Source organism: Bythopirellula goksoeyrii, from assembly GCF_008065115.1.
In the GTDB taxonomy this organism is placed as follows: Bacteria; Planctomycetota; Planctomycetia; order Pirellulales; family Lacipirellulaceae; genus Bythopirellula; species Bythopirellula goksoeyrii.
In genome coordinates this window covers 2380761-2438431 of record NZ_CP042913.1, presented here as the reverse complement: position 1 = coordinate 2438431, position 57671 = coordinate 2380761, and the positions used below count along the sequence as shown (strand labels likewise).

Below are 57671 nucleotides of genomic sequence, written 5' to 3'. Positions count from 1 at the left end.
AAAAAACCCACAGCGGTCGGCTTAATTCTGACTTAAATACTGAAGTGGCAAGATCGGCCACTTTTTCAATCCGTGAGAACGCGACTGTATTGAGAAAATTGGCATAGTCGTCCAAATTCGTATCCGGATGTCCCTCAAAAACAACCGCTTGGGTAACATTGTTCTTAGCGATATGAGCTAGTCTTTCAGGATTCTTTAGATGGTGGTGCACTGATAGCATGAAACCAATATCAAATTGCTCTGCTCCATTCAACTGATCTGAATCAACATTGAATTGGCGAAACTCAACGTTGGGGTAACATTGGTCAAACATGGCAAAACGCGTGGCAAAGTTCACAATTCTTCCAGAAACTTCTAAGCCGACTACCTTGCGTGCTCCAGATTTGTAGGCTCCGATGGCATTCATGCCAATATTGCACCCGACATCAAGGACTGTTTTCCCTCCTAACAACTCTGGTGGCAACGTGGCGAGCCGGTCGTAGATATCTTCACGACGTCCATGCCTTACGATGGCTTTGTCAATATAGATACTTTGGTATGGCAAGTTCTTGTTATTCGTCCCATAAAATTCGTCGACACGCATATACTGGTCGAACACATCAGGAAAACCGAGTACTTTTGCGTTTACTGGAAGTCCAAGCGCAGCGGCGATACTGCACCGATGATTTCCATCGACTACGAAGTAGCCCTGCAGGCCGGGAATCTTTGTCAAGATGACCGTGGCATTGAGCTTGCCCGCTGCTTCGGTCTTTTGGACTAAGTCGACGAATCGATCGTATTTCTCTTCCAGATTACTTGGACTGGTTTCAATGCCGTGGCTAGGCCAGCTAAATTCCAGATACTTGAGATACTCTCGCTTCGCTTTTTCAATCGCCATGCTATCGCCAGAGCGAACTGACTCTGCGACCTGATAGTGAGGCAGTTCGGCAATCTGTACATCAAGCGGTTGGTCGTTCTGAAGAAAATACTTCGCGTTGCCCGAATTGAATTGGAAGAAATGAAACTCAAGTATCTCTTCCCGCAAAAACTCCTCACTCGTGGTGAGATAGGTCCGCAATCGGTTGTATTTGCGCTCGACGCCAAGCATTCTTGTCAACTGTGCAATCGCCATGTTTCCACTCTTTCGGGTGCTTGAAAGGCTTACTAGCTTCGATCCCTGTCGCAACAGAAACCAGTTTTCGAAAGCTTAACCAGCAATTACCTTTCGAGGCGAGAGCAATGTGTGCTAGCGTTCTCCCCACACAACCAAACCCCAGCGGTATTAACGTTTTCTGCCGCCAATCGGGAGAGATCTGCCCATCATTTGGCGGCTAATTCTGCAAAATGCAGGTGGCCAGGAAAGTTGAGCAGGAAGATAAGACTTGCTAGAGGCGATCTCCAGCTAGGCTCTCATAGAGTTCTATTTCTTTCTCAAGGGCAGAACGCAAGTCATATCCTTCTACGGGAATTGGGGCCTGCAATGCATTCTGGTACACCTGAGCGAGCTTATCTGCCATAGCAGTAATGTCGCCGACTGGGACTCTCCCCATAGGATAGACTTGCGCGAGAATCTCACCCACACCGCCATGCTCGTACCCAAAGGTGGGGCGCCCCAGACTGAGCGACTCTAGCACGGTACGCCCAAAGCTCTCAGGCTTCGTAGAAGTCGATACGACGGCCGATGAAACACACATGATTTCACGCAGATCTTTGCGTTGCCCAGTGAAAAGGATGTCCTGATTTAGATTCTTGCGACCTATCTCTTCTCTGAGCAATCTTGAATACTTGCGACGTCGAGGGTCTTCGCCACCAACGATTAGCCCTGCGACGGGGATTCCTTCTTGTTTGAGCAGGTCAATTACTCCAAGGAAATCAAAGTGGCCCTTTAACCGTGTGAGGCGTCCCGGTAGCAGTACAACAAATCTGCCTGTCAAGGAGGGGTATTGTTGATTCCAAGAGTTGCGCCATTCCGCACTAGGTTGAAACCCGTAAGAAAATTTCGATGGATCAATTCCATGAGGAATCACCACAATCTTACTTGCGTCCGTATCGGGATAATTCTTCAAGATAAACTCTCGACAACACTCAGATACTGCAACTATTCTTTCGCCGTAGGTCATAACTTTACTGTAACGATTCACAGAATTCAGACCGTGCACGGTCGTCACAATACGAGGACGCTGCCGAGCAGGCATCATTCTACAAGCGAGAAGTCCAATCCACGCCGGCATTCTGGAACGTGCGTGGAGAACATCTACACCACTTTGCTTCAAGAATTGCCGCAGCTTGAATGCATTCAGAAGAGCAAAGGGTGACTTGCGACCAATGTCTAGTTGGAAACTCTCTCCCCCTACAGCCTCTATTTCCTCAACCAACTTACCTCCTGCAGAAACTACCACACTGCGATGCCCCCGCGCAACTAAGGCAGCATTGATTTCCACGGTACAGGACTCGACACCTCCACCTTCAAGAGCGGGGAGCAGTTGCACAACCGTCAATAGACGCCCGGATTTTTTGTGCGCGGATAGCTCTGGATTTGACCTCATGAAAGAGCCCTTTGGAAGCGAAGCCAGCAAATTGACCGCATGACTCGCTACTGGTCAGGTAGCAGTCTTTTGCTAGGATGCTAACAAGTATTGGTGGGTTGCAATACCTTACTATTGCTCACCTCGGACCATTTCATGCAAAGCAGAAGAGCAGTGAACAAATGAATTTCTCCTGGGCAAAGGGCAGCCTACACCAGTTCTTATTCCTGAGCGTGGTCGCAGTAGTCGGAAGCGTGCTGTACCCCCTTTCTTGCGATGCAGGGGGTGGACCGGAGAATGTGTTTCTTGTGGTCAACAGCTCCAGCCCCGCTTCACTTACGGTAGCGAATCACTACATCGACCTTCGCAAAATCCCGCCTTCCAACGTTTGTTTTCTCAAGTATCCTCCCGGACGGGCTTCGATGGGAGGAGATCGTTTCAAGAAGGTATTCCTCGAGCCGATCATTGCCAAGATCAAGAAGCGGAAGCTCACCAGTCAAATCGATTACATCGTTTATTCTTGTGATTTCCCTTGGCGAGTGAATTTTGCCAAAGTGTTTCCAACGGAGAACTTCAGTCGTCAGCAGAATCCTTATGTCTCGCTTTCAAGTGCAACCTATTTGTCAGCGTTTGTGCTTGCTGATCGCAAGGAGATGTTTGGTTCCAATGCAAATTTTTATTGTAGTCCTGCCAACAATCTCGTCGTTGTCTCGCGAGGTTTCCGCTCCAGCTATCGGTGGTCCCTTGGTGGAAGGAGGGCAGGTGCTGACGGTTTGCCTTACATGCTGTCGTCGGTTCTGGGCGTGAACAGCGTGCCTGGCAACACGGTGGATGAGATCGCCTGGTATCTGAAGCGGTCGGCTGAGGCTGACGGAACAAAACCCGCTGGTACTATCTACTTTGCCAAGAACAAGACGATTCGCTCAACAGTCCGCGACAAGGAGTATCTCCAAGCCGTCGCCAAGATCCAACTCGCTGGCGTGAAAGCGGAAGTCATCGAAGGGTATTTTCCTGAATACAAGCAAAACGTTGCTGGTGTTACCTGTGGACACAGCCTCGTGAACCCAGCCGGGTCGCACTGCCGATTTTTGCCGGGTGCATTTATCGATAACCTCACAAGTGCCGGTGGCCAGTTCTTGCCGGGTAAGAATCAAACCTGCCTGAGCGAGTTCCTTCGAATGGGTGCCGCCGGTGCCTGTGGCACAGTTGTAGAACCTTTTGCTCTGGCACCGAAGTTTCCCAACTCAACTCAGCAGGTCCACTACGTTCATGGTTGCTCTTTGGCCGAATCGTTTTACCAGTCGGTCGCCTCTCCCTTTCAGCAGATCCTGGTGGGGGATCCTCTTTGCCAACCTTGGGCGAAAATACCTGAAGTTTCGCTCGAAGGAATTAAGGAGAATTCGATGGTAGAGGGCAAAGTGACGATCACTCCACAGGTCTCAGATATTGAGGAAGGTGTGGCAGACCTAAAATTATTTGTTGACGGTGTTCTAAAACAGCAGAAACAGGCGGGACAAAGCTTCCAGTGGGACACCACGAAAATTCCTGATGGCTATCATGAATTGCGGGTCGTTGCCACCGACAATACCCCCATCGAAACCCAAGGCCGTTGGTTGGGGCAAGTGATAGTTAAGAATGGCTCCGATGCGGTTCAAGTTAGCGTGGAGAAAGATTCTCTGGCTGCGAGCTCAACTTTTGTCAATTTCAACGTAAATGCTACGAATCAGGACCCGGTTGCGCTGTATTGCAATGACATCGAATTGGGCAAGATCGACAATGGCAACGGTCAGATAGCAGTCGCGAAAGAGAAACTGGGGGCGGGACCGATTACCCTGACAGCCATCTCCAAGGGAAAGCCCGGCATGCGATCTCGGCCTCTGAGGATAGAGTTAACAGATTAAAAGTAGATTGCTTAAATCCTAGACTCGCTTTCGCGGCATGAGATAGTGCATTCCTAATAGTCCAAAAAGACCGAGCACCAAGGTGGCAGATTCGGGGACGACATGCGCTGATGCTGCAAAGTGTCTTTGCCAATTAAGCAAATCGCTACCGTCCAAAACATCGCCATAGTTGGATTGCCACTCGCCGAGGTTAAAGTTCACGATTGGAGAGAGTTGAACTGTAAAGTCATTTCGATGGTCAGTTTTCCACTCTTCCAGATGTGGACTATAAGTCTGCGCATGGACTGTGGCCTCTTCAAATGTGTAGGTCCGCAGCCAACTGCCTCCGCCCCCTTCAATTCTTTGCGTATTGAATCCTATCTCATTGATGATATGGCCGTCATCCGCAACGCTCGCCCAATTGACAGCAAAGAAAAGGGGATCATCTATATCGATGTCATCACCATCTAGTTCGTGGCCATTGAAAACCATCTCCACATTGCTAGTGGACCTAAGCCACTGCCACAGAGGCTCCGCGTTCGGATCTCGGGCAAACAAAGACTCTCCTGTGTTCGGGTCAGCGTCTCCTTCTTCGATATTCATATGTGTCGCAACAATCCCCGTATCGTAAGGATACTGTTGAAGAATTGAGGTAGCCCATGCTAATGCTTCTGGACGAGGGTAGTCTTCGAGATTTAAAAGCAAGAGTCTGCGACCGTCGGGAGCCCTGAACCTTACATAGCTATTGACCCAGTCTCCCTCTTGCCAAGGGATGAGCCCGGGGAAAGTTTCGTTAAAGTACTGATTATATCGAGTTGTCGGTTTCCATGTATGACGTGCATACGCTCCGACGGGACTATAGTCGTGGTTCCCTGTAGGAACAATATACGGAGTGTTCATGCTATCAAGTTGCGCCTTGATCGCAGCCCACTGCCAGTCGGAATTGTCCCACGTGATATCTCCTGTTCCCAACACAAATTCAAACTCATGATCGCGGATCCAATTGACATGCGATTCAAGCCAAACCTGCTCCTGCGGCCAGTAGCGCACATAGTTTTGAGTATCTGGGATGACGACCATCGACCAATCCGCCATGACTGCCCCAGGACATAATAGCGGAAGTAGAGCTATCGCCCGTGTAGAAACTCTCATAGTCGTTTTCCCAGTGTTGAACGATCGGAACAATCAATCAGAGTTTCCGTTTGACCAGAATGACTAAGGTTTTATTAAATCCTGAACAAATCTGAATGCTTCCTGATGGCAACAATTCTGAATTCAATTGTGCCACAGGTCGGAGTTGTTCCTAGGGACACCCGTCAAAACAAAGTAATACTGGCAGGAAAATAACAAACAGATAAGTGCTTGACTCTATCGCCTTGATCTACCATTTCAAGACAAATACGTTCAATTTTAGCCTAAGCATAATCGAGAACATGGTTTATTGGACCGTCTGAAACTCACCATTATGACGCCGATGGCTAAAAGGCCTAGCGAAGCTGGCTCGGGGACGGGCAGTCCCAAGTTGCCGCGAATCTCCCCCATACCGAAGACATCCGTATGCACATTTAAATAAGATTGACCGCTTTCCATAATGGCAATAATTTGAGCAGGGGTGATCGGATCGTAGGGCTGATTGGTCATTGGATTGATACCCGTCTGCTGAAGTGCCTCGAGAGTGTGGCTATCGCTCCATGTGTCTGAATTGAGATCGACCGACCCGGGAATGTCAGGGGGTCCAAAGATCTCAATGATATGCGAGGGATTGCTGGACGTAGCATCAGCCGGTCCGTGGACATGAAGTTTAGTCAGGGCACCGAACAAGTTACTCCAAGTAATCTCATACGAGATAACATTGGTATTCGTGTTGTATTCAAAACGTCCACTACCAGTTGCTGGGCTGTTCGTGGAACCATCAACCTCGGGGCCGTTCTTGATTTGGGATTCGTCGATTGAAAAACCCCAAATTAAGACTTCTGCCAAGGCTAAGTTCGTAATGTTTTCCAAGAGAGCTAGGGCCACGATTAGATAGGAACAAGCAACCACGAACTTTCTCACGGGATGCTGTAGAACTGAAATCATCAATTGTCTCCTGCCATCAAAGTTGACTTGAATAAATCAAGCTGTGGGAACCAATGTAGGTAAAGGAAAAACCGCCTTGAGTCGCAGCATCCGCACTCCTACTGGGGCGAGTGAATACTTCGATTCGTGGCGGTTCAATATTAGATCAATCTCGATTGTATGGGTCCGGAGCAGGTCCCAGTTGCTTATCAGAACATATTATAAACCTGTCGCAGGCAAATGCAAGAAAAATCCGTTTTCTGCGAGTGATTTTCAGTTCAGCAAACTCTATGCGTATATCTGCTTACCTATCGTAGTGGTCTAAACCGAGTCATTTGAATGCAATTCCGGGCAACCAATGTCAACATGGTCAAGGCAGCGATGAGAATACCTGGTGGCTCTGGTACAAGGTTTATGGCCTGCAAAGAAGATGTCGTTTCAAGGCTGTATTGGTCTCGCCAAACACTGAGATCGAGAGCGTCTACACGTCCATCGCCGTTGGCATCGCCATCAGCGAGGATGGCATCCATTAATATTCCAAATCCTCGTTGCCAAACGAGGAAATCAGCTCCATCGATCTTACCGTCCTCATCGAAATCAGCGTTCGGTGGCCTAGGTAAAACATTGGTAGAATTGACGACATGAAGCCCCCATTGTGAGTCGCTGAGCAAGACGCGCTCGTGACCTCCCCAGGGAAACACACTCTGGTTTCCGACAAAGCCTTCCAATGGACTGGTAAAATTCGATGTATCGAATTGACCGATCAACTGTACTCCCCTATTGAGTAGATCATTATCGAGATCGAGCAACTGAACACCTGCCTGCCACCAAGCAACATACAGCAGGTCACCTACGGCAAGGACTTCGCTAGCCGAATAACTTGTAAGCCCCAAGTCGGAGGCGTCAGCAAAAGAGGCGAGCGTTGGTTGACTAAGGTTAGAAATATCCCAGATACCGATATCGCCCCCTACCTCGCGATGAGTGACTGCAAGGTATTGCCCATTGTAAGTAAGCGCAGCGGATGACGTGTTGGCACCGGTGGCTACCTTACCCAGAAGCGTCGGATTGCTGGCGCCAATGTCGGCAATGTCGTAAACATACACGGCACCCTCTCCCGCGGTTCCGCCCAGCCCTGATGCGTAAAGTCGATCTCCGACAAGTGTTGCATCGTAGATACCTACCGAGTCACCTGTGTCCATGGTACGAACAAACTGAGGTGAGGCAGGCATACCAATGTCAAACACATGAATCAAAGCAGACGCCTCGTCCAGTTGATACAAGTAGCCGTTGCCGAGGGTCGCATTTCGCACGTTGTTGTGACCGCTGGTACTGACATTGATTTGAGCGACTTCAGTCGGCACCGCTGGGTCGGAGAGATCAACAACAAAGGTGCCGCCACCATCTGGGCTGGAGAAAAACCCATAGTCGCCGCTAATTTTGACATCTTGAAATTGTCGAGGGCTGGACGGTAGAAAGGTTCCGATGTGATTCAACGGCCCAGTTCCACTGTCTTGGATAATAGCAACTCCCGATTCCAACGAGCCAAGCACTGCTAGATCCCCTTCACCCCAGACGTCGGTATATGTCGTCGACTTGTTGTTACCGAATGGTGCGAGATAACCTGTAAAAAGCAACGGTTGGACATCGCCAACATCGTGACCCTGGACATTCGAAATTCCCATTAAGGGGACGAACAGCCAACAAACTAGAAAGCTTTGGATCGGTGGAAAAGTACGCATAGGACTGATGTATTTGGTGCCAATCGCCATGGAAGCTAATTGCTGCCACGATCTCCGATTCATTATAGTCTGTGATAGATCAGAAAGGCACCTGAGCGGCTCCAGGTGCATCGTGCGCCGCTAATCCAGATCAGGGTGCCCTTTCTCTGTTGACGTCTCTTACAACATCATTGGAGTCTGGCTAAAGGCACGAGCAAAGATGTCGTAAATTGGCAACATTCGCAAAGGACTACTTCCTATTCGTTGACACTTTTGCCCTCTTGGGCGAAGATAACATACTGGGAAAACGTTCTGAATCTCCGGAAGCTGAACGCTAGCAAAGCCTTATATCCAGAGAGGATACGCCAACTTACTTGTCCAGGCACCTGGCAGATTTATGTGGCCATTCGTATGCCGGGCGCGGAAATTGCACTATGCTATGGCCAGGAGACTTGCATAGTCCGTCTGACAATAGGGGTCGTAGCGATTGTCAGTTCAAGAAGGACTTTAGGAAGGCTCTTAGGGTATCGGACTTTTGTAAACTGTTCCATTGATTGTTAGACTGGATAATGTTGGAAACTGATTTCTCGTCGTGTACGCATGTAAGGTCGCATTGCATGCTCCTATTGTTCTTCAACTCTAGAAGTCGTATGCACCGAGAGATCTTGATAGCTACAAGAAGCAATTCTGATCACGACCGAACATTGATAAGCCATTTACTGAGGAATTGTTAGAAAATGTACTATTTGCTCGCACTGGGATTCATCGCTGCCGTTGTCAGCTACACGCTCACCAATTTTATTGGTAGCTGGGCGCCTCGCTGGGGTTTGGTCGACCGACCAGACGGACATCATAAAGGGCATAGTCGTGAAGTTGCACTTGGTGGTGGGCTTGCTGTCTACTTGGCTGCTGCGGTTACCTTTGCTGTTGAATACTTCTCTTCCTCTCGCCTACAAGAATTGCTTGGAGAGAGGCAATCGCTCCTTAGTGGACTGCTTCTAGCTTGTGCATGGATCGTTGGACTTGGGCTGTATGACGATCGCTTTGGTATGAAAGGCCGTTACAAGCTACTCGGTCAGCTTGTTGCGACGCTGATAATTATTAAGTCGGGTCTGCAGATCGACCGCTTTGTGGTATTTGATCAAGAGTTTGTATTAGGGCCTTTCGCGATTCCATTTACGATCTTCTGGTTGCTTGGTGCGGTCAATTCTCTAAACCTGCTTGATGGCATCGACGGATTGGCTACGACGATTGGGATTATACTTTGTTCCACGATTACGGTGATTGCCGTTGTATTTGGACGGCCTGAAGTGGCCCTTGTCGCTGCCGTTTTTGTAGGAAGCCTTGTTGGATTTCTCCGCTTTAATTATCCCCCGGCAAAAATGTTCCTCGGAGATGCCGGTAGCATGTTGATCGGTTTGGTCGTTGGATCACTAGCGATTGGCGGTTCCATGAAGGGCCCCGCTACCGTCGCTATGGCGGCCCCCTTGGCAATGTGGGCGCTGCCGATCTTCGACTCCGTGGCAGCGATTATGCGAAGAAAACTGTCAGGCCGAAGTATCTATGCCACGGATCGCGGCCATCTGCATCACCGACTCATGGCAGTCTTTGGCAAGAATACGCGCGTCCTGGCTGTCGTGGCTGTTTGCTGTGCCGTAACTTGCGCTGGGGCCTTGATCAGCATCTTCATGAAGAATGACTTGGTAGCGCTGCTTTCGATTGTCTCTGTCCTTTGCATCTTAGTTGTGACGCAAGCTTTCGGACATATCGAGTTCGTGATGCTGCTGAGCCGCTTGAAATCGCTCGCAATGTCCCTAGTGCATTCCAAGGGAGATCGGGAATACTCATTTCGATTGCAGGGTGAGCGTGACTGGAAACTGCTCTGGGAATCCGTGATCGAGTTTGCCCAAAAGCTGGACCTTATCGAAGTCGTGTTGGATGTGAATCTTGCTGCCGCCCAAGAGGGGTTTCATGCCTCCTGGCGCAGACCAAGTCGGACTGAGAAGCAGGAGCGATGGAGTGCCGACGTTCCCCTGTTCTCAGGCGACCACGTGATCGGTCGACTGCATGTCTGTGGTACACGCCCACAAGGAATGACTTCTTGCGAAACGATCAACCAATTGATGGAACTCCTCGAACCTCTAGAAGCTGAGATCGTTTCCACCGCGACCGATCCAGAACGTCGGGATATTCGAGCCCTTTCCTCAACAGGGATCTCTGCCCCCCCTTCCGTCTCCTCCTCGGCACCCGCCTCGGCCACTTAATGCCCAATCGCATGGGTGAGCGGAAAAATACATTTGTTCCGGAGACGGTCATTGCTGGCTGCTTGCCTGGTAGACGGGCAAGAGTGCCAATTCTACATTCAGTACATTATCAACTGACGCGTGTCTTCACAGGCTTTCCGATTGAACGATAACCAGTGCATGTCAGAAAATCCCAACGATACCGAGGCTACTAAGTCCGAGAATAAAGTTTCTCTCGGCAAAGCAGCCGGGCGTGGTTTCTCATGGATGTCTTTTAGTCTTGTCTTGGGAAAGGTGCTCATATTCTTTGCCCAGATCGTCCTGGGCTGGATTCTCACTGAAGAGGATTTTGGTGTCCTTGCTATCGTGGCTTCGTTCATCGCCTTTGTCCGAATCTTTCAGGATGGTGGACTTTCCCAAGTATTGGTCCAACGCGGGAAGACTGAATTCGACGCCTTGCAAGGCATTGGCTTCTGGCTCGTGGCAGCAATTAGTACTGGTGCGGGACTCGCTCTCATGATCGCTGCCCCGATCATAGCCAGGATCTATGGAGATGCCCGCCTGACGAACCTGCTGTTTGTGCTGGCTCTCACATTGCCCTTGGGAGCGCCCGCGACATTCATGCGAGCCACTCTGCAGCTCAACCTTCAGTTTCGAATCATTTCGATTATCGTAGCGGTTCGTTTTGCCATCCGCAGCATTGGAATGATTCTGTTGGCATGGATAGGTTTTGGCGCGATGAGCTTTGTTCTTCCCTTGCTTTTTACTGGAATCTTCGACAATGTGGCTACTTATCTCTACACCCGAGCCAAGCCTTGGAATGCGCATGTCGCTTGGAAAGAATGGCGCGCATTGGTGGCTGATTCATCGTGGGTCGTGTTCACTGCCATATTCCGCGGACTGGCGCGAAACGGTGACTATCTCGTATTGGGGCTTATGATTCCTACCGAATTGGTGGGTCTCTATTTTTTTGGCTATCAACTCACAATCCAATTCACTTGGCTCCTAGCCTTGAACCTGCGCCATGTATTTTTTCCCATTCTATCCCAATTGGCAGATCAGCCAGCTCGTCAGGCCGCAGCGATAACTCGCACACTGCGAATGCTCATGCTTGTGATGGCACCGATCAATACCGCGTTAGCTGTAACGATTGGTCCACTGGAACAATTGATTTGGCATCAAAAATGGGCTTCTGCAGTTCCGCTGATGCAAATTTTTGCCATCATCTCCCCCATCTTGATTCTTTCCGATGTGGTTAGCGCTGCATTGGCATCTCGGGGGCAATTTCGCCTGGGTGGAATTCTTACCTGTGCCGAAGGCGTGTGGCTTCTGTTTTCTGCCTGGTTGGCTGTGATGATAGCCGGCACCGAGGATATCACTCTCATCGCTTTTTGGATTTTTGGGCTTCAAGCGGCCTTTCTCTTAACCGAAAGTGCCTTGGTCCTCCAGACTTTTAACATTCGGACCCTGACATTTCTGAATTCTTTTTTGCCGCAATGGACGATCGCAATGGTTGCAGGGGGACTGACTGCGATAGTTGGTCACTTTCTGCCAACAGGAACGCTACCCCTGGTACAGATCTTGGTGTTGGGAACCGTCTATACGATCGTATTCTTGCTGCTGGCGATGTGGCTGTTGCGGTCTGATCTCAATGACTTGGCCAGAGTCGCACCGAAACCGGTTGCCAGGATTCTTAAAAAGGTCTTCTTCTTGCCAACACTCGAGGTAAGACAATAAGCACTATCCCAATACCCCTCCCCGGCCCTGAGTAGCTGACCCTCCCAAGGCAAGGCATCTTCAATTTTCTCTCCCCTTGGGAGCGACAGTGTTGATTTTCAAGTGGTAGCTGATTGATATTTCCATGGCGCTCGATCCTGCGCAGCAACGCGCGTCTTGTCAGTTCCATTTAGTCGATGACTATTTCTAAAAAACAAAACTCCGTGGAATTCTTACGTTTTCCTGCGGTTTTAGGGAAATTCTCAAATACTATTTGAAACAAAACTCGCCTCTCCGGGCTACAAAAATGTGGAATACTACGAGCAATCGACGGGCTGGGGATGACAGACAAATCCGTAGCCCTGCAGCTCGCAACAGGTAGCTACTTGAGGTAGGGAGGAAAGGGCTGAATTGCCAATCGATCGGCGCAGCACCAAGGTATGGTTCGATACCTTGTGCAAAGAGGATTCTAGCAGATCGCGCGGCCAAAAGCTCGCGCAAAGTTACGGCAAACAGCTAGACCAGAAAACTCCTGCTCAATTGTTCGGTGCCAGGAGCCCACGGATACGCTCGACAGTGTAGGTGTTCGAGGGTGCCAATTCGCCACCAGGTGTCAAGCCGTGAAGATCTTGGAATTCTTGCGAGGTAAGGCCAATATAGTAATAAGGGACATTTTCCTCGGGTACGGGATAGACCACGGCGTCAGGATCTTGTTCTAGGAAGTAAAGCCTTTGATTCTGATAGGGGCCGTAGTTAAGTGTGACATTACTACTATTGAAGATGCGATCAATGCCACTGGAAGTGTAAAACGCCCCGAATACCATTTCGATTTCCCGCATCCATGTGAAATTGAACGGCGTGGGGTTGAAAGTAATCGGGCCCTGAACAAGAACGAAGCGATTATCATTGTTGGCAGTACGAACACGAATTGCACTCTGCGTGGTAAAAGTGCCGCCGTTGACTATGGCAAATCCATCTCTGGCAACATCGATCCCCGTGTAATACCCCGCAATCTCAAGGTTCTCGTACATTATGTCTTTTGAATCGATGTTCCCGTCAACTCCAGTCGAAGTCAGAGAGCTAGGATTCCGGACGATGTGCAGATTTCTCAATACCAGTTGCTCTGAATAGGGCAGATCGACTCCCTTCTCCGTATTCCAAAATGTGGAATCTTCAATCAATCCCGACTGAGTACGAGGAGCAGATCGTAAATGATTTCGTACGAGTAGCCCCATCTCAGAGGCATAGCCCGTGTTGCCGGTGAATTTACGAATGGGGACGCGATCGATACCGATCGACTCGGCCCCGTTGGCGATGGATGGGTCAAGCAGATTGGCAGTGAGGTAGGTGGCTCGGATGCCATTGAACGATAGGCCTTCGGTGTAGTAGGCAAAAGCGGCATTGTCCGCTCCGCTTGCAAAATTGTCGATCACCTCGATACCAGCTCCCTGAAACCAAAAGCCATCCCCGGTATGACCAAAATCGCCGATTGGCCGGCGAGAATCGATTTCCTCGCCAGAGCCATAGGTTCTCATGGCAAGGTTGCCCTGAAAGAGACCAACTTCATCGCCCACTTCGGTCACGAATCCTGAACCAGTGATACCATAAGAAACATTATCAATGAATTCCACATAGCTGCTGTGATTGACATAGCCCCATCCTGGCGCATCCATAACGATACTTCCTGAGACCGCTGCAGGATCGCCGGTGGCGAGTGTGCCAGAACGATGAAAATGAACTGGGTAGCGCGCGCGATTATTGCTCCCCGTGCCCGGCACGAGATTCCAATTCTCGTCAACGACCGAATCGTTGATTGGATTGAGCTTGTCCGTTCGGCCTAAGGTATAGAAGCCGGCGTTTTGAATCTGCACATCCTTGTTGTGCATGAACATCACGTGGCCGCGACGGGTGATTGAGGACGATTCGGAGTCAATAACTATATTGCGGGTCAAATTGGCCACATGGACCGAGAGCCCACCCTCGGGAGGAAGGTGATCGTGTACCAACGGGGCGACAATGACCAAGTTGCCTGAGACACCAATAATAGTGCGCACTTCGTCCTGATTCTGACTCGGATCTGTTCCGGCAATCACGATCTGATCGCCGAACTTCCAGCCCACCGGTGCGCTGGAAAGTGTCAAAGCTGTGGTGCCTGCGGTAATCGGGCCTAGCATTTCTGCGTAAGAGGTCACTTCGGCCCCTACCATCTCCACACTGCCATGGGTGATCAGACCACGACCGATGCCAAAGGGATCGACATTGCGATCAATGGGGCCATCATTGGTGAACCGTAGTCGTGCTGTGACATTGGGAGAAATTGGTGCCGCAGCAGTCCCGATCTGTAGTTCTCCCGTGTCACCCACTACCATGGTGTCGACGAGGAGTTGGGTATTGGCGTTCGTGGCAAACGAAAGATTGCCGTCCACTCGAATGGTTTTCAACCTGGCGGTCATCACTCTGTCGACCGTAATTGAAACTCCAATAGGAACCAGCACACGGGCGCCATTGCCAGGCACGACTCCACCGGCCCAGTTGCTCGGATCACTCCAGTTGCCGCTGGCAATGGCGGCATGCGTCACATCAGCGTACTTTACCAGCTCGAATAAGCCGAGATGCTCGGTTTGACGACTACTATCCATCCCCGCATGAGGAACTAGGGTATGGAGTGCCTCGTTCTCTTGACGACCATAGATCTCGTCCAGTGAATCGATAAAAGCAAAACCCTCCACGACCGGCAAATGACCAATCACCGGTACGGGGAGGTGAGAATGATCCTGAGTGCCTTGGTGTGAGTGGCCGACTTCATTCACAGAGTTACCCGTGGGATCGTAAATCGACAGCGCCCCAGGCAAGAAGAACCAATCTTGTCCTCCATCTCCGGTGACACTGTCAGGAACGTAGTCGTCGAAAACTGTCACTTCCGAATAGAGCCGAGCCAAGAAGCCCTCGCTTTCTAGGGTCATTCGGCGCTGGTCGTACGAAGCAGTTGAACTCCAGATAGAAAGAGCCATATCCAGTGCTGCCACGCTATGCGAAGTCGTGCCGCCGATGAGTATGTCATCGCCTTCGCCTCCAGACAGGGTATCGATTGCCTCTCCGCCGATCAGCAAGTCATTGCCATCTCCTCCGGCGAGTTCGTCATTCCCTGTACCGCCGAGAATTTGATCTGATCCGGCCCCTCCGTTGAGCTGATCATTCCCCTCGTCGCCTAGTAGCGTATCATTCCCTTCATTGCCGTGAAGCTGGTCATTGCCGGCATCCCCTTGGAGGTAGTCGATCCCGGCTTCTCCGTAAAGCAGATCCTCACCATCGCCGCCAAAAAGAAGATCATTGCCTAGACCGCCATAGAGGGTGTCATTGCCGGTGTTTCCTTGCAACAAATCATGACCGTCGCCACCTAGCAAGGTGTCGTTGCCGACATCGCCATAAAGTTGATCATTACCTTCCAGCCCACGAAGATTGTCGTCGTCTGCACCTCCTTGAAGAATGTCATCACCGCCGCCACCGAAGATGTCATCATTTCCGTCGTTGCCATAGAGGAGATCGTCACCCAGGTCTCCGTATAGGCGATCGTGGCCATCGCCGCCAACGACTATGTCATTTCCCATGCCCGCGAAGATAGCATCGTCACCGGCACCTCCATCTAATTGATCATTACCTTCGTCTCCTTGAAGAGTGTCGTCTCCTTCCTCACCATTAAGGTCGTCATTGCCATCACCTCCGTAGAGACTGTCGTTGCCGATATCTCCAAACAGAGTATCATCGCCAATACCTCCGCTTAGTGAGTCAGAGCCTTCCTCGCCTCGGAGGATATCGGCGCCGTGACCGCCATATAGGAAATCGTCGCCCTCTCCACCGTAGAGAACGTCATTGCCATCACCTCCATCAAGAGTGTCCACTCCTTCGCCACCGTAGAGCATGTCTTCCCCAGTCTCGCCGATAAGAGTGTCACTTCCCTCTTCGCCGTATTGAGTATCATTGCCATCGCCGCCGCTCAGACTATCGTTGCCAATACCTCCTAAGAGCACATCGTTATCTTCGCTGCCGTACAGCTTATCATCCCCATTATTACCGCGGATGACGTCGTTGCCTTCGTTCCCATAGAGTGCATCGTTGTCATCTCCCCCAAACAAGCGATCATCGCCGGCATTTCCGTGAATACTGTCGAGACCGGTCCCACCGTAGAGGGTATCATTTTCGTTTCCACCACTTAGCGTGTCGTCGCCGATTCCACCATCAAGGGTATCTTCGCCATCGTTGCCATATAGGACGTCATTGTCATCATCACCCAGCAGTATGTCATTTCCCTGCTGACCGTACAGTGTGTCCTCACCATCTCCGCCACGAAGCCGGTCATTGCCCGTTCCAGCTAGGAGTACGTCGCTACCAGATTGTCCGAGAAGATAGTCGTCATCATCCCCTCCATCCAGGCGATCGTTACCAGAACCTCCCCGCAAGAGGTCTTGCCCTGCTTCACCGCGGAGATCGTCATTTCCGGCTCCCCCATCCAGAACATCGTCACCATCGCCCCCAAAAACCAAATCATCGCCCCCCTCTCCAAGTAGGAAGTCGTTCCCTTCATCCCCTCCGATGGTATCATTGCCTTGACCGCCACGAATAGAATCCACTCCGGCTCCACCGTAAATACGGTCATCGAAATCCCCTCCAACAATTCGATCGTCCCCATCATTGCCATAGATAATGTTGGATGATCTTTCTCCCGTAATCGTATCGTCGCCCATTCCACCATAAGCATTCATCGAAATGTCCGTTTGATTCGTCAATATGTCGTCGCCACCGTTGCCACGGAGAATGAGAGAGGAGATCTCTGACTTCGAAAAGTAGCTATTGTGAGTTTCACCATTGCTCAATATTTCGACATGGATTCTCCCGAGATCTATTTCTGAAACTGTCACCTGATCCGCCTGGTCGGAACCTTCAACTACCAAATTGCCATTAGTTGGGTGAATAAAGGGGGGCGTGATCGAAAGCAAACGGCGCGCTTCGAGCGACTCTACGCTGAGAGCCGTTGTCGCTGAATTTCGTCGCGATTGCGTACGAAACACTGTACTGGTAATTTCCACCCGCAAACGATCCCAAAAGCTACTCTTTGATGCCATGACGTTTCTGATCCCTCAAGTATGAAAAGCGATTGGTCAACATTGCGATCATGCAATGCGACGCACCAGGAAATTGTGATAATGTGCAATTGCCGCCTAACGCGACACACAAGGCCTCACCATCGGCTAGGGACTAAGCCCAATGCGATGGAGGAAAGATGCTCTGTTCCATGAATCGCCGCCTATCTGCCCCAAGAAGAGATGGCGACGCCCCATGATTCTAGGGGATCAGAGCAAAAAAAACTATCTAGGTAAACCGCAAATACTGAGAGATTTGCATTGAAAGCACCAGATTGGGGGGGATGCGGTCGGTCTCTTTCTGCTAAATCGTTCTCTGGCCCATGTAAATACTTTTCCGCAGCAAGACTCCTCGGCGAAAAAAAGAAAAACATAATGCAAATGCAACTGAAAAGAGCATAACCGTTTGGGGCTCCGGTATGCTTAGGGTTGATGATAAAGCTGCATCCGTTGCGTACTGCTGCTGCCATATTGCAAGATCAAGAGAGTTAATCATTCCGTCGTTGTTGGCGTCGCCCGGTGAGAACTCTGTACTTCCGAACCCTCTCTGCCAAGCAAGAAAATCGCTTCCGTCGATATCATCGTCCCCATCAAAATCGGCTGAAAAGAGTGGCGTTAGTTGAAATTGAAACTCGTTGCGGTCATTCGTCAACCAGACATCCAACGTTGGGGAATAAGTTCGGACCTGAACTGTCGAACCATCATTCATGAACTCCATCAATCTTATGTATCCGTTACCACCATTGGGTTGTTCCTGGGCATTAAACACGATTTCATGTACCACGTTTCCGTTGTCACCGATACTGGTTTGGCGACCGGTCGTAAGTGGACCATAAGGATTATCATCGTTCCAATCTAGGTAATGGCCATTTGAGACCAATTCGAAATTCTCGTGGTGCCTAACTAAGCCATTCCACATCGGTTCACCGTCTTCCTCCGTACGGAATGCATTGTCTGTACCATCTGGATTTAGATGGCCTTCCCGCAAATACCCATGAGTGAGAACGACTGCCGTGTGGTTAGCAAACTGTGATTGCCCCGCTATTGAATTGGCCCAATCCAAAACTTCGGGTCGAGATTGCCATTCAAGTGAAAACACCAACATGTTGCGCCCGTCCGGGGCTTGAAACTCTGTATACGAGTTTTCTATTCTACCGGGAATCCGTTCGGTAGTTATGGAGTTGAGAGGATTGTCCGCAACAGCGAAATACTCATTGATCAAAGTCGCGTCGTGGTCTGCGATAGGCTTTCCAAAAGGATCGTAGTCATGATTTCCCGTAACCACGATGTAGGGGACTTCACCATTGAGTGTGCCCCATGCGTTGGCCTGATTGACCCAATCCACGGGACGGTTACTAGTAAAATCTCCCTGGCTTGCCACAATTTCAATATTTCGCGTTTCTTTGTTGTCCACAATCCACTGCATTGTGTCATATAATTCCTGCAAATGGCCATTGCCAGAACGGTAATTCTGTGTATCAGGCACAACAACCATGGTCCAAGCAATATCGTTTGCGTGCAAAGGTTGAATCGCATTCCAGGAATACAAGTTTATTAGGAAGAGTCCGCTTAGTAAAAAAACTCGTGTCATGTCAATTAGAAACTCCGAAACTCAGACGGGTCGATAATAGCTTCACCAACAAAGCCAGCACGAAACACGGTATTGATTATAGCTAAGTATGCTCTGGCTGGCCAACATAATGACTTATTTATTTTGCAGATTTCTTTCCCTATAGGCCGTAGGAATGCAAAGGCTTCGGAGCATTGAGTTCTTAGAGTGTTGCCACACGCTGGAACTCTAGGATTCATGTAATATAATGGTTGCAGATAGACCTCAATTGTCATGACTCGCTACTTCGGAACAGAAAATGAAGTCAACTCTCAAGTCCGCATCCATGTCTCTCGGAGTCATGTTCGCTGTTTTCTTGGCTGTCAATGCATTGGCAGTTTCTAATGCTACTGAATTCAAACTCAACGCTGCCGACGCCGATTTTGATGACCGGCTAGGTCAGGCCGTGGCGATCAGTGGCAATGTGGCCATCGCTGGAGCAAATCGAAATGATGATCATGGCTCAAATTCCGGTTCGGCATATCTGTTCGATGCGACCACCGGCCAGCAACTTTTCAAGCTGACGGCATCGAATGCCCAGGCGCGAGATCTATTTGGCCACTCGGTAGCGATCAGTGGTAATACTGCCCTAATAGGAGGATTCGGGGCAGATCGATTGGGGGATCAGTCTGGTGTGGCTTATCTGTTTGATGTGACGACGGGCAACGAGCTTTTTCAACTACTCCCTTCTGATGGAACTGCTCGCGACTATTTCGGCCATGGGGTGGGAATTGATGGCAATCGAGCGATCGTGGGTTCTCATGGCGACGACGATAAGGGAGGTGGATCAGGGTCGGCGTACATTTTCGACGTGGCAACTGGCCAGGAACTTATGAAACTGACCGCATCTGATGGAGCTGCTCATGATGAATTTGGGTATTGGACGGCAATTAGTGGCAACATCGCCATTGTGGGAGCGAAATACGATGACCATGCTGGCTTCCGATCAGGTTCTGCCTACCTCTTTGACGTGACTACTGGTCAAGAGCTCATGAAACTGACCGCATCTGATGCTTCCAGCAACGCTGAGTTTGGCTACGCTGTGGCGATCGATGGCAATACGGCTGTCGTAGGAGCCTACGGCGATAAGCAGGATACCGGCGCCGTCTATGTGTATGATGTGACTACTGGTGCTGAAATCAGGAAGATTTCCGCTTCCGATGGTGAAAGAGGGGACTGGTTTGGATACTCTCTGGGTATTAGTGGCTCGACGGTTTTTGTTGGGGCCTACAATGACGATGATGATGGCACGAGCTCCGGATCCTCTTATCTGTACGATCTGGAGCTTGGCAATGAACTCTACGAGCAGAAGATTACCGCTTCCGATGCAGCGGCTAACGATGAATTTGGCACGGCAGTAGGGATTAGTGGCAATCATGTCGTCGCCGGAGCCTGGCAGAAGGACACCGCAAGTGGGATGGATACGGGGCAGGCCTACACATACGACATTTCATCGATTCTGCCATGGGGGCCCGACTTTAATCAAGACGGTAGTATCAATGAAGCGGACCTAGTGCTATGGCAAGACTCCTTCTCAGGCCCGTTGTACGACGCGAATGGGGATGGCCTGGTTAATGACGAGGACTATCAAATCTGGGAAGAGAACCAGCACAACGATATTCCTTTCGTCGATAGCCCAGCCAATCTGAATCAGGAGGGCCCCGTCGGTGGAGAGGACCTGGTTATTTTGCAACAGGCATACGGCCTGAATAATGGGGGGGATATCGACGGCGATGGGGATACCGACGGTGCAGATTTTCTCTTCTGGTTACGTGCCTTCACACCATTTGAAGCCGCCGATGCAAACCACGATCGAGTCGTGGACGAATTAGACTTGGAGTTGTGGACCCAATCCAACGGCTATACCGGTCTATACGACGCAGATGGAGACGGTGATAGCGACGGTCGAGATTTTCTCATCTGGCAGCGCCGCTTTACCCAAGCGGCCAATTCCAATACCAATGCTATTCCAGAGCCCAGTTCTCTGCTCATAGGGTTAATCGGATTGATCGCCCTTCTACAACGCGTTCGCTAATCCGTAAAAACACGCGGTAGGGGCCGTTCTCTGCAGGGATACAAATGAACCAGCTGCTGGCGGACAAACGCTGTTGATCAACCCAGTCCGCCAATGTCTCGATACAGGAAGCGCCCCGCGACGGTGACGAGTCCTATGAGCAGCAAACTACTCGAAGGCTCCGGCACAACTGTCGCCGAAGATGTTTGAGGAACGTCGCTACTACCGAATTGGCGCTGCCAATTAAGAAAATCCGATCCATCTAAATCGATGCCGTAGCGGGCTGACCAACCAAGAGTTGGATCGGTGAGGTCATTCTCATCGACATCGTCGTCGAGATCAAAGTCCCCAGCAAAGAGTGCTTCCTGGGCATATCTGGCGACGCGGAAGCCAAGATTTCGTCGGTCCTCTGTTGCAACGAAATGATGAACATTATGATCGGCACGGAAATTCGTAGGATTATTGTCATGCCCTGCGCCCCAAACCCTACGCCCATCTTCATCGCGAACATTGACGCTGGTGTAGACAATCGTTTCTAACCAATCCCACGCGTTTCCTGCCATATCGGCTGTACCATAGTAACTTTCGCTAAGCGGTCCCGCACTCCCAACTGTGGTGAGATTGCCATTCGTTGAACCATTCCAATTTGCAGTCCCTTGATAGCTTGCCACATTCGATCCAGGGTTACTGATGTTCCCTACCGAATCGGCAGTTGCAGTGATCGGTTGTACATTGCTCGCCGTAGGAAACATCCAGTAATCATCGGAATCCCCCCCCTGTGATGCTGGTTGATGGAAAGCGGCTTTATACCATTCATCCTCATTCGGAAGAAACCACTTGGCTCCTACGTTTCGAAAAACACTCAAGTTGTCTGGAACTGTGACTCCCCCTAGAGTGTATACGCCATCTTCGGTCGTAGTATCGTCTTGGGCGCCAGTGGGTTGGCCATTGTGAAGCCAGTTGGTGAAGCGTGCGGCATCCCAGAAATTTACCTGGGTGATTGGCTTGTGGGCCATATTTGGTTTTAGCGTATAGGAGTAATTCCCACTTGTTCCACTTCTTGTAATGCCGCCATATATAGCGCTATTCATTGCTGTATTATACAGGAGGTGAGCATCTTCAGAAGCAACTGCATTTAAGAACTCGGCGTACTGTGCATTGGTCACCAAATATTTACCGATCTCGTAGTTATATGCCACTGATCCCCGCCCGCCATCGTTGGGCCCTTGCTGCAGAACGTTGCCTGGCGCGAAGTAATCATGATCCGGAGCATTGTGAGGATTGCCGACCAGGACTGTTTCGATCGATACAGCAAGCACAGGAGAGACTGGAAGGGCGAAAGTGACTAGAAGAGTAAGTATATTCCACTCGGTTTTCAAGCTAATCATTGTGTTCATCTCTAGTGTAGCAACATAAATTCGATAAACTCGGGACTGTGTAGGAGTACAAGCGTTATGACATCTATTAACCAATCTACCTTGGCTTAGATGTCCTACTGATCGTCTGATAGTTATTGTATCTAAAGCGGCAAATGCGAGCCTGTGATACTACGAACACAACGAACAGAGCCAGACTCGTGGGTTCAGGAACCGGAACCGCAGAGGCAAGTAGATTGGATCCTCCTAGTAATTGTCGCTGCCAATTGAGGAAATCGCTCCCATCGTAGGTCGTGCCAAACTCATTCTGCCAAAGCGTCAAATCCGTCGCGTTTACATATCCATCGTCATTAAAGTCGGCAATGCCGCTGTAAGGAGAGCTGGAAACGACATCCCATATGATTGAGTTGAGTCTATCGGCGATCGAAGGCGTGAGGACGAGCGGGTCGAAGATATTGGAAGGGGGAACAAGTCCACGAATATCTTGTTTGTGCATCGTGGAATACATAGTCGCAGTCGCTACGTAGCGCCCCAAGTCTGCACTGAGATGAATCGTATCTCGATGGAACGAGAGATCGTCATCGGCCGGATTATAGATCGATAAACCAGCGAGTTCAGGATATGCATCGGTAGCGAGTGCCTTGGCAATCTCATAGATCACTTCTCCCGTGGGAATCATGCGGTAACGATTATCTAGATCTCCCATGAGATTTTGGTAAAACTCTCTTCTTGGCTGGGTGGGGGTGGAGTCGCTGTCGAGGCTGGGGCCGTCCCAATAGGTCTGGTAGTCCCCCCAGGTTGTCTGCGGCCACACTTGCATGATATAGAACCAGGGAGAGCTTGAAGTAATTCCAGCAAAGTTGGCCAGCATCTGCTTATCCGATCCAAGCGTTGCGCCCTGGGAAAAATAAGGCTCTAATACAACTGCATCCCAAGAGTAATTTGGCAAAGCATTAGAGTATCCATTATAAGGTTCGCGAGTTTCGTCAAGATCGTCATCACTTGAACCTGGCACTCCCAGCGGATTATTCCAGATCGCATGCAAGGGTTGACCGCCGTCTACATGGAAACCAATAGCTTGAGTCTGCCCGTAAAAGGCCGCAATTTCTTGGAAACCCGAATTGTTGGTAGTCTTTTTTACATTTCCCAAACTGTCGTACGTCAAGGAGTTTCCAATATGGTAGGATGTGTACTGGGCGTTCGCGGCCACATCTCCCAGAGAATAGGATAGTAGGAAAATGAGTAAATAATGACTATGTTTCATCAGAGTTGATCCGGAAGTAAATCGCGGGCGAGAGCAGTCGAGCAACCTGTGAGGATATGGTTAGGAAGCGAAACGAATGTGGATGGCTTTTCTAGCGATCTCCACCATTTCAGTATAATAGGGCCCGCCTAACTTGGAAGCAAAGAGAATGCTGAGTGGCTCGATAAATTGCGTACAAACCCCTACTTTATTGGCCTGAGTACGCCACGATATCTCCTTCAATCCAGGGAGACTCTTTCTGGACTATCCTCAAGCCAGTTGGACTTGACTGCTGAGAGTTCAAGATGCCTTTGGCAAGGTAGACTAATTCGATACGATCATCCCAAGCCTGCACAAGCTTCTAGCATGTTTGCCCGTTCTGAGACAGCTAGCTAGAATGGAGATTTCCTTCATTCTCCACTATGCGTGTCAGGCTGATAGGGAGAATGTAGGTTTCGTCATTCCTGCGCTGTTTGGTTCGGTTACTAGATCGCTGGCCAGCTTGCGCTAACCAAGAAGCAACGATAAATAATACGGAAGGTAAATCAGTGGCCACACGGGATCGCGTTATCAATATTCTCTGCACACTCGGCCCCAGTTCCTTGAATCGCCAAGTGATCGAACGGCTGCAGGTTCGCGGCGTGGACTTGTTTCGTATCAATCTGTCGCATACCCCGCTCAGCAAAGTCGAAGAGACGATTCGCATTATTCAGGACCATTCGTCGACGCCGATTTGCCTCGATACGGAAGGGGCCCAAGTGCGGACCGGCACGATGGAGAAGGACGTGGTGGTGCAAGATCGCCAGCATGTGCGGCTGACCGCCGAGACGGTGGTTGGCACGGGTGATTGCCTATCGCTGACTCCTCCGACCCTCTTTGCGGGATTGCGGCCGAATAACTTGATTGGACTCGATTTCGATGGCGTGGTGTTGCTGGTACTCCATGCGGATGAGACTGGTGCCGATACCGTGGTATTAAACGGCGGGAAGGTTGGCTCGAACAAGGCCGTAGTGATTGATCCGGCTCCCAAATTGCCGCCGCTGACCGATGACGATATTGGAGCGGTTGAGATCGGCCGGCAGATGGGGGTCACCCATTTTGCGCTCTCCTTTGCTAATACGGCCGAGGATGTTGCCCTGTTGCGAAAGTATGCGGGGCCAGGATCGACGATAATTTCCAAGATCGAGAGCAAGCTGGGTGTGCGCAATCTGGATGAAATCCTGGCAGAATCGGATGCGATCCTGATCGATCGGGGAGATTTGTCGCGCGAAGTGCCGCTAGAGAATATCCCGTTTTTGCAGAAGGCGATAATCCGCAAGGGGAACATGGCCAACAAACCAGTCCATGTGGCTACGAACCTGCTCGAGTCGATGCTTGTTAATCGTAAACCGACCAGGGCGGAGTTGAACGATATCACTAACACCTTGCTGGACGGGGCGAATGGGCTCGTTCTGGCCGCCGAAACGGCGATCGGCAAGTACCCCGTAGGGGCGGTCGACATGGTGCTGAGCATGATCGAGCGATTCCGGCGGTCGTTAGATGGGTATCGGATCGAGGATCTGCTGGAATCGAGCCCCCTGCTGCTCCCTTCTCTCCATGGGCGAAGCGATATTGAGAAGCATAGCGTGGCTTCGTATCGTCCGATGCCGAAGGAGTTGCTCAGCAAACTTCCAGCGATCGAAGTCGATCTTGAAACGGCGATGGACATCGAACAGATTGCCCATGGAGTCTATTCGCCTCTGAATGGCTTCATGACTGAGGCACAATTGGAGAGTGTGCTCAATGACTTTCGCCTGCCCTCCGGTGATATTTGGACCATGCCGATTATTCTGCAGGGCAAGAGCCAGGAATTTGCCGCCTATCAACCGGGGCAATCGATTCGGCTCATCGACCACCGCACCGGCGAATCGACAGCAATTCTCCATCTGGAGGATAAATACGAAGTGGACTTGGAGAGCGTCGCCAGCCGCTGGTTTGGCACGACCGACAAGAACCACCCGGGGGTGGCTCGGTTTATGAGCCGAGGTGTCACACTCTTGGGTGGACCCATCGAATATCTGGGCCCAGCGAGTATTGCCCGCTCGCCCTACCAACTGACGCCCGAACAAACTCGCATGCTGTTTGAGATTAAGGGTTGGTCGAAGATTATTGCGTTTCACACCCGCAATGCTCCCCATCGAGGGCACGAGTATGTCATCGCAAATGCCTGTGAACGAAGCAATGCCGACGGCGTGCTCATTCATCCTGTCATCGGCCCAAAAAAATCGGGAGATTTCACTCAAGAGGCAATCCTGGGAGCCTACGAGCGACTGATCACGGCAAGACTCCCCAACTCTCTACTGGCGGCGTTCAGCACGTACTCACGCTACTGCGGGCCACGCGAAGCGGTGTTTACGGCACTGTGTCGCAAGAATTTTGGATGCACGCACTTCGTCTTGGGGCGAGATCATACGGGCGTGGGCAACTTCTACGCCGCCAACCAGAACAAAGACTTGTTTGATCAACTGGGGGACATTGGCATCACCCCTGTGTTCTTTGATACGGTGTATTATTCGGAGGAGAAAGATGCCATGGTCGAGTCCACTGCCCCCAATGAAAAACATTTACGATCGATCTCAGGGACCATGATTCGGAATTTACTTTTAGAAGGCCAGCCAGTACCCGACTGGTGCATGCGAGAGGAAGTTTCCAATTACCTGCTGGAGTTGCGCGAAGCGAAGAGGCCGCTATTTGTGGACTGAGTGGCATCTGCTTTCTGGCAGAAAAATCTGTCGGAACTAATGCTCACGCACTGCATCGTTCTTAACCGCATCAATCGCTTGCTGTTGGGTGAGAAATTCCGGAATGAATCGTTCAACATTGGCGAACAGATATGCCCGGCGGGGGTGGCCCTTTAGTCCGCAAACTGCAACGCGGCTGCCCGTGTTGTGCAAGACGTTTCCTATGGTGAATGCTAGTTGCAAGATGCCGTAGGTATGATTGGTAATACGGAATTTCGAGAGGTTGAGAACAAACCGTCGTTCACCAGCAGCCACTGCGTCATCAAGCAGCTGGGCAAACTCCTTACGGGGATGCAGCTTTTTGTCTAGTCGGTCAATATTGACCGTCAATACACAAACCCCTTCGACGGTTTGTTTGTCGATCCATGAAACGGTTGAAACTGACATAGGCAGACACGTCTTTCTTATCAAGTCGTATGTCGATCGGGGTTGCCAGTGGACGACGGTGTGCTCGTATCAGAGGAGAGATGGTCCCGTTGATACGATTCGATCCATTGCATCGTCGGCTCGACCATGGACTTGAGCCGCTCAAGTTCCTCGGGAAAGCAATCCTGCATCGCTGGGCCAATTCGCCCTGGCTGGAAACTCTTGCGCACGAACTCGAGTGCTTCCGGCGTGATTTCTAATCCGAGAAAACCGTAAATCCGTCTTAGGTCCTCTTCGCAGAACGTTTCAATACGGCACTCCATGTAACGACCCGGCGGGAGGCTACGTCCAAACTGACAGGCTGATTCGACCGAATACCTCCATTGGAGAAAACAGACGTCAAGAAGGTCCATCTCGCGTCGCATAGCCGACATTGCGGGAAGCCGGACACCTGCAACCGGGGGTCCTACCAGAGGTAGGAGCCAAGAAGGCGCCATCCTTCGTATCGCCTCCACAACCATGTAGGGGAGCTGCCGCAGACGCGATTCTTTCGCGCGGCGCGCCATGTAACTGTCTTGCAATTTTGGAGTATTTCTGCGAAGGATACGTGCGACGACGGCGTAGAACCTTCGCATCGAAAGCACGTTATCCACTCCATCTCGAATAAAGTGGACATACTGGCAGTCGGGAAAAACTTTGTCGACGAAATCGAGGCGGACCGCGTTGCCTGGAGTGACGTCGATATAGCGCTGCTTGCCCTCTTTGCGAACGACCGAAGCAAAATGAGCTCGAATATCGGCAATGACTTCCGGCCGTGCATGATGCGGACGTAATAAATCGGAAAGCCGGTCGTTGCCTCGCTTCCAAACTAATCGAGGCTCATGGGCAACCGCCAACGTTGGATATTGTGCAATTGCATCGCCAAGGAAATTCATCCCACTGCGGCCACATCCGACAACTAAAATCGGTTTCTGTAAGAGTTCGTCATCAGTACGCTCGGTCATCCCAACGGCTTTCCTTAAGCTATATATAGTCTATAAGTAGTTGGTGAATCAGGTTCGTTAGGACCATTAGCACCCCGACAATTGTCTGGAAGACATCTAATTATAGCATTATTCGCCCCCCTCACATCTAGCACAGTCGACATTTTCTACTTCCCTACAGGCCCGGCTCCATAAACTTGGTGCCCATGATCGGCGACTATCTCAACCTATTACGGGCGATCATGTAGAATAGGGTTGGAAAGTATGGTACCGGACTCTTCCTTGTGGGCAGCGCAGTACATTTTGGCGCAGGAACTCTGTATTCGACCAAGTGCGATCCAATAGCAGCAGACAATGTATATAGAAAAAATCAAGCGTGCTCTCTATCTCAACGTGAACTATTTCCTACTGCTTCGCGCTCCGGTCATTGTCTATTCCATGGAGCGATCGGGGTCCGTAGCATTGTATCGAACCCTGAGAAAGCATAGGGTCTTCGTGATTGGAACGCATTACTTGGATCCAAAGAAGATAACATCAGAGAATCTGTCTGGATCCGCCCGCTGGGCATGTAGAAACATAGTTCTCAGGCGAAAGCCTGCTAAAATAATCTCTCTAGTACGGCATCCTATTGATAACATGCTTTCTACCTTTGCACGAAGCGACTTTGGTCAGCAAGCAAGCCAAGCAGATAGGGACTCAACGCAAGGGGAGAGCATCGACTCTGATCAAGTGTTGAGTGAATTTTGCGAGTCCTATCTGCAATCAGATCGTTACTTGCATCCGCTCCAGTGGTTTACCACCGAGTTTCAGGCGGCTCTGGGAGTCAATGTCTACGATTATCCTTTTGACAAGCAGAATGGTTTTGTCAAATTCTCAGAAGGGCCCTATGATGTACTCATTATGAGGACCGAAATAACTGATGAGAAGAAATCAAGACTGGTAGCAGATTTTCTGGGGCTCCCTGAAATCGAAATGGTAAATCTCGCAATTACCGCAGACCCTAGTAATCCCCTACTCCCGGGAACACCTGGTGAACAAACCGTTTATGCGGAGAAATATAGGGCTTTGAAAGAAGGCATCGTGATCCCACCTAGCTACTTGGATACTATCGTCAATTCGCAGTATGCAAAGCACTTCTTTACTGAGCAGGAGCGTGCTTCAATAAGGAAGAATTACGAAGGAACGAGAGGCTCGGAAGCAGTGGAGACTGAAGATTCAGGACAAGCTGATCTTTAAGAGCATCCGGTGGTCAAATCGGCTACAGCTTACTGGCTTCTGAATTGTATGCTTGCGAACAGGCCATCTAGTAGGATAAAGTCCCACATGTCCTGCAAATGTTAGCAGCAAGATTTCAGCGGAATAGGTGTGAGCTACATACTCTCGGCCTGGCTGTAAGTCAATTCGCTTGATGATTGCGCAGTCACCCTTCCATTACACCCGCTAAGCTGCGCCCTATAGAGACAATATGAGAATCTGTTGATTTACATCTTTCGATCATTGTGTTTTTCCCTTGTCCACTAAGTACTAGAAATTAACCAGCAGTCGATGGCTTTGACTGCTTCGCTCTTGAACAAAAGTTATTCAATTACATGCAATCTCTTCAGTCGGAAAACGATGGTAAGAATACATCAACTGCCGAAGTGGTTAGTGGAGAACGCCTTCCTTCTCAAAAGGCTCTCGGGAAGACTGCAGGAAGTGGGTTTACCTGGTTATCCTTAACTCTGGCCGTCGGCAAGTTGCTCAGCTTTGTTACGCAGATTGTTCTCGGACGATTACTGTTGGATGAAGACTTCGGCGTGTTTGCTATTGCTACCTCAATCGCTAACTTTCTCCGAATATTGAACGACGGGGGAGTTGCCCAAGTACTGATTCAGCGGGGACCAGCACTCTTTGAAAAATGGACCGCTCCTGCTTTTTGGATCGGCATATGTTTCAGTCTTTTTACGGGAATCTTCTTGGCTGCCGCGTCTCCTTGGATTGCTGCGCTTTATGGTGATTCGCAGTTGGTGCCTCTGTTGTGGGTATTTGCATTGACGATAGTAATTAGTGCACCAACGACACTATTCAAAGCAAAACTTCGGATTGAACTCCGGTTTAGAACACTCGCTTGGGTCGGAACCGTCTGGTTTTTTCTTCGGTACCTGGGAGTTATTTACTTGGCCTACCGAGGATATGGAGCCATGAGTTTCGTCTTGCCTCTTCCTCTTGCATCCTTATTTGAATGCGTTGCCTTTTATATTCTAACGCGAATGACTCCTTGGAAAGGGGGGTGGCAGCTTCACTTGTGGCCGAGCATTCTCGGAAATTCCACGTGGGCAATGCTCTCCGCATTTGCACGGGGGCTTGCACGCAATGGAGATTACATCGTCCTTGGTTTGCTGGTATCACCTAGTCTAGTCGGCCAGTATTTTTTCGGTTATCAGCTTACAGCACAATTCGCCATTCTAATGGCTAGTAATGTGCAATTTGTACTCTTTCCAGTTCTGAGCCACTTGGCAACTGACCCTGGTCGCCAATCGAGAGCGATAATCAAAACGATTCGTGTGATGATGTTAGTCTCGTGTCCGATATGTTTGCTCGTAGCAATCAATATTGAAGTTCTCGAAGCTGTGCTTTGGGACAAGAAGTGGTCAATGGCTGTGCCTCTGATGCAGATCTTTTCAATTGTTGCTCCAATTCGACTTATTCCTGATATTGTTCATGCAGCCATTACGTCTCGGGGAGAGTTTCGACGAAGCGCAAACTTATTCCTACTAGAAGGGGCCTTCCTCATGCTGAGCGTCTGGCTGGCGGCAAGCATCACTGGAGCTAATATTACCGGCATAGCCTTGATTGTTGCCACTTTGCAAACAGGGTTTTCGTTGGCCCTTACGATGATTGTCTTATCAAACTTCAAGATATCTATATCACTTATCGTGAAAGCGTTAATGCCAGCTTGGCTCTGCTCAATGGGAGCAGCATTGATTACTGTAAAGATTGGGAATGCCATTACGACTGACGGTCAATACTTCGTTCTGCTTGCAGCCAACACCGCAATCTTCTGTGCACTATTCTTGTTGTTCATGCGATTGTTTTTTAGTCGTCGTCTTGCTGAATTGGCTGGTATCATTCCCCCTCCCTGGGACAGCTTTCTGCTGAGATCGCTATTTCTCGACTCTTCTGCTTGGCAGAACTAGTTTTCTAGCGATTCATGAAATCTTAGCATTTGCATGCTTTAATCAAAGCTTGCTCCCGGTTCGGCTGCCTTTGGAATTTTCCCCATGCCCTTTGCTAGTACTCTACGATTTATAGCCAACAGTCCGCTGAATAGGCACAGAAAATTTGCTGCTCTTATTAGGTATGCCAAATGGCAAATAGGTAGCAGACTGGTACCGGGCAAAGTACTTGTGAACTGGGTGAATGATTCCAAAATCATTGTGTCACCAGGTGAGAGAGGATTAACCGGCAATATCTTTTCTGGCCTCCAAGAGTTCCACGATATGTCTTTCGTCTTACATGCCTTGAACGACACAGATCTCTTTTTAGACGTCGGAGCTAACGTAGGTTCTTACACGATTTTGGCCTGTGGAGTGGCGGGGGCAAGAGGGATCTGCTACGAGCCCGTGCCAGAAACCTACCAGAGATTGATGAAAAATCTTGCAGTCAATTCCTTGCTCGATCGCACACAGGCTTTCAATCAAGGTGTAGGCGATAGCCGATCTACCCTAAGGTTTACTGAAGACGAAGGCTGCATGAACCATGTTCTGACTACCGCTGAAACTGCTGGCAAGGTCATTGAAGTTACCGTCATTGCATTAGATGAGGAATTAAGGGAAGTCCCCACAATGATGAAGATCGATGTTGAGGGGTACGAAACGATGGTACTCAAAGGGGCTGAGCGGGTGCTGACGGACAAGACTCTGAACTTCATTTTGATCGAATTAAATGGAAGTGGCACACGTTATGGGTTTGACGAGGAAGCGATTATCAGCACGTTGAAGAATCACGGTTTCTGTCCGTACAACTATGATCCATGGCATCGGAAACTAACTCGTCTGCAGGAGAAAAGCAACTCATCAGGGAACACCCTTTTCATTCGCGACATCGAAGTCGCAAATCAAAGAGTCCAAAATGCCCCTAAATTCCATGTATTGGATAAGTCCTTGTAGTGCAATGATGTTTTCTCAGAAAGAGAAAACCTTCGGTAAGCGTGAATAACCCTTTTTAGTTAGCAGTCAAAGAAGAATGACGAATACTAGAGTAAAACTGGCGATCGTTTCTAACGTAATTGCTCCCTATCGGGCAAGTCAACATTTGCGCATCGCAAGGGAACTTGGGGAAAAGGTCGAATTGTGGTCGTTAGTCTTGTTCGAACACGATTGGCAGCCTTGGCAAAGAGAATTTCCTCCTGAGATTCGTCCTGTCGTCTTTGGTAAAGGAGAGGTATTGCAATCGAAGCACCTTCATCCGCTGCGCCAATGGTTAAAAATGGGGGAGGTTATTAGATTCTTGCAAGATAAACAGATCGATATGGTGATAACCACCGGTGCTAATGACCTTGGTCTACTAAGGCTTATTCGGTGGTGTAGTAAGAATTGTATCCCTAATTTTCTCTTTGGCGATTCAAACGTCCTCGGAGATAAAGCAGACGGTATTCGTGGCTATTTAAAACAACTATTCGTAGGATACGCTGTGAAGCACGTGACAGGTTTGCTTCCTTGCGGAGTTCGCGGAAAGCAGTTTTTTGAACGCTATGGAGGTGCTCACAAGCCAGTTTTCTTCTTACCGCACGAGCCGAACTACGACCGGATTTTCTCAATTTCTATAGACCAATGCTTAGCTGTACAAGCTAAATACGGTCTTCAATCGGACCGCAACTATTTCATTTATTCTGGTAGGCTGGTCTCAGTGAAGGGAGTTGACACTCTGATTGCCGCTTTTATACGGATCGCCCTTGATCGGCCTGACTGGGACCTCCTGGTCGTGGGAGGTGGCGAACTTGAAGCAGAGCTCAAGGCAAGAGTTCCGGCAAACCTGAAGAATCGAATAGTTTGGACAGGCTTTGTCAGTGACCAGGAGGAACTATTTGCCTTGTATCATTCTGCGGAAGTGTTTGTGTTGCCGAGTCGTTTTGAGCCTTGGGCAGTGGTCGTCTGTGAAGCAGCAGCAGCAGGTCTGGCAATCCTGACAAGCGAAATGGTAGGTGCAGGGACTGAGCTCTGTCGCGAGGGATACAATGGAGCCGTTTTCCCGGCAGGAGACGTTAACAATCTTTCAGATAAACTTTTGTGGGTCACCGAAGACGATGAGCGACTTGCGGAATTACAATGCAACACACTACAAGCCCTCGATGACTGGCGACGACGTGGAGACCCAGTACAAGGCGTTCGATTGGCAATGTCCGAGGTAGGATTGCTAGAGTGTCCAAAACCAGTCGAGCCGAATCCCCCAACTCCTCTAGAGCGATCGCTTGAAAGCTGTACTTATAAGTCAGTATGATTTTATACCTTCTGTAATTCCTTGTTCTTCTAGTAGTTTGGCTAACGCTTTTTGGCAGCTGCTCTCTAGCTCGCTTCCTGGACGCGCACACTGATCCCGGTGCCAGCACTTTGGGCTGGCCAGTCGAAGGCCATTGGGACTGCGGCTGGCAATGCAGGTGGCCTGCCCCAAAAGTGGTACCACTCTTTATGAGAGTAGGGGTTGGGTAGAATCGCAGAGGTCAGTGGATAGCCTCCCGTGTTGCCACAGTCGGACATACACTAAATTTGATGATCTAGAGTAGTATTATGTCAATTATAGCTTTTTTCCCTGCGCATTAGTTAGCTTGCAAGCTACATTAGATTATCAATCGATTGCTTCACAAGTTGATAATTCCCTATAAACTTCGGTCATCGTTCAAGCTCAAGACATGTCGGTTATCCTTCTATATCTGTTAGGCCTGATAACGGCCCTCATAGTGCTAAAGCAAGGTCTTTCTCGAAAAGTTGAATTCTTTAGCATCCGCAATCTTTATCTAGCGGGGTTTGTGGTATATCACGTGATTGGCCCGGCCAAGGCTATATCGACAGGCGATTTCAGCGGATTTCGTATAAATGATCCCAAAAACACCGCCCTGTGGTTGACGATCTATGTCTACGTCTTTTTCTTTGTCTATCTTTTTGCCTACCATAAAATCAATATCGCTCGGTGGTTCGCCTCCAAAGCGTCGGGAATGCCATCAGAAGCATCCGACAGCATGCTTATGGCGTTGAGTGTGGGATTGATAGCTGTTGGCTTACCATTACGCTTCTTTGGCCACTATCTTCCCGTGGTCGGTCCCGCGATGACCAACGTTTCATTTGCTTTGGCAGGGCTGGCATGTGCTTCGGCAGGATGGGTCTGGAGCCAACGCAAATTCAATCCGGCGGTAATCTCTGTGGCTGGTGCAGTGCTTGTTGGAAGCCTTGTGATCTGTCTCTACAGTATTTTTGGCAGAAGACCGCTTATTGGAGTCCTCTTTGGTTTTGCCTGGGGTGCCTATTACCGTTGGGCAAGATATGTTGTCCCTAGTAGATTGATCCTCTACATGATCCCTCTGCTAGCGGGTGCCACAATAATCATTGGAGCTTATACGGCAATTCGTCGCGAGTCCTCAAGCACTGCAGACGTGCAGGCTCTGTTTCGTGCGATGATGCAAGCCGACGTGAAGGAAGGCAGCGCAGCTGCCGCCAGCGGTCAAGGATGTGCCGGAGCCATGATGTGGGCACTAGAACAATACCCTGTGTTCCTGAAACCAAAGCCACTCTTTAGCTTGCAATACATGGCGTTGTATTTCGTCCCGCGACAGATTTGGCCAAACAAACCTGAACCTCTCTCTCAGGACGTTGCCACTTTAGCAAAGCTCAAAGGAGTGAATCGCGCGAAGATTACGATCCCACCGGGGGTCATAGGTTATGCGGCTGCTGAAGGTGGGATGTATGCGCTGATTATTTATGCCCTGTTCTTTGGCCAGTTCACGCGGTTCTTTGATGAGTTAGTACGTCAGAATCCGTTCAACCCGTTCATTATTTTGCCCGCCGGTTGTGTGACCGGACAGTTCTTGGGCTTGGCTCGTGGCGACATTGGATCCTTTACGGCAATCATTATTGTTGCCTTCGTTTCAACTATGGCACTCATGTTCATCGTCAAACTATTCTTTGGAAAACAATCTATGCCACAGTATCAGTACGCCCAGTGGCCTCAAACTAGAGACGGATATTAGGCTTGCTATTTAAAGAATCTCATATCGACCAGTCCACAGCCGCAACTGCTCGGAGTCCCACTTTGACGTCCCCCTTATCATGTATCCATTTTGTCAGTGAGATTCGGCTCGAACTTGGGGGCGTTGTTCAGGCCGTCGTTGACCTCTGTCAGGCCATCTCTGCCCGCGGGCACAAGGTGACTTTGGTTACCTTTGATGCAACCGATGTTCCAGCACATTGGACGGAAGCTTCTGGAAATTGGCCTCAGGTAGTTGAAATCAAGTCGGCTTCGTACTCGAAACGGTTTGTAAGCCGCGAGGGACTTCAAGACTTTCGAGACATGCTCGATGGAGTCGATCTGGCTCATTTGCATACTCCGTGGGAACCTAGCAATTTGCAGATAATGCGGGTCCTGCGGAAGCAGGGAATACCTTACATCGTCACCGTACACGGAATGTTGGACGAGTGGTCGATGCAACGCAAGTCGCTAAAGAAGCAGGCCTATTTGTCGCTCTGCGGGCGCAAATTATTTGAAAACGCGACAACGGTCCATTTGACGGCCGAGTCGGAGAGTGAACAGGCCAGTCGTTGGGTCCCGATCGGTGATCGAGAAGCAGTCCAGTGCTACGCTTTGGATTTGACTTCCTACGACCCTCTGCCGGGACCCGATCCAGCCTACAAGGCCTATCCTGCGATTTGTCCGGAGAGGAAAAAGATCCTCTTCTTGAGTCGCATCCACCCCAAGAAGGGAGTCGAATTCCTGCTACAGGCGGGTGCCCTCTTACGCGATGAAGGGTTACCGGTTCAGTTGCTCATCGCCGGGCCGGGTGAAGAGAGCTACATCAATCAACTGAAAGCATTGGCTCGTAACTTGGGCATCGAAGAACAAACCGAGTTCCTGGGAATGGTGCGAGGAATTGAAAAACGATCGTTATTTCAACTTTCCGATGTGTTTGTGCTGCCAACCTATCAGGAAAACTTCGGACTAGTGATTGCCGAAGCCATGGCCTGCGGCACACCTGTGGTAACAACTCGCGGGACGGATATATGGCGCGAAATCGAGCGGGGCGGTGCCCGGATCGCGGAGATAAACGGAGAGTCTTTGGCCGACGAGATACGTGTTTTTGTTACTGACAAACAGTTGCGCGATGAAATCGGTCAGAAAGGACTACATTTTGTTCGCAACTGGCTTGATAGAGACAATGTGGTCCAAGGGTATGAACGTATATATCGTGACACCGTTGAGAAGGGACCACGGTAGCAAAGCTGCACATGAAGAACGATAAGAAGATTCTCGACAGCACTGCTGTGATTGAAGATCCGGTTGAAACTAGTGATCGATCTTTCGTCGACTTGAGCACATTCGATAATTCTGATTACAATCCAGGCCGAGGCAAGTTGGTCCGAATCGTTTGGTACTTTTTGAGTTTACTCCTCTTTGAGAGCGGTTGGTTTCCCGTCGGTCGCTTCAAGTTATTGCTCCTGCGATGGTTTGGTGCACGAATCGGCAAAGGAGTTGTAATCAAACCCCATGTACGTATCAAGAATCCGTGGCGACTGACCCTCGGTGACCATTGCTGGATCGGGCAAAATGTCTGGATCGACAATATCGAAAGTGTGGCTATCGGCAATCATGTTTGCATCTCTCAACTAGTTTATTTTTGTACTGGCAGCCATGATCATAGGAAGACTACCTTCGATCTGGTTGCTAGACCGATAGTAGTCGGAAACGGTACTTGGGTAGGAGCACGGGCAACACTTTTGGGAGGGGTAGACATTGGAGCAAATGTGATCGTGGCAGCTGGAAGTGTCGTAACTAATTCCGTTCAGAATTGTGAGTTCGTCGGCGGGGTCCCTGCTAAAGTCATCGGGAAACACGAACTCCCCTCGGCGTAAAGAATATAGTCAGTGGAACGCGTTCATCACTGTCGAGTCCAGAGACCCTCCTCGCCGGAGGAGGAAGCGACTAGCCGTCGAGGTTCTAATGAAGGCAGCAGATCTACTCGTCTTCTTACCAGTTACTAGAAACCTAATAGTTTTGCGGGTCGTTCCGGGCTTGAGGACTGTCGGGGCCCAGTTTTAGGAACTTCGGCCTCATTGCCTACAAGAAAGAGTTAAATGCGACTAGAATGAAGGGTCGCCTGCTTTTTGGGGTATTATTGTCCCAGGAAGTGATGCATTTCTTGATCCTTGGACCCAGACAACTCCTTATGGCTAAAACACACCCAAAAACTCTCTCCGGTTCAGTTGACGCATTAGAAAGTAATGTTGAAAGCGTTCGTGCAGCGGATACCGCCTACACAGTCGACAATGCAGCTGATTACGATGCAAAACGAACCATTGAACCTCGGGATAAGAGGATACACAACTTTGAGCGCGATATTCTACTATCGGCGCTAAAGAACGTTTCAAAAGATGCGAAAGTCCTTGAGGTCGGTTGTGGCACAGGAAGGCTCCTAAGTGAAGGTCTTGAGGCAGGCTATCAAGTCGATGGGGTGGATGCATCGGGACCGATGCTTGAGCATTTGAAAGCAAAGCTCACCGAAGAGCAGCGACGGCATGTGAACTTGATCGTTGCAGAAGCTGCAGACATACCGAAGCCGGATGCGAGCTACGACTTCGCCTACACGATCAGACTTCTCAACCAGACGGAGTCTCCAGAATATGCACTCACGGTGGTAGACGAAATTGCGCGACTTGTGAAGACTGGAGGCTACTTTCTGATCGAGTTTGTCAATGAAGCACGACCCCGAATAGGCACGGCACGACGGCCAACGACTCGACTGCGACCGTCCGAAGTTGCCCGACGCGGAGAAGCAGCTGGAGGCGAAGTTATCACCTACATCGGAGCCTACTGGCTCAGTATGCAAGCCTACAAGAAATGCCCGAACCCCTTGCTCGGGCTGCTTAGCACTACAGATCGTGTCCTTTCCAAATTATTGCCGCGAAGTTGTGCACGATCTTATGTGTTCTTCCGCAAGACGGGGAGTGCGGAGTGAAAGTTGGGTTAATGGTAACGGGCATAGGAGTGCCCAAGGGTCGCGAGCAAAATGTCTCGGGGCATGTGCAGCTCCCAATGCACACGGCTACTCTCTTGCGCGAAGCGGGCGTCGAGGTCCGACTCATCACGACTTGCTTTCGAGAAGATTACGTGCTGCCCAAGGTGGTTCCCGGCCCCGCGGTCGTGCCCCTGCATTTTGTTACGGATGGTCGACGGCGAGGTGAAGTTGGCAAGCAAAACATTAAGGCGGGATATTATCCGCTAGCTATGGTGAAACATCTGCGCGAGATATTACGACTCACGCGTGACTTAAAGCTAGACATGCTACACCTTTTCGGCGCGGATCGAATGACTCTATTGGCAGGCTTACTGAATATGCTGGGTAGCTCTTGCCCAGTTATTAGCACCGCCTACAAACCGCCGCACCCTGGTATTTGGGCTCCTCTTTACCGAAAATCAAAGGCCATCGCCTGTTCGACGCAATTCGTCGCCAACAAATGTGCAAGCGTTGGTGGAAAAGCCCAGTTAGTTCGACCAGGGATCACTCGCGATTTTCGCACTGAGCTCAACGGATGTGAACCAGGCGAACGCAAGCGAGTTTTGTTCTGGCGAGAAGGTACCTACGAACAAGGCTGTGATCTGGTACTCACTGCTTTCGATGCCTTGGCACCACAGTATCCAGAACTGAGCTTTGATCTGGCCTTGCGTGAAAATCGTTTTGAAGTACCAGGCGTTCAGGCCCTGTGTGAGAAGCATGAGAATGTCAGTGTGTTTCGCTTTCCCTATCCTGATGAGATCAGCTTGGCCCGGCTTATTGCTGAGTCTCTTTGCGTGGTACTGCCATTTCGCAAGCTAACTATCCAACCTCAACTTGCCATAGCCGAGTCACTTAAAGCTGGTGTGGCAACTATTTGCACAGAGCTTGGCTCTTGCAGTGAACTGGTGCTGCATGAGAAAACAGGCTTAGTGGTTCCAGCCGAAGACGACACCGCTTTGACTTCCGCCATAAAGGAACTTATCGAGGATGCAGAGGGGACTCTCAGAATGGGGCAGGAGGCGGAGCGCGATATCGAAGCACGCTGGAATTGGAATAAGTATACGGAAGAACTACTTAAGTTGTACGATAAGACAAGTTCCTGATCTTGGCCGAGAGCCAGATTCGTATCCCTTTTTTAAGGCCAATTGAGTTGAGTAGCAAGAAAGCCCAAGAAACGATTCTGGTAATCAGCCAGGTCTATATCCCTGATCCTACCTCGGTAGGACAACATATGCACGATGCAGCCGCTGAATTGGCCCGACGGGGCTATCGAGTGTTAGTCTACGCCGCCTCACGAGGCTATGACGATCCCAGCCGCAAGTACCTTCGCCGTGAAACGCTGGACGGGGTGACTATCCGCCGGTTGCCACTTTCGAGTTTTGGCAAGAAATCGATCAAGGTTCGACTTCTTGGCCAATCACTCTTTTTACTGCAAGTGATTGTTCGTGGCCTTTTCACTCGGCGTTTGGACCGAATTCTGGTGAGTACGTCGCCACCGATGGCCTCAACCGCTGCTGTGTTTATTCAGTTCTTCCGAAGAGTGCCAATCACATTCTGGGCGATGGACATCAATCCCGATCAGATCGTGGCAATGGGGCAAGCCCGCGAAGGGTCGTTCGTCGTGCGTGTGTTTGACTGGATCAATCGGACGATTCTCAAGCGGGCCCGAGGCGTGGTGGCACTCGACCGTTTTATGGCGGCGCGATTGGAAGCGAAGAGCTCTGTGGGTGATCGCATGGCGATCATGCCTCCCTGGCCCCATGAAAGCCATCTGGAACCTGTGGATCACGCGAACAATCCCTTCCGGAAAGAGCATGGCTTAGACGACAAGTTTGTCATTATGTATTCGGGCAACATTAGTCCAGCACATCCTGTGATCACGATTCTCGAAGCGGCTCGCAAAATTCAGGATGATCCGCGCATAGTATTTTTATTCATTGGCGGCGGAAACGGCAAAAAGCAAATTGACGAGTTCATCCAGCGCGAGCAAGTTAGCAATGTCCGTACCCTGCCCTATCAACCCTTGGACCAAATCAAATACTCGCTGTCTGCGGCCGATGTCCATTTAGTGGCGATGGGCACAGAAATGGTGGGGATCGTACACCCCTGCAAAGTCTACGGGGCCATGGCAGTAGCCCGTCCGGTTTTGCTGCTAGGACCCATGGAATCGCACGTGGGAGAATTGCTCCAATCACACGACATTGGCTGGCAAGTCAATCATGGTGATGTTGCCAATGCGGAAGCCTGCATTCGCCAATTGGCAGCTACTCCAGCGGCTGAACTCGCTGTCAAAGGAAACCGTGGCAAGCAGTTGATCGAGCAGGAACTTAGCATGAAGACCCTCTGTGGCAAGTTCTGCGACGTGGTCGAATGGACCTGAAATTGCAGATTTCGGAGTACTGCCGCTTTGCATTTGGTCCGTTTTACAACGATCAGCTGCAAGGTATAATGAAATGTTTACCTGAGATCGAGACAACTCAATAACACTAATTCAGTTTTCTGCGGAGACAATTTCGGATGAGTAAGAAACCAGTTCTCGTTGCCGGTGGCGGTGGATTCATCGGTGGGCATTTAGTCGCACGATTGCTTCAGGATGGTCATCAAGTGCGCAGTGTCGATATCAAGCCCGTAGAGGAGTGGTACCAGGTTTTTGATGACGCAGAGAACGTCGTTGCTGACCTCAAGGGAAGCGACAACTGCCATGCTGCTTGTCAGGGGGTGGGTGATGTCTACAACCTGGCTGCCGATATGGGTGGCATGGGATTCATCGAAAACAACAAGGCTCTCTGCATGTTGTCAGTCCTGATCAATACCCATCTGCTTCAAGCAGCTGAGAAGGCCAAGGCAGATCGTTATTTTTATGCTAGTAGTGCATGTGTCTACAATGCGGATAAGCAGAAGTCCGAAGACGTAGTGCCTCTCAAAGAAGCGGATGCCTATCCGGCGATGCCTGAAGATGGTTACGGTTGGGAGAAGCTCTTTTCTGAACGGATGTGTCGCCACTTCCGGGAAGACTATGGCCTCTACACCCGTGTCGCTCGTTTTCACAATGTGTATGGTCCTTACGGCACTTGGGAAGGGGGTCGTGAGAAGGCACCTGCTGCGACCTGCCGCAAGATCATCCATGCCAAAGAAACGGGGGCTACCGAGGTGGAAATTTGGGGCGATGGCAAGCAGACCCGCAGCTTCATGTACATCGATGACTGCATCAAAGGTATCTTGGCCATTACCGATAGCGATATCCTCGAACCCATCAATCTTGGCTCAGATGAGCTCACCACGATTGAGGGCCTCTACGACATGGTCGAAGACATTGCCGGCGTGAAGCTCAAACACACACACAATCTGACCGCTCCCAAGGGGGTCAACGGCCGCAATAGCGACAACACCAAGATCCAGGAATACTTGGGTTGGGCCCCTGGCATCCGTCTCCGCGACGGGATGAAAAAGACCTATGACTGGATCTACGGCGAATATCAAAAGCAGTACGCCGGCCAGCCTGCCTAGAGGAATAGTGAAGATCAAACGGAGAACGCCCCGGGATTGCAATCCCGGGGCGTTTTCATTTCGTGTTGGAATTCAGCCTCAGATTCAGCTGGTCTTGGTTTCTTCCGCAGCGTGGTCGTGGGCAGCTTTGGAGGCCTCTTTCTTGGCTTCTTCATCTGCTTCGATGATTCCTGCAGGTCCGATCAACTTGATGGGTGGAATTCCCGATTTTTCAGCTGCGGCCCAGAGCGCCTTGGAATCGAGCTCTTGGTTCCGCTGTGGAGTGACAATAGCGACATCGATTTTCACATCCGTGCGAACTTTGGTAACCCCCTTCACGGCGTAGAGCTTGCGGGCAACCTTTTTAGCGCAATTCGCACAGTGCATGTCCCCGACGAAGATGGCTGTCTCGCTGGGTGCCATCTTAAGGGTCTTTTTCACAGCAGGAATGTCTTTCGACTCCGAAAGCGGAGCCTTATCAGCCGCTTGCGCAGAAGCTGCACATACTAGTAAGACGGCAGCGAGCAACAGTGACTTACGATAGATTATTTCCATCATCGAAATCCTTTATGAGAAATTGAGTTGGTAGATACTACTTGCGTACAAAAACGCCGGTGGCTTTGACGACCATCATGCCACCTTCCAAGACTTGAGCTTCGCCCTCGACGACCACCATATCGTTCACCTTGAGATTAAGCAACTCGCGGGCATCAATGGGCACAACTTGGCCTTTTTCATCGACTAATCGTACCACAGCTAGCAACTCTGAATTCTCTTCGGCATGGGCAGCGCAGAAGGCACACTCTTCGCCGGGTGCATGAACGTGCCCTTCGGCCGCGTGTTCGGCGATGGCTTGTGGATCAGCCAGAAAAAAAATCGCCTGGCTCTTGGCAAAGGGAAATTCCGGTTGGGTCTCTTCCCAAGGGTTAGCCAGCCCACCTATTTGACCCACCATGGCTACATGCTGGGGCTCCGTCGATTCCGCGACTTCCTTGGCATGTTCGTGAGCGTGCTCATCGGTGTGATTGTGCTCTTCATGTTCGTGAGCTTCCTCTTCGTGATCGGCTTGGTCCTCTGAATCATGATCGTGGCCACTGCTGTCGGAGTGATCGTGATCATGGTCTTCATGATCCGCTTCGCTGGTACCTAAGAGGGTCTCGCGGATTCCGTAGACTGTATCCACTTCTGGTGGCTCAGAGGTCAGGGTGAACTTCTCCTGATACTTGGCCAGAAGCGCGGGATCGACGCTTGAATTGGTGCAGCCAATCTGGCCAAGAAGGAAGAACGCCCCGCACAGGGCGAGGGTGAATGCGGAACTGAGAGTATTTCTAGCTAAAGTACGAATCATGTCAGCCAATGCCGTAGAAGGTGAGGTTTTGGAGAGATTGGCGAGGTTAGAGCGAGGACTCGCTGTGCCCGCTCTTGTCTAAACCGCCAACAGACCGGTTTCTGCCCGTTTCGTCAACATCGGTCTTGGGTTCCAGAGCCAGGGAGGGTTTCGGTACGTGCTGGGCAGGAGCCATGTTCGGACTTTCATGAACTTTTTCATATTTTTGGCCAAGATCCCTAAAGACACGGCGAAATACCTCTTAGTGACCGAATTTGGCAGCGGCCTGTTTTCGGTGTTAATGGCTTTTAGAACCTAATTGGAGGGTATTTGTCATGATCAAAAAATTAGTCTTGAGTGTGTTAGTTGTGGGGCTGCTATGGGGGATTCTCTTGGGCAAAGGGGCCATGAGCTACCTGACGACCTCCTATGAGCGTGCGAGTCAGACCGTCGAAGAGAGCGTACCCTTGGAGTTCCAGATCGACCGTGCCCGTAAAATGGTCCGCGATCTTGAGCCGGAAGTTCGTCGCAGCATGCATGTCATTGCCAAGGAAGAAGTTGAGGTCGAATCGCTCGACAAGCGGATTGAGACGGCCGAAGCGAAAGCTGCCAAGGAAAAGTCGGAAATCATGCGTTTGCAGTCTGACCTGAGCTCAGGAAAGAATGTCTTTCGCTACGCTGGGAATCGCTACTCTTCTGACGAAGTGAAGCAAGATCTCTCGCGTCGGTTTGTCCGCTACAAGACCTCGGATGCCACACTTGGAAGCCTGGCCGACATGCGTAACGCACGGCAGCGTAACCTCGAAGCGGCCCGCGAAAAGTTGGCGGCGATGATGAGCTCCCAACGCCAGCTTCAGGTGGAAGTCGAGAACCTGGAAGCCAAATTGAAGCTTGTCGAAGTAGCCCAGGCATCGAGCGACATGAAACTCGACGACAGTCAATTGGCTCGTGCCAAGGAACTGATCGTCGATATTCGCACACGACTCGATGTGGCGGCAAAGCTCGCCAATGCGGATACCAATTTCGCAGATGAAATTCCGCTGGATGAGCCAGCCACCGAGAACATCGCAGATCAGGTTGCTGAGTATTTTCAGCTCAACCAAGCTGGTGATTCAGAAGTGGCCGTTGTGAATTTCGAGAAGTAGCAATCGTGCATCGCAGCCCCCACCGGAAGGTGGGGGTTGTTAGTCACACGAGACCCCGCCCTCCGGCACGTGTTGTCATCCCGAGGTATCCCGAGGGATCTGGCCAGATTTCTCGGGGTACCTCGAAATGACAGAAAGGACACTCAACCATGTTTCCAAGCTGGCGGATAAAAATTCGAGCAGCTCAAGTAGCCATCGACGAAGGTCGCTGTGAAGAAGCTTCCGCATTGTTGAGTCGAGAATCTCTGCGAGACTTTCTTCCCGCCAAGCGACTCTCCAAAGAAGTGGCCACTCGTATGGTAGACCGTGCAGCCGGGAAAATTGCCGCTGGCGACAGTGTTGCCGGCTGGCATGACATTCGGCAGGTCGAACGAATGGGCGGAAGCGAACAGTTGATCGACCAGTTCCGCCAGGAGCAAGCCCGACAAGGAATTGCCAATACTCGGCAGATGTTGGAGTGTGGAGAAACAGCTATGGCGGAACGTCAGATTGCTAAACTCGAACAGCATCGACTGGGCGGCGACGAACGACGCCTCTGGAAAATCATCGTACGCTTGATAAACGATGCCAAGTCCCTAGCCTACTCGGGTGAATTTAGCCAAGCCATTCAGGGACTTACCCGAGTCGAGCGGTTGCTGCCCGAGGGGAACGAATCCTTGGCAACGCAACTTGCCTCCCGCCAGGCGGAACTCGCTAGAGACGCTCAACAGTGTCCGACCATGGTGAATGCACTGCATGATGCGATTCAGCAGGAGAATTGGACTGAAGTTCTCACCCGTGCGGAAGCCGTGCTAGAATTGGCTCCTGAGCACCCCCCTGCCCTGACGGCCAGAAGGCGGGCCTGGGAAGCGGTTGGTTTGAAGGCCACAACAAGAAACATTCGCCCACAATTTCGCCAAAACGGTCGAAAGGCCGGTTCGCCCCTTACAACGAGTACTCAAGCTTGGCGCAGTTGCGCGACTGTCGACACTATGACCACCAAACCAGAAGCTGGAAAACGCATAATCGCATGGATCGACGAGATTGGCGGATTCCTGATTTGCCTGAACGACGAAATCGTCATTGGTCAGCCAACGGCAGAAGGTGGCGTCGATATTCCAGTGCGTGCGGATCTTTCACGTCGTCACGCCACGATCCGACGCGAACGAGAAAACTATGTACTTACACCGATTCATACTACAAAAGTTGACGGCCACGTACTCACCGGACCCATCGTACTACGCAACCAGGCACTGATCGAATTGGGAGACTCGCTGCAGCTTCGCTTCACGAAGCCCCATTCACTCTCAGCTACAGCCGTCCTGGAAGTGGAATCCAAACATAAAACCGAACCTGCTGTCGATGCCATCGTTCTCATGAGCGAAAGTTGTGTGCTGGGGGCTGGGTCGCATAGCCACATTCGATGCCCCAACTGGGAGAATGACCTGGTCCTCTACCGTCGAGGCGACGATTTACAGTTTCGCACCAAGGAATTGGTCGAAACCAAAGATCATCCCGGTACCACCAACGGCATAATCACCGCAAATTGCCGAATTAGTGGGGAAAACTATGCCCTCAGCTTTGAGGAGATTTGAGCGAGAGGCCCTAATCAAGTTAGAATCAATTAAAGAAAGACCAAGCAAGTGTCCGCACTAGCCACAGAACCTGCCATGACTGCACCGTATCCAGAACCCGAATCCGACGATCGGCCCAAGGCTGGTCAGCGCTTCACGTACGCCAGTGGCAGCCAGCCGCTGGATGGGTACACGATCAAGCGGGGAGTTGGTCGCGGGGGATTTGGCGAGGTGTACTACGCCCTGAGCGACGCGGGCAAGGAAGTCGCTCTCAAGCTCATTCGCCGCAATCTCGATGTTGAGATTCGTGGTGTCACCCACTGCTTGAATCTCAAACATGCCAACCTGGTCGCTATCTACGATATTCGTACCGACGAGAACGATGACCGATGGGTGGTGATGGAATATGTCTCCGGTGAATCTCTCGAAGATGCTATCGACCGTCACCCGAACGGGATGCCAGTCGACTTAGCAATTGCATGGTTTAGTGGAATTGCTGCCGGCGTGGCCTACTTGCACGACCACGGCATCGTCCATCGCGACTTGAAACCAGCGAACATTTTCCTGGATGAAGATACCGTCAAGATTGGCGATTACGGATTGTCGAAGTTCATTTCTTGCAGTCGCCGTAGTGGCCAGACCGAAAGCGTAGGCACCGTGCACTACATGGCACCCGAAATCGCCAACGGTCGCTATGGTCGTGAGATTGACACCTATGCCTTAGGAATCATCCTCTACGAGATGCTCACCGGCCACGTACCGTTCGAGGGCGAGAGCGTTGGCGAAGTTCTGATGAAGCATCTCACTGCCGAACCAGACCTCCAGGCCTTGGCCGAACCGTACCGTGGCATAGTCCAGGGTGCCATGAATAAGGACCCTGAGACGCGTCTGCGGAGCGTTGCAGAAATGCTGCAGTCGATGCCAAACGGCAGTAGCAGCCTCGGCAGTCAGCAACCACTGCCACGTGTTGACATGGGAACCACAAATGGCGAACCAAGCGTTGCCCCCGCTGCGCCACGTGACTACTCTCAGTCGGCTCCCAATCAGCCAGACGAAGAGCCGATCCTCGCCGCGATCACTAAGGAATGGCGCGAAGCCAAGACCCGATTCAACCAAAGTAGGATGCATCCCCTCTTAAAATCGGCTCTGCTGGTAGTGCTAGCCATCGGCTTGCTAGCTACGTCGCCAGAATGGGTCACGATGGGGATTTTTCTAGGGATCACTTATCTCGTCTATCGTGTGATATGGACGATTGTTGTTCAACCGAATAAAGCTCAATCTGGTACAGGAACACCTAGATCATCGATTCCTCCAGCGGTCCCACCAAATACCTATGATGGGAAGAAAAGGGGTTCTCGGCGGCTCCAACGGCTGAGTCGTCAACGGCAACTTCGCGAATACGCCGCCGCCAAATCAATTCACGATCGTATCGCTGAATTGGTCGGAGGGATGTTTTTCGCTTCGGTTGTGTCGACAATTGCCTCATTGGTCGTCTGCTTGATCATGGCCTCCCCTTTCAGTTGGAGCTTGTTCGCTTGGATGACGGCGGTCTCTTCGCTTGGCTGCTGGGCGATTATGATCCCTACGAAGCTCAACGAGGGGAAAATCGAGGACCAGGCTCCCTTGAGATTCATCCAGTTGCTTTCTGGCGCGGCGGTCGGCGTGTTGGCCTGGGCGTTTGCCGACTGGCTGATGCTCTCGCAGGGAACGTGGAACGACATGGGAATCAAGCCGGGGCAGAGCCTGCTGAGCGGAACCCTGGGGATCAAGGACGGTCTGGTTGGCCAATTGCCGCTGCAAATCTACGCCGCGTATTTCGCCTTCCTATTTGTGCTAGTGGCGTGGTGGGAACAAGCTGAATCGACCCGCTCCAGCCGCGTGAGCATCTGGGCAATCATCTGGTGCGGTTTCCTAGCGTGGTTGCTGCATTTCGTATGGTGGTTCCCCCAACCGCTGGGAATCTTGGTCGCAGCAATCATGTCGTTTACCTTGCAGTTCGCCAGCCCTTGGCTTCCACCAAGTCGCCGCCGTGCGATTGCTGAGCAAGGAGGGATGTGATGGCGATGATCGGCATAAGCCTCAGCTTACTTGGGATCTTGTTATTCATAGGATTGCCGATATTGATATTGGTGCTGCTATTGAAGGGATCTCGCTTCGCTATTGCTGGATTCGTTTTTCTTTTTTGTGGGGTAATGTTCGTCATGGGCTTATCCTACAGGGCCAATAGACACGTAGAAACCACCTCAGCAGTGGACGCGATAAACTACGAGGATCCGAATATCTCAAGTACGTCCCGCTTGACTGAACATGGCTCCTCCCTCGATGCCCTTTGGGAAAAACTGACCGAGTCTCAGATTGATCTGACAAGTGCCTCCGCCGAGGAAGACGATTCCAACGAACAGGAAAAGGTCGAGTTAATTGCCAAAACCATTGGACTGAGTGCTGAGGGAGAACTTCCTCCAAATTGGGTAGTCACTCCCCCCAAGGCGATTGGCAATGTCTACAGGCAGAGAGTCGCATCGGATCCTTTTGTCACTGAGGACGAATGCTTCCGGCAACTTGAGGCAGAACAACTGCCACAGGCCGTTTGCCGTCGGATCGAGCAATTGGTATCAGGCGAGGCGGGATATCCCGTGAAGGTTTCAAGCCCACTGCCACTCGGCATTGGCCTGGATTTCATTCTCCGTGACATTTGCCGCGACAAGTTTACAGGAACCGTTGCTACTTCCGTAGGGACCATGCACAAGGTCTATGCCCTTTTAGAATTCAATGACAGTGTCGACAACGAACTTCGCCACGCATGGCTCAATCACGAACGCAGGACCCGATTGCAGAGTTTTGGCAAATACGCCGCTATTCTCATCGCCGCCTTGGCAGCAGTGTACGGACTGCTGCGGGTCGACACCTGGACACGAGGCTATTACAGCCAGCAGTTGCTTTGGGGGAGCGCAATTGCGATAATCGCGGTTGCGTTTTTGCTTGTCCGATAATTCCCTGCGTTGCGTTGCAACGCGGCTAAAGCCTTTTAGCCTATGACTGATTCCGCTCAGCCCAATGTACTGCTTGTCGAGGAGATTCGCCGGGGGAAGCCCGACGCGTGGGATCAGTTGATTGCCCAGTATGAAGGGCGCCTGCTGGCGTTTGTCGATAGCCGGTTGCGCCGCAGAGCCGCGAGCGAAGATGTCGTGCAGGAAACGTTCATCGGATTCCTGACTAGTCTGCCGAACTATGATCCACAACGCTCGCTGGAAAGTTGGCTCTTCTCGATCGCGGCCCATAAGCTGACAGACCACTTGCGCCGCGAAGGCCGACGCCCGGCGATTCCCCTTTCAACGGGCGAAAACTCCTCCGGCAATTGGGAGTTGGTCGGGATGGCGCGCCAGGCAAGCAGCATTGCCCGCAGCGGGGAGAGGCACGTTATGGAAGACGAAGCGGTTGCCACTGGAATTGCTGAGCAGATCGAAAAGTGGCAATCTGCCGGCGATTGGCAAAAAATCCAGTGCATGGAATTGCTGTTCGTCATGGGCTGGCCTAACAAACAAGTGGCAGAGGAATTGGATCTCAGCGAGCAACAGGTTGCCAATTTTAAATATGACTTCCTCGAACGCCTGCGCAAGATCGTTCGCTCCCAGCGTTTGAGCGAAGACGTGTTCCCCGAACTTTATGCTTGAGAGATCGATGTCCGACACCTTTACCGACGCTGAACTATCTGCCTATCTCGACGAAGATCTGCCTCAGGATCGCATGGCAAGCATCGAGCAGGCGCTACGAGATGACTCGTCCCTGACAGATCGGCTGACAGCCATCGTGGGCGGCCGCGATGCGGGGCTTCACACCTTGGGGGCCATCTGGCGACGTGAACGGCTCAGTTGCCCTACGCGGGAACAGTTGGGTAGTTTCCTGCTCGAAATTCTTGACGATTCGCAGACCGACTACATTCGTTTCCATCTCAACACGATTGGCTGTCGGGTATGCAACGCCAGCCTTGACGATTTGCGAAATCTCCATGCTACGGCAGAAGATGCGGCAGCTACGGAGTCGCGGCGGCGCAAGTATTTTCAGTCGAGTGCGGGGTATCTGAGTAGTGATGGGTAAGAAAACACTACCTTTATTCCACTTTTCGTTTCGTTTTTGCCCATAGCTTGCCTCTTCGCGCTCTGCTGCGCTGGCGCTCCGCATCGCGGCTAACCTTATTGCTTCTTGGTGGGTGGCGAAGCCGAGGGAGTCATGGCTTCTTGTAGGGCTACCACAGGTTTGTTGCCCATTTGGCCGAGTTCTTTGTTAAGCATGTTCAAGAGGGCCTGCAAAAAGGCAACGAGCATAGGTCCGACAAGAATGCCAATAGGGCCGAGAACCTGAACTCCGCCAATGACGCTCAACAGGGCCAGCAGCGGGTGCAGATTGGCGTGGCCGTGGAGGATGTAGGGCTTGATGATATTGTCAACCATCGAAACAACACCGGCGCAATAGATGGCCAGGACGACCGCAGCCGTCGTATGATTGTCGTGAAAGTGGAGCCATGCACAGACCGGGACCCACACGGCAGCGGCACCCACGAAAGGAATCAATGCCAGGAACATCGTGAGTCCCGTAAGAAAGAAAACTTTGTCGGCCCCGGCAAAGTAGAACCCTATTCCTGCCAGGAGTCCCTGGGCGAACGCTGAGGCGAGCGTAGCCAGTACCACGGAGCGACTGATCTCGCTGAATTTATCGAGTAACTCCTGTTCGTATTGATCATCCAGCGGTGAGAGTCGCATGAGTCCAGCTGCCATGGCCGGTCCATCGGCAAAGAGATAGTAAGTCGTGATTATCAGGATGGCGAGGCCGATGAGGGTGTTGATGAGAATGCGAAATCCTCCTACAGCCAACGGCGTGGCCATTTGTCGGAGGCTATTTTCGATTTCCTTTTCGACGACAGGGGCTTCTAGGTTATAAGGGATATGAAATCTTTTCAGCAGCGAATTCGTCTCGCTTACTAATTCGGTGATGAACAGAGTAAGAGATTTCTTCTCAGCCTCAATCACATCCCCTTCCTTGAGGGGCAGCTCTGGGGGCAACTCCTTGCCCTGCAGTAATGCAGCCTGTTCAGCACCAAGGTTTGCAAACAACTCCGCTCCTTCGGAGACGGCACGCACGGTTAGGCCAACGGTTGGCAGGAGAACAATTAAGACAATCGCAAGCGTCGAGAGTACCGCTGCCAGATTCGTGCGGCCTTTGACCCGGTCAGTGATCCAGAGGTGTAGTGGCTTGAAGACAACCACCAGCACTGCTGCCATAAACAATGGAACAATGAACAAGATCATCACTTGAAAAAACTTCAAGCCGATCAAGAGAATAATCGCGATCAGGACAATGAACGAAACAACGCGAGGCACGGGGAACTCCTGCGCAAAGGGGTAGATCTATGGATTGGGGGAACCGGCCTATTCTAGGGGAGAATCGTTTCCCGCTGAAAGATGGGTTTTGGTCCAAGGCAAAGTTTCTGCTATTCTGGAGATAGAAGGAAGTTATCATTCCTCGGTCGCGAAGACCTGTCGAAACGACAAAAAGCAAACCACAGCCCATACCTATGATTAGCATCGTCATCCCCTCTTTGAACGAAGCTCTCAGTTTGGAGCAACTCCATGCGCAGCTCGCTCTCGTTGCCGAGGCGAAAGGGTATGACCTCCAGATCGTCATTGTGGACGATGGCTCGACGGACAACTCCTGGCAGGTCATCGAACAACTTGCCCAGCAGGACCCTCGTGTCCTGGGGATTCGTTTTCGCAGAAATTTCGGCAAGGCGGCCGCGCTCAGTGCCGGGTTCAATGCTGCCGTGGGAGAGATTATTATCACCATGGATGCCGACCTTCAGGATGATCCGGCTGAGATCCCCAACCTGATCGCTAAATTGAACGAAGGTTATGATGTGGTCAACGGTTGGAAACAAGAGCGGCATGATCCCTGGCACAAGACCGGCCCTTCGAAAGTGTTCAACTGGTTGGTGAGTTGGATGACCGGCGTACAGCTCCATGATCATAATTGCGGGCTGAAGTGTTTTCGCCGAGAGGTGATCAACGAAGTCCGACTCTACGGAGAGCTGCATCGGTTTGTCCCAGTGCTGGCCGCCGCACGGGGTTTTCGCGTGGGGGAAATCGTGGTCCACCACCGACCACGTACGACGGGCAAATCCAAATATGGTTGGCTCCGAATTCCCAAGGGGCTTTTGGATCTTCTGACCGTGCGATTCATCACGCATTTCAATCAGCGGCCGCAACATTGGTTGGGGATGGGGGCGCTTACGTCGCTAATGCTTGGAATTCTAGGCATGGGGTATCTGGCGATCTATTGGTGCGTGTCGCGTCTTCCGGGGCATACGCCGATCCATTTACACGAAACGGCAGCTCTGTACTATTCACTTGTGCTGCTGCTGATAGGTGCGCAATTAATGGCACTGGGATTCGTAGCCGAATTGATCTCCGCATTATTTTCACGGGACAGCGATGCATATTCGATTGCCGCCCATACGGAACCGGATAAGCAGGACCAGCAAGTCCCTCCGGTTGAAGTAAGCCACTCCGCCGAAAGCCCCCCTTCATGACCGATTTAGATTCTGACTCTCATCGACAACTACGCTGGGCAGTATACTGGCTGCTCATTGCAGTGGCAGTTGGCAGCATGTCCGGTCGTCTGATGTCAGTGAATTCCGTCAATAGGATGGATTTGGAAATTCATCTGATTAATCGCCAACTGGCACCCATAGAGAAAGAACTTGAGAGCCAGAATCTCTCTTCTGAAGACTTTGAAGCCAAGCTCCACGAGGCTCGCGAGAAGATCGTGGCCGGGCGTACCCTCCAGCGTCCCTTCCTGAGTGCAAATGACCGTAGCCGTTGGCTGGCAATTCGTGCCTTGGCCGAACAGGGGACTTATGAAATTGACAAATTGCTTGACAGAGATGTGTGGAACACCATCGACATGGTCCAGCATCGAGGTCGGGACGGTGAGCTACATCTCTATTCCAGCAAACCACCACTGTTGATCACGCTGCTCGCTGGTGAGTATTGGGTGATCAACAAGCTTACGGGAATGACACTTGAATCACATCCTTATTTTGTCGGTCGGTTCATGTTGTTCACTATAAACATCCTGCCCTTGGCCTGGATGTATTTCATCATAGCTCAGCTTGCGGAAAGATTTGGTCGGACCGACTGGGGACGCATCTTCATCGTGGCGGCGGCATGTTTTGCCACCTTTCTCACCACGTTTGCCATCGTGCTGAACAATCATATTATCGGTGCCGTGAGTGCCGCCATAACTTTAAGTTACTTTGTACGAATCTGGTGCGATGGCAGCACGCGGAAGATCGACTACGCCGTATGCGGGCTAGCAGCCGCCTTTACTGCGGCCAACGAACTCCCGGCGCTTTCGATGTTTGCTCTAATAGCGCTGGCTCTCTTGCTGCGAGATCGGCAGGCTTGGCTCGTCGGTTTCCTTCCGTCGGCTGTGCTGGTTGCGGTAGCCGCATTCGGTACCAACTATGCCGCCCACGGAACCTGGTCACCACCCTACGCCCATCGCTACGCCTCCGACCCAGAGGAAAATTGGTATCAATACACTTACACAGTCGAAGGAGTTGAAATCGAGAGCTACTGGGCTAATCGGCAGGGGATTGACCGAGGTGAGCAGTCAAAATGGGTTTATGCCTGGCATTGTCTGCTGGGGCACCATGGAGTTTTTTCGCTCACGCCCATTTGGCTGCTAAGCATGGTCGGCTTGGCTATGTGGTTGAGATCCTCAGAAACATCAGAGCGCCAACTCGCCACAGGAATTGCTCTCATTTCGATCGTGTGCCTGGTGTTTTATCTTGGAATGCGCCCCTTAGAAGATCGCAACTACGGCGGCATGACCAGCGGTTTCCGCTGGATGTTTTGGTTCGCCCCGCTGTGGCTCTGGGGCATGCTCCCAGCGACCGATTCGCTTGCGTCTTCTCGCAGCGGCAGAGTGCTGTGCTTGGTGTTGTTGGCGATGTCGGTATGCTCAGTGAGCTATCCCACCTGGAACCCCTGGACCCAGCCTTGGATCTATGAGGGGATGGAATCGCTGGGGTGGATTCCTGGGTGACGGTAAGAAGACCGGCGATTTGTTATACCGCGGTTATTGGAGTTCCTGCGGTAGCTCCAACGCATCCCAATCCTGCGACAAAGGAGCAACAACGCTCACCGACTCATCTTTCATGGGGTGGCGGAAAGAAATCTGCCTCGCATGCAATGCAATTGGCCGCTCACGAGGCTCTTCTTTTGGTGGGCCAAAAGGGCGCTGGCTGCCGTAGTCGACATCCCCAACGACTGGGTATCCACGTGAGGCCGCTTGCACTCGAATCTGGTGTGTACGGCCCGTTTCCAATTCGATCTCAAGCCAAGTGCCCCAATCGTTTTGCCATAGCACCCGATAGTGCAGGATGGCATGCTTGGCTGCTGGGTGGTCGGCCGTGACGATCTCCGGCTTAGGAATACCATGCCGCTTGTGAAGATAGTCGGTCCAGGTATCCTCATCCGGCGTAACGTGCCCTTCAACAAATGCCCAGTAGATTTTGTTGACCGTACGATCAGCGAATTGGGCACAAATCCGCTGGGCAGCACGGACATGGCGAGCAAAAATCAATGCCCCCGTTGTGGGCCGATCCATGCGATGAGTAATACCGAGATAGATATTCGCGTCGGCCGGCTTCTGCTCTTGCCGGCGATAATAATCCTTGACGCGGACCTCCATGCTATCGATGCCGCGTGGGGCTTGAGTGAGCACTCCGGCAGCCTTGTTTACGACGAGGCACGGGCCGTCTTCGTAGAGAATCTCTAGTGAATCATTCACAAACACAAACCTTGAAAGTATTTGAGGGTGTCCGGGAGTTCATTTTCTGTCATTTCGAGGTACTCCGAGAAATCTGGCTAGATCCCTCGGAGTACCTTTGGATGACAGTTCGCTTTGCACCTGTATGTAGCGAGTGCAATTCCAGCACACCCTCATGTATTTTAATAGCCGTCGGTGGAAGCCGAGGGTTGAATCCGCCGCCAGTGGCCAGGAAGGCAGTTGGTTACCCAAATCGGTTCATCACACGATCAACCAGTTTGGGCATCCAACGATTCACGGCCACCAGGAGCCGCCCACGCCAATTGGGATAGATCTCCGAGCGCCGCAGTTGCATCGCTCGCCGCACTTGCCGGGCGACCGCTTCGGGCGAAATCCCCTTCTGCTTGCCCCAGGGTAGCGAATCGGTTTTTGTGAGCAAGTGGTCGAAGAATTCGGTGTCGGTCGTCCCGGGGCTCACGACCAGGACCTCAATCCCGCGGCTGTGCAATTCTGTGCGAATCGCCTCACTCCACCCGCGCAGGGCGAACTTGCTGGCTGAGTATTCGCTGTTGTGGGGCATGCCGCGGTGCCCCAGGATCGAGCAGACATTCACTATCAAGGGGTCTTGCCCATTGGCTAGCAGGGGGAGAGCCAACCGAGTTAGTTCAGTTGCGGAAAAAAAATTGACTTCCATGATCTGCCGTAGGACTTGCTCATCGTGGCGGGCGAATCGACCGTGAGCACTCACCCCGGCATTGTTGATCAGCATATCGAGTTCACGCCATTCGCGCCCAATGTGCTCTATTATTGATGCGCGGAATTCCGGGTCGGTCACATCGCCGGCCAACGACTCCGCTGATGCGGCCCCTAGGGATACTAATTCCGTGACAAGTTCACTGAGGTCCTGCTCGCTGCGGGCTACAATCAGCAATCGTGTATGTTGGCGAGCCAATTCCAGAGCCAATTCACGCCCAATTCCGCGCGAAGCGCCGGTGAGCAAGATCCGCCGGTTTTCGAGCACACGTTGAGCCATCAGATGTGTTAAGCCACTTCGTCAACACTGGCCTGGGGAGTCGCGTCCACGTGACCGTTAGAAGAGATCGAGGAAGATAGATCACCACCCTTGTAGGGCCGGATTTGCACGTCTTCGTGTCCCCGCAGCGGCCCAATATACTTTTGTGGCAACCGGCAATGTACGACAGTGCGATCTTCGACATAGGTTCGGCTGAGCACTTCGCCATACTTGGCCAAAAACGCGAGCGTTTTCCCATCGCTGGCTGGAAGATGAATCTCGAGGTCAAGAAAGTCCTTGCTAAGAGCATCCCCGACGGCACTCGCCAGCCGAGGGAGCCCATCTCCCGTGGCAGCACTGATCAATACCGCTTGGGGATATCGCGTTCGGAGTGATTCCAGCGCCAGAGGATCCGTTACGCAATCGACTTTATTCAATGCCAGGAGCGTATCTTTCTCATCGATACCAAGCTCCTGCAGAACCTCATAAACAGCAGCAATTTGGTCGAGTGCCGCCGGATTACTGGCATCGGCAACGTGAATCAAGAGATCCGCCTGACGGGTTTCTTCGAGGGTCGCCTTAAAACTGGCAACTAGGTTATGAGGCAGATTGCGGATAAATCCGACGGTGTCACTCAAGAGAACAGGTCCCCAACCTGGCAATTGCCATCGGCGGGTACGCGTGTCGAGCGTGGCAAACAGCTTGTCCTCAGCCAGCACATCCGCGTCGGTCAGCTTGTTCATGAGGGTGCTTTTGCCGGCGTTGGTATAGCCGACCAGCGAGACCGTCATACGATCGCTGCGTGCAGCGACTGCCCGTTCCTTGCGTTGCTCGATTTGCTTGAGATCCTTGCGGAGGTCGTTAATTCGCTTTTCGACTAACCGACGGTCTGTCTCCAACTGCTTTTCACCCGGACCACGCATGCCGACACCCATTTTCATACGCGACAGGTGAGTCCACATTCGTTTCAGTCGGGGCAGTGAATACTCAAGCTGAGCTAGCTCCACCGCCAACCGTGCTTCATGAGTCTGGGCTCGTGCAGAAAAGATATCGAGGATGATCTCGGTGCGGTCGAGGACCTTTACGCCGAGCGTTTCTTCGAGATTGCGAATTTGGGCCGGGGAGAGATCGTTGTCGAAGACAACGACATCTGCGTCCGCTGCATCCACAAACTGCTTGAGACTTTCGACTTTGCCCTGGCCGATGTAGGAGGCCGGATCGGGAGTCGGCCGATTCTGAGTAATACGACCGACAACCTCTGCACCCGCCGTTTCGACCAGCCCCGCTAGTTCTTCCAACGGGTCGCTCGTGTCATGGCCGACAGATGCGCGGTCACTTGCCAAATAGACTCCGACCAAAATGGCGGATTCACTGTCGATTCCTGGTTTGCGGTCGATAGAACTCACCGGCTAGGTATTACTCCTGGCGTAGCCGCAGTGGGAGGTTGGTCGTGGTATCAGTAATAGCAGAGCCTCCCTTGAATGAAATGGTTCACGGATAGATCGCAATTTTCCTATAGCTCTCTATCCCTATTATAGCATTGTAAGAACCTAGTGCCACGGGAAACCGATATACCGTAGGGGAGCCGTCTTGGCTGTCTTGCCACGCTGGGAGCCGATTGTCAGTCAATCTGTCATCTCAACGCCTCTGAGGGGCCTCAGAACGCACCGCTGCCGATCAGATCGAATACTTCATCTGCGGCGGCGAACTCTTCAGAATCTGCTTCCTCGCCTCTGCTAACTGCGATGTCGCCGAAGTCATTCTCAGTGATTGTCCCATACCCAGGCGACTCGACTACCGCTGACTCGTTCAGGGCGGCATTGAGTGCTTCGGGCTCAATTGCAGCTCGGGATGCTGCTTCGGGCTCGGTGACAAACATTGCAGGCAGGCCCCAACCGAGTTGAACCGAACGGCTCGTAGTGGGGGTCGACGGAGAATCGTCAACATCAGGCGAAGCAAGCGGTGAGAGAGCAACTGGCACTTCGCTGATCGAAGCACTTACCAAGGTAGACTCGGGTTCTTGCTCCTCAACCTGTAAGGCAGCTACTATCGTCGGCGCACTGTTTCCGTAGTTGTCTTGCCAATTGGTGAGATCCGTAGAACTCAACGGGTTAGGCGAAAGACCACGCTGCCACATGAGAAAATCACGACCACTGACAATGCCGTCACCGTTAAAATCTCCAGCCAACGCGGGCGTGAAATCCGATTCGTAGGCACCAATGTCGATCCGGCCGTTCTGGACTCGCGCCTGGCCGATCTGATCGAACTCGGGAACCCCGTTCACCCCAGCAACATCTGCAGGGTTGCCTCGGTTGATGGCGAGGCTCGTGGTTTTTAGTGCATGAAACTGAGTTGAATTCCCGGAGGTTCCGAGTGGCTCGAGCCCGGGATCAGCAATGCCGAATTGATCGTTGGAGAGTGCTGAAAATGCGCCAGTGATTCCATTGCCGATCAAGT

The 57671-nt window shown here is 51.3% G+C and carries 42 protein-coding genes (2 of these 42 cut by a window edge); 24 read left to right on the top strand and 18 right to left on the bottom strand.

Annotated features, from left to right (window positions below; all coding sequences use genetic code 11):
- A protein-coding gene (locus Pr1d_RS09615) for a class I SAM-dependent methyltransferase (protein WP_148073333.1) crosses the window boundary here: on the bottom strand, nucleotides 1-1111 show its 5' portion. 8 nt of this gene lie to the left of the window's left edge; the window shows 1111 of its 1119 coding nt (coding positions 1-1111); it begins with the start codon at nucleotides 1109-1111; its stop codon lies beyond the left edge, outside the window.
- Between the two features lie 253 nt (nucleotides 1112-1364).
- Nucleotides 1365-2525 carry a glycosyltransferase family 4 protein gene (locus tag Pr1d_RS09610; RefSeq protein ID WP_148073332.1) on the bottom strand — a complete coding sequence of 387 codons (1161 nt, stop codon included), beginning with the start codon at nucleotides 2523-2525 and terminating at the stop codon, nucleotides 1365-1367.
- A gap of 161 nt (nucleotides 2526-2686) precedes the next feature.
- Here Pr1d_RS09610 and Pr1d_RS09605 point away from each other — a divergent pair, with 161 nt between their 5' ends.
- On the top strand, nucleotides 2687-4405 hold the full coding sequence (locus tag Pr1d_RS09605) for an Ig-like domain-containing protein (RefSeq protein WP_148073331.1): 1719 nt from the start codon (nucleotides 2687-2689) through the stop codon (nucleotides 4403-4405).
- Nucleotides 4406-4423: 18 nt separating this feature from the next.
- On the opposite strand, the gene Pr1d_RS09600 is transcribed toward Pr1d_RS09605, so the two are convergent.
- The 3 genes from Pr1d_RS09600 to Pr1d_RS09590 form a co-directional block, all read right to left on the bottom strand.
- Nucleotides 4424-5536 (bottom strand): metallophosphoesterase family protein, encoded by a 1113-nt coding sequence (locus Pr1d_RS09600; RefSeq protein ID WP_148073330.1) that lies wholly within the window; start codon nucleotides 5534-5536, stop codon nucleotides 4424-4426.
- Between the two features lie 258 nt (nucleotides 5537-5794).
- Nucleotides 5795-6463 (bottom strand): CHRD domain-containing protein, encoded by a 669-nt coding sequence (locus tag Pr1d_RS09595; protein WP_148073329.1) that lies wholly within the window; start codon nucleotides 6461-6463, stop codon nucleotides 5795-5797.
- Nucleotides 6464-6750: 287 nt separating this feature from the next.
- Nucleotides 6751-8244, bottom strand: coding sequence for a dockerin type I domain-containing protein (locus Pr1d_RS09590; RefSeq protein WP_210417937.1), 1494 nt, complete (start codon nucleotides 8242-8244; stop codon nucleotides 6751-6753).
- Nucleotides 8245-8897: 653 nt separating this feature from the next.
- Here Pr1d_RS09590 and Pr1d_RS09585 point away from each other — a divergent pair.
- Together Pr1d_RS09585 and Pr1d_RS09580 are read left to right on the top strand one after the other, a co-directional pair.
- Nucleotides 8898-10424: an MraY family glycosyltransferase gene (locus Pr1d_RS09585; RefSeq protein ID WP_148073327.1), complete on the top strand. Its 1527-nt coding sequence runs from the start codon at nucleotides 8898-8900 to the stop codon at nucleotides 10422-10424.
- A 159-nt stretch (nucleotides 10425-10583) separates the two neighbouring features.
- On the top strand, nucleotides 10584-12140 hold the full coding sequence (locus tag Pr1d_RS09580; RefSeq protein WP_148073326.1) for an oligosaccharide flippase family protein: 1557 nt from the start codon (nucleotides 10584-10586) through the stop codon (nucleotides 12138-12140).
- Between the two features lie 515 nt (nucleotides 12141-12655).
- Here Pr1d_RS09580 and Pr1d_RS09575 read toward each other — a convergent pair.
- Nucleotides 12656-17239, bottom strand: a complete 4584-nt coding sequence (locus Pr1d_RS09575; RefSeq protein ID WP_148073325.1) for a G8 domain-containing protein — start codon at nucleotides 17237-17239, stop codon at nucleotides 12656-12658.
- A 322-nt stretch (nucleotides 17240-17561) separates the two neighbouring features.
- Entirely contained in the window at nucleotides 17562-18848 is a 1287-nt protein-coding gene (locus Pr1d_RS09570; protein WP_148073324.1) for a metallophosphoesterase, read from the bottom strand.
- A 277-nt stretch (nucleotides 18849-19125) separates the two neighbouring features.
- On the opposite strand from Pr1d_RS09570, the gene Pr1d_RS09565 reads away from it, so the two are divergent.
- Nucleotides 19126-20901 (top strand): hypothetical protein, encoded by a 1776-nt coding sequence (locus Pr1d_RS09565; RefSeq protein ID WP_148073323.1) that lies wholly within the window; start codon nucleotides 19126-19128, stop codon nucleotides 20899-20901.
- 77 nt (nucleotides 20902-20978) lie between these two features.
- On the opposite strand, the gene Pr1d_RS09560 is transcribed toward Pr1d_RS09565, so the two are convergent.
- The gene (locus tag Pr1d_RS09560) at nucleotides 20979-22268 is read right to left on the bottom strand and encodes a formylglycine-generating enzyme family protein (RefSeq protein ID WP_168205147.1); all 1290 of its coding nucleotides are present in this window, start codon (nucleotides 22266-22268) and stop codon (nucleotides 20979-20981) included.
- Between the two features lie 85 nt (nucleotides 22269-22353).
- Complete coding sequence (locus Pr1d_RS09555; protein ID WP_148073321.1) at nucleotides 22354-23520, bottom strand: hypothetical protein; 1167 nt, start codon at nucleotides 23518-23520, stop codon at nucleotides 22354-22356.
- A 527-nt stretch (nucleotides 23521-24047) separates the two neighbouring features.
- Between Pr1d_RS09555 and Pr1d_RS09550 the strand changes: the two genes are divergently transcribed.
- The gene (locus tag Pr1d_RS09550; RefSeq protein ID WP_148073320.1) at nucleotides 24048-26240 is read left to right on the top strand and encodes a pyruvate kinase; all 2193 of its coding nucleotides are present in this window, start codon (nucleotides 24048-24050) and stop codon (nucleotides 26238-26240) included.
- A gap of 36 nt (nucleotides 26241-26276) precedes the next feature.
- Here Pr1d_RS09550 and Pr1d_RS09545 read toward each other — a convergent pair whose 3' ends face one another.
- Both Pr1d_RS09545 and Pr1d_RS09540 read right to left on the bottom strand, forming a co-directional pair.
- Nucleotides 26277-26666 carry a hypothetical protein gene (locus Pr1d_RS09545; protein ID WP_148073319.1) on the bottom strand — a complete coding sequence of 130 codons (390 nt, stop codon included), beginning with the start codon at nucleotides 26664-26666 and terminating at the stop codon, nucleotides 26277-26279.
- Between the two features lie 20 nt (nucleotides 26667-26686).
- Nucleotides 26687-27649: a sulfotransferase gene (locus Pr1d_RS09540; protein WP_148073318.1), complete on the bottom strand. Its 963-nt coding sequence runs from the start codon at nucleotides 27647-27649 to the stop codon at nucleotides 26687-26689.
- A 492-nt stretch (nucleotides 27650-28141) separates the two neighbouring features.
- On the opposite strand from Pr1d_RS09540, the gene Pr1d_RS09535 reads away from it, so the two are divergent.
- From Pr1d_RS09535 to Pr1d_RS09485, 11 genes are all read left to right on the top strand, one after another.
- Nucleotides 28142-28864 carry a putative capsular polysaccharide synthesis family protein gene (locus Pr1d_RS09535; RefSeq protein ID WP_168205146.1) on the top strand — a complete coding sequence of 241 codons (723 nt, stop codon included), beginning with the start codon at nucleotides 28142-28144 and terminating at the stop codon, nucleotides 28862-28864.
- 353 nt (nucleotides 28865-29217) lie between these two features.
- Nucleotides 29218-30804 carry an oligosaccharide flippase family protein gene (locus tag Pr1d_RS09530; RefSeq protein WP_148073316.1) on the top strand — a complete coding sequence of 529 codons (1587 nt, stop codon included), beginning with the start codon at nucleotides 29218-29220 and terminating at the stop codon, nucleotides 30802-30804.
- A 303-nt stretch (nucleotides 30805-31107) separates the two neighbouring features.
- Nucleotides 31108-31776: an FkbM family methyltransferase gene (locus tag Pr1d_RS09525; protein WP_168205145.1), complete on the top strand. Its 669-nt coding sequence runs from the start codon at nucleotides 31108-31110 to the stop codon at nucleotides 31774-31776.
- Nucleotides 31777-31852: 76 nt separating this feature from the next.
- Nucleotides 31853-33106, top strand: a complete 1254-nt coding sequence (locus Pr1d_RS09520) for a glycosyltransferase family 4 protein (RefSeq protein WP_148073314.1) — start codon at nucleotides 31853-31855, stop codon at nucleotides 33104-33106.
- Nucleotides 33107-33515: 409 nt separating this feature from the next.
- A complete protein-coding gene (locus tag Pr1d_RS09515) occupies nucleotides 33516-34847 on the top strand; it encodes a hypothetical protein (RefSeq protein ID WP_148073313.1) in 1332 nt (443 codons plus the stop codon).
- A gap of 62 nt (nucleotides 34848-34909) precedes the next feature.
- Complete coding sequence (locus tag Pr1d_RS09510; protein WP_148073312.1) at nucleotides 34910-36088, top strand: glycosyltransferase; 1179 nt, start codon at nucleotides 34910-34912, stop codon at nucleotides 36086-36088.
- An 11-nt stretch (nucleotides 36089-36099) separates the two neighbouring features.
- Nucleotides 36100-36723, top strand: coding sequence for a WcaF family extracellular polysaccharide biosynthesis acetyltransferase (locus Pr1d_RS09505; protein ID WP_148073311.1), 624 nt, complete (start codon nucleotides 36100-36102; stop codon nucleotides 36721-36723).
- Between the two features lie 314 nt (nucleotides 36724-37037).
- A complete protein-coding gene (locus Pr1d_RS09500) occupies nucleotides 37038-37826 on the top strand; it encodes a class I SAM-dependent methyltransferase (RefSeq protein ID WP_168205144.1) in 789 nt (262 codons plus the stop codon).
- Nucleotides 37823-38968, top strand: a complete 1146-nt coding sequence (locus tag Pr1d_RS09495; RefSeq protein WP_148073309.1) for a glycosyltransferase family 4 protein — start codon at nucleotides 37823-37825, stop codon at nucleotides 38966-38968. The genes Pr1d_RS09500 and Pr1d_RS09495 overlap by 4 nt, the downstream gene beginning before the upstream one ends.
- A gap of 47 nt (nucleotides 38969-39015) precedes the next feature.
- The gene (locus Pr1d_RS09490; protein ID WP_148073308.1) at nucleotides 39016-40245 is read left to right on the top strand and encodes a glycosyltransferase family 4 protein; all 1230 of its coding nucleotides are present in this window, start codon (nucleotides 39016-39018) and stop codon (nucleotides 40243-40245) included.
- A gap of 137 nt (nucleotides 40246-40382) precedes the next feature.
- Complete coding sequence (locus Pr1d_RS09485) at nucleotides 40383-41372, top strand: NAD-dependent epimerase/dehydratase family protein (protein WP_148073307.1); 990 nt, start codon at nucleotides 40383-40385, stop codon at nucleotides 41370-41372.
- 84 nt (nucleotides 41373-41456) lie between these two features.
- Here Pr1d_RS09485 and Pr1d_RS09480 read toward each other — a convergent pair whose 3' ends face one another.
- Together Pr1d_RS09480 and Pr1d_RS09475 are read right to left on the bottom strand one after the other, a co-directional pair.
- Nucleotides 41457-41909, bottom strand: coding sequence for a heavy-metal-associated domain-containing protein (locus tag Pr1d_RS09480; RefSeq protein WP_148073306.1), 453 nt, complete (start codon nucleotides 41907-41909; stop codon nucleotides 41457-41459).
- A gap of 34 nt (nucleotides 41910-41943) precedes the next feature.
- Nucleotides 41944-42699: an AbrB/MazE/SpoVT family DNA-binding domain-containing protein gene (locus Pr1d_RS09475; RefSeq protein ID WP_148073305.1), complete on the bottom strand. Its 756-nt coding sequence runs from the start codon at nucleotides 42697-42699 to the stop codon at nucleotides 41944-41946.
- A 314-nt stretch (nucleotides 42700-43013) separates the two neighbouring features.
- Between Pr1d_RS09475 and Pr1d_RS09470 the strand changes: the two genes are divergently transcribed.
- From Pr1d_RS09470 to Pr1d_RS09445, 6 genes are all read left to right on the top strand, one after another.
- The gene (locus Pr1d_RS09470) at nucleotides 43014-43823 is read left to right on the top strand and encodes a hypothetical protein (RefSeq protein ID WP_148073304.1); all 810 of its coding nucleotides are present in this window, start codon (nucleotides 43014-43016) and stop codon (nucleotides 43821-43823) included.
- Nucleotides 43824-43972: 149 nt separating this feature from the next.
- A complete protein-coding gene (locus tag Pr1d_RS09465; protein WP_148073303.1) occupies nucleotides 43973-45397 on the top strand; it encodes an FHA domain-containing protein in 1425 nt (474 codons plus the stop codon).
- 75 nt (nucleotides 45398-45472) lie between these two features.
- On the top strand, nucleotides 45473-47434 hold the full coding sequence (locus Pr1d_RS09460; RefSeq protein WP_148073302.1) for a serine/threonine-protein kinase: 1962 nt from the start codon (nucleotides 45473-45475) through the stop codon (nucleotides 47432-47434).
- Nucleotides 47435-47577: 143 nt separating this feature from the next.
- On the top strand, nucleotides 47578-48366 hold the full coding sequence (locus tag Pr1d_RS09455; RefSeq protein WP_168205143.1) for a hypothetical protein: 789 nt from the start codon (nucleotides 47578-47580) through the stop codon (nucleotides 48364-48366).
- 42 nt (nucleotides 48367-48408) lie between these two features.
- On the top strand, nucleotides 48409-49047 hold the full coding sequence (locus tag Pr1d_RS09450) for an RNA polymerase sigma factor (RefSeq protein ID WP_148073300.1): 639 nt from the start codon (nucleotides 48409-48411) through the stop codon (nucleotides 49045-49047).
- Nucleotides 49048-49054: 7 nt separating this feature from the next.
- The gene (locus tag Pr1d_RS09445; RefSeq protein ID WP_148073299.1) at nucleotides 49055-49471 is read left to right on the top strand and encodes an anti-sigma factor; all 417 of its coding nucleotides are present in this window, start codon (nucleotides 49055-49057) and stop codon (nucleotides 49469-49471) included.
- 95 nt (nucleotides 49472-49566) lie between these two features.
- Here the strand turns inward: Pr1d_RS09445 and Pr1d_RS09440 are convergent, their stop codons facing one another.
- Entirely contained in the window at nucleotides 49567-50751 is a 1185-nt protein-coding gene (locus tag Pr1d_RS09440; RefSeq protein ID WP_168205142.1) for an AI-2E family transporter, read from the bottom strand.
- A 194-nt stretch (nucleotides 50752-50945) separates the two neighbouring features.
- Here Pr1d_RS09440 and Pr1d_RS09435 point away from each other — a divergent pair, with 194 nt between their 5' ends.
- Together Pr1d_RS09435 and Pr1d_RS09430 are read left to right on the top strand one after the other, a co-directional pair.
- A complete protein-coding gene (locus Pr1d_RS09435; protein ID WP_148073297.1) occupies nucleotides 50946-51956 on the top strand; it encodes a glycosyltransferase family 2 protein in 1011 nt (336 codons plus the stop codon).
- Nucleotides 51953-53476 (top strand): hypothetical protein, encoded by a 1524-nt coding sequence (locus Pr1d_RS09430; protein ID WP_148073296.1) that lies wholly within the window; start codon nucleotides 51953-51955, stop codon nucleotides 53474-53476. Before Pr1d_RS09435 ends, Pr1d_RS09430 begins: the two co-directional genes overlap by 4 nt.
- Before the next feature lie 33 nt (nucleotides 53477-53509).
- Here the strand turns inward: Pr1d_RS09430 and Pr1d_RS09425 are convergent, their stop codons facing one another.
- The 4 genes from Pr1d_RS09425 to Pr1d_RS09410 all read right to left on the bottom strand — a co-directional run.
- Nucleotides 53510-54223 (bottom strand): RluA family pseudouridine synthase, encoded by a 714-nt coding sequence (locus Pr1d_RS09425; protein WP_168205141.1) that lies wholly within the window; start codon nucleotides 54221-54223, stop codon nucleotides 53510-53512.
- Nucleotides 54224-54446: 223 nt separating this feature from the next.
- Nucleotides 54447-55235, bottom strand: a complete 789-nt coding sequence (locus Pr1d_RS09420) for an SDR family NAD(P)-dependent oxidoreductase (RefSeq protein WP_148073294.1) — start codon at nucleotides 55233-55235, stop codon at nucleotides 54447-54449.
- An 8-nt stretch (nucleotides 55236-55243) separates the two neighbouring features.
- A complete protein-coding gene (hflX, locus tag Pr1d_RS09415; RefSeq protein ID WP_315853137.1) occupies nucleotides 55244-56575 on the bottom strand; it encodes a GTPase HflX in 1332 nt (443 codons plus the stop codon).
- A gap of 296 nt (nucleotides 56576-56871) precedes the next feature.
- On the bottom strand, nucleotides 56872-57671 hold the end of the coding sequence (locus Pr1d_RS09410) for a beta strand repeat-containing protein (RefSeq protein WP_148073292.1). It continues 3898 nt past the right edge of the window; 800 of the gene's 4698 nt are visible here — the last part of the coding sequence; its start codon lies beyond the right edge, outside the window — the gene reads right to left on this strand; its stop codon occupies nucleotides 56872-56874.

What these genes read in the sequence shown, in the direction of transcription:
- Pr1d_RS09610 (WP_148073332.1), bottom strand. Translation starts at nt 2,525, where the DNA reads ATGAGGTCAAATCCAGAGCTATCCGCGCACAAAAAATCCGGGCGTCTA.
- Pr1d_RS09605 (WP_148073331.1), top strand. Translation starts at nt 2,687, where the DNA reads ATGAATTTCTCCTGGGCAAAGGGCAGCCTACACCAGTTCTTATTCCTG.
- Pr1d_RS09600 (WP_148073330.1), bottom strand. Translation starts at nt 5,536, where the DNA reads ATGAGAGTTTCTACACGGGCGATAGCTCTACTTCCGCTATTATGTCCT.
- Pr1d_RS09595 (WP_148073329.1), bottom strand. Translation starts at nt 6,463, where the DNA reads ATGATTTCAGTTCTACAGCATCCCGTGAGAAAGTTCGTGGTTGCTTGT.
- Pr1d_RS09590 (WP_210417937.1), bottom strand. Translation starts at nt 8,244, where the DNA reads ATGAATCGGAGATCGTGGCAGCAATTAGCTTCCATGGCGATTGGCACC.
- Pr1d_RS09585 (WP_148073327.1), top strand. Translation starts at nt 8,898, where the DNA reads ATGTACTATTTGCTCGCACTGGGATTCATCGCTGCCGTTGTCAGCTAC.
- Pr1d_RS09580 (WP_148073326.1), top strand. Translation starts at nt 10,584, where the DNA reads ATGTCAGAAAATCCCAACGATACCGAGGCTACTAAGTCCGAGAATAAA.
- Pr1d_RS09575 (WP_148073325.1), bottom strand. Translation starts at nt 17,239, where the DNA reads ATGGCATCAAAGAGTAGCTTTTGGGATCGTTTGCGGGTGGAAATTACC.
- Pr1d_RS09570 (WP_148073324.1), bottom strand. Translation starts at nt 18,848, where the DNA reads ATGACACGAGTTTTTTTACTAAGCGGACTCTTCCTAATAAACTTGTAT.
- Pr1d_RS09565 (WP_148073323.1), top strand. Translation starts at nt 19,126, where the DNA reads ATGAAGTCAACTCTCAAGTCCGCATCCATGTCTCTCGGAGTCATGTTC.
- Pr1d_RS09560 (WP_168205147.1), bottom strand. Translation starts at nt 22,268, where the DNA reads ATGATTAGCTTGAAAACCGAGTGGAATATACTTACTCTTCTAGTCACT.
- Pr1d_RS09555 (WP_148073321.1), bottom strand. Translation starts at nt 23,520, where the DNA reads ATGAAACATAGTCATTATTTACTCATTTTCCTACTATCCTATTCTCTG.
- Pr1d_RS09545 (WP_148073319.1), bottom strand. Translation starts at nt 26,666, where the DNA reads ATGTCAGTTTCAACCGTTTCATGGATCGACAAACAAACCGTCGAAGGG.
- Pr1d_RS09540 (WP_148073318.1), bottom strand. Translation starts at nt 27,649, where the DNA reads ATGACCGAGCGTACTGATGACGAACTCTTACAGAAACCGATTTTAGTT.
- Pr1d_RS09530 (WP_148073316.1), top strand. Translation starts at nt 29,218, where the DNA reads ATGCAATCTCTTCAGTCGGAAAACGATGGTAAGAATACATCAACTGCC.
- Pr1d_RS09525 (WP_168205145.1), top strand. Translation starts at nt 31,108, where the DNA reads ATGTCTTTCGTCTTACATGCCTTGAACGACACAGATCTCTTTTTAGAC.
- Pr1d_RS09520 (WP_148073314.1), top strand. Translation starts at nt 31,853, where the DNA reads ATGACGAATACTAGAGTAAAACTGGCGATCGTTTCTAACGTAATTGCT.
- Pr1d_RS09515 (WP_148073313.1), top strand. Translation starts at nt 33,516, where the DNA reads ATGTCGGTTATCCTTCTATATCTGTTAGGCCTGATAACGGCCCTCATA.
- Pr1d_RS09505 (WP_148073311.1), top strand. Translation starts at nt 36,100, where the DNA reads ATGAAGAACGATAAGAAGATTCTCGACAGCACTGCTGTGATTGAAGAT.
- Pr1d_RS09500 (WP_168205144.1), top strand. Translation starts at nt 37,038, where the DNA reads ATGGCTAAAACACACCCAAAAACTCTCTCCGGTTCAGTTGACGCATTA.
- Pr1d_RS09485 (WP_148073307.1), top strand. Translation starts at nt 40,383, where the DNA reads ATGAGTAAGAAACCAGTTCTCGTTGCCGGTGGCGGTGGATTCATCGGT.
- Pr1d_RS09480 (WP_148073306.1), bottom strand. Translation starts at nt 41,909, where the DNA reads ATGATGGAAATAATCTATCGTAAGTCACTGTTGCTCGCTGCCGTCTTA.
- Pr1d_RS09475 (WP_148073305.1), bottom strand. Translation starts at nt 42,699, where the DNA reads ATGATTCGTACTTTAGCTAGAAATACTCTCAGTTCCGCATTCACCCTC.
- Pr1d_RS09470 (WP_148073304.1), top strand. Translation starts at nt 43,014, where the DNA reads ATGATCAAAAAATTAGTCTTGAGTGTGTTAGTTGTGGGGCTGCTATGG.
- Pr1d_RS09465 (WP_148073303.1), top strand. Translation starts at nt 43,973, where the DNA reads ATGTTTCCAAGCTGGCGGATAAAAATTCGAGCAGCTCAAGTAGCCATC.
- Pr1d_RS09460 (WP_148073302.1), top strand. Translation starts at nt 45,473, where the DNA reads ATGACTGCACCGTATCCAGAACCCGAATCCGACGATCGGCCCAAGGCT.
- Pr1d_RS09455 (WP_168205143.1), top strand. Translation starts at nt 47,578, where the DNA reads ATGGGCTTATCCTACAGGGCCAATAGACACGTAGAAACCACCTCAGCA.
- Pr1d_RS09450 (WP_148073300.1), top strand. Translation starts at nt 48,409, where the DNA reads ATGACTGATTCCGCTCAGCCCAATGTACTGCTTGTCGAGGAGATTCGC.
- Pr1d_RS09445 (WP_148073299.1), top strand. Translation starts at nt 49,055, where the DNA reads ATGTCCGACACCTTTACCGACGCTGAACTATCTGCCTATCTCGACGAA.
- Pr1d_RS09435 (WP_148073297.1), top strand. Translation starts at nt 50,946, where the DNA reads ATGATTAGCATCGTCATCCCCTCTTTGAACGAAGCTCTCAGTTTGGAG.
- Pr1d_RS09430 (WP_148073296.1), top strand. Translation starts at nt 51,953, where the DNA reads ATGACCGATTTAGATTCTGACTCTCATCGACAACTACGCTGGGCAGTA.
- Pr1d_RS09420 (WP_148073294.1), bottom strand. Translation starts at nt 55,235, where the DNA reads ATGGCTCAACGTGTGCTCGAAAACCGGCGGATCTTGCTCACCGGCGCT.